This window comes from Natroniella sulfidigena (assembly GCF_023223645.1).
GTDB lineage: Bacteria > Bacillota > Halanaerobiia > Halobacteroidales > Halobacteroidaceae > Natroniella > Natroniella sulfidigena.
In genome coordinates this window covers 173014-230684 of record NZ_JALKBY010000001.1, presented here as the reverse complement: position 1 = coordinate 230684, position 57671 = coordinate 173014, and the positions used below count along the sequence as shown (strand labels likewise).

Sequence of the window (57671 nt, the reverse complement as noted above, 5' to 3'; positions counted from 1 at the left end):
TTCTGTAATGAATTTGATCAATTCGGTTGGTAATTCAACCATGTTCAATTTTAGTTCAGTATTCAAATTAAATCAACCCCCTTTGATTGTTAAAGAGGAAGGTTTGAATCTCAACCTTCCTCTTTAATGATTAATTAAACCAATATAATTGAGCAGTCAATATCTCATATCGCAAGAGAAATGCCTCAACTAATATTATCATTGCAGCTAATGTAATCAGAGTCGATACTTTCGGCATATTAGCTGGATTAACCCGTTCATGAAATAAATCTTTAGCTAAAGGAGCAAGAATAACTATAGCTATTATACTCAATAAAAAGCCAATTACTTGACCCGTCACTTGTCCTGAAGATAATAATTCAAGATTAGTTAATGCTAAAATATTAATAAAGACTACATTAACTACTATTTTAATAATAACTGTTGCTATAGTTGCTCGAGCCATAAGCCCTAAAGTTCGCTCTTTAACATCACCAGCAGAAGTAGCCACAGCAAGCAAGACAGCCAAACCAGCAGCAGCAGATGAAATCATAAACAGAACTCCTAAATAAGGAGTAGCTCTCCACAATGGAACAGCGGTATGGCTTAATAGATTTCCTGTATAACCAGCAACTAAAAAAGAAAAAGGTAATGCAATATAGGAAAATAGTTTACGCAATCCATCTTTCCAACCTAGATACCAACTTGCTGCACTAAGAAAGACACAAATAGTAAAGACCGTACTTATCCAAGCTCCAAGAGAAATGACTGATGTTGAATTGAAATTAGTCATTACCCGCCAAAAACGAAAAGTCTGACCCAAGTGGATTGCTAATATCAACAGAGCTATTGGCATTAAAACCAAACTAGTGTAGGAGGCATATTTTTGCAATCTCTTATACTTGCCCTTACTAAAGATTTCTGCCATAGTCCCGCTAAAAAAAGTACCAGCAGCCAATCCACTCAAAACCATATAACTAGCAATACTAAAACCCCATTCCATCTTAACTAACCTCCTTTTCACTAGAATTACTTTCCTCATCGTCTGCTTCTAAATCTTGCGGTTCTTCTTCACTGTTGAAGAATAGATAATAAGGAATTGCTGTTAACAAACCAGTACCAAAGAGTATGTTGGCCCACTTAGCTAACCAAAAAACATCGTTATCAGTAAATGTTGGTTTAGCAGGTAAGCCATAAGTTTCTGACGGTTCATCTAAGATATAAAAGACATTCAATCCCGACAATTCCTTCTCTCCATAGACATAAGCTTCTGTTCCTTGGCGAGCTAAATGATTAACCCTAGCTTTAGCATCATTAAGCAACTCTGCTCTATCTCCAAAAATAAGTGCCCCAGTAGGACAACTACTTACACAAGCTGGCTGTAATCCATTACCAATTCGATCTCTATCACCCTCATTACAAAGGTGACATTTTGCTACGGTACCTGCTGTTTTACTATACTGAGGTATTTGATAAGGGCAAGCTGTAACACAATTTTTACAACCAATACACTCATCTCTATTAATTATAACTGCACCAGTTTTATCTTTCCGATAAATCGCATTTGCAGGACAAACTGCCATACAGCTAGCATCAGTACAATGCTTACAAGTATCTTTTCGAAATAAAAATCTTAATCCACCATCTGTTTGCTCTATAAATCTAACTCTAGTCCAAGTTTGAGCACTCAATCTAGTAGGATTTTCATACGAGCCTTCAAATTGAGTTAGGGTTGCTTCTAGGTCATTCCAGTTCTTACAAGCAACCTGACAACCCCGACAACCATGACATTTACTAACGTCAATAAGTATAGATTTTGGCATTATCCCAACCTCCTTACATTAACCAGGAAGCCTTTATATTCAGGTATCGTCGTATTGGCATCTCCTATGGTTGGTGTTAAAATATTTCCTGATCCTCCAGTAACCAATCCTTTATAGCCAAAGTGCCAAGGAATACCAACATGATGTGTTCTTTTGCCATTAATCAACATTGTCTTGACTCGAGGTGTAACTAATGCTTTAGCCTCAATCTTTCCGCGAATAGAACTGACTTCCACCTTATCACCAGATTTTATTCCTTTTTGTGCTGCTAGTTCAGTACCAATCTCTACAAAAAGTTCTGGTACTAACTCAGCTAGCCACGGAATATTACGAGACATAGCACCACTTTGATAATGCTCTGATAAACGATAAGTAGTAGCTACATATGGATAATCATCAGCTTCTCCTCTATTGGAACCATCCCAAAGCTTGACTGCTGGATTATACTGTACTGAAGAAAACTGATTTTCAGTTGGTGATTCGTAAGGCTCATAGTGCTCAGGAAACGGTCCTTCTGCTCTTAAGGCAAAAATACAGCCCACACCTTCTGGTCGCATAATGAATGGATTTCTTCCAGCTTCACTGTCAGGCTCAACTGTTGGCCCGAAGTCAGGAACATCATAACCAGTCCACTCGGAACCATCCCACCAAATATAAGCCTTTTCACTGTGCCAAGGTTTACCATCTAAATCAGCCGAAGCTCTATTGTATATAATTCTTCGGTTAGCAGGCCAAGCGAAAGCCCAGTTTGGATAAACCCCCATTCCACTAGGGTCACTATTATCTCTACTCTTTGTTCTATTTTCATCATCTTCTGTAAACATACCACAATAAATCCAGTTACCACTAGCAGTAGTACCATCATCTTTCAAATTACCAAAGCCAGCAATCGGCTTGCCAGTTCTAGTATCATAACCATTTATTTCCCTAGCTACATCATTTGCATCTGGAGTAGCACCATAATCCCAATCTAATTCAAGAATTGGCTTATCTGCCTCTTTATCACTACCTTGATATTGTTCTCTAATCCGCTTAAACAACTGATCAATAATCCAAAGATCCTCTTTAGCTTCTCCAGGTGGATCTACAGCTTTCCACTTCCATTGAATTACACGTCCACTATCAGTATATGAACCTTCCTTTTCAAAAGAAACTGCTGTTGGTAACAGGAATACTTCTGTATCTATAGTCTCTGGCTCAACCCCTGCTTCTTCTTTCCAAAAAGCTGCAGTCTCTGTTTCAAAAGGATCAGCCACTACTAGCCAATCTAAATTCTTCATAGCCTCATGAACTCTATTCAGGTTAGGACTATCAACCATAATATTCTGTCCATAAGCAAATAATCCCTTAATCTTACCCTGATACATATCCTCAAAGATACCGATATGAGAATAATCTTTTCCAGCTTTTCTCTTAGATAAATAATGATAAGCAAAATCATTATCTTCATCTGCTGCATCACCCCAAAAGGCCTTAAGCTGACTGACAAAGAAGTTGGGGGTATTGACCCAAAAACCCGCATCAGGTGTTTCAGCTTCTAAGTAATCTTCTAAAGTAGCATACTCAGGTGCCGCCACTGGACTGCCTAAATAACCAGGAAGTATATGATTCAGAAGTGCCATATCAGTAGATCCCTGTACATTACACTTTCCTCGCATAGCATTTACTCCACCACCTGGTTTACCTACATTACCAAGCAGTAATTGAAGCATAGCATAACTACGTACATTTTGCGTTCCAAAAGTATGCTGTGTCGTTCCCATAGCATACAAGATTGAAGATGTCTTACTAGGATCGAGAGCTATTTCTCCTAAAGTCTCTGCTACTTCTTCAATCAATTTTCTAGAAGCTCCAGTAACTCTTGCTGCTTTATCTAAGTCATAACGAGAATAGTGCTCTTTTAAGAGTTGAAAGACTGACTGTGGATGCTCCAAGCTTAAATCCTTCTTATAATCTCCATTATCTTCCTTTTGATAAGACCAGCTAGAAGTATCATAAGAACGAGCTTCTTCATCATAACCTGAAAATAAACCATCTTCAAAAGAAAAGCCTTCATTAACTAAGAAAGAAGCATTAGTATAATTAGCTACATACTCCTTATCATAGAGTTCATTTTCTAAGACATAATTAATAATCGCACCGATAAAAGCAATATCAGTGCCTGCTCTCATAGGAACATAGAGATCGGCTTTGCTAGAACTTCTAGTAAACCGAGGATCAACACTGATCACCTTTGCTCCTCTTTCTTCTTTAGCCTTTTCAATCCACTTAAAAGAAATTGGATGATTCTCGGCAGGATTACCACCAATAATCAAAAAGCAATCACTATTTTGATAATCTGTCCAATTATTAGTCATTGCTCCTCTACCAAACGTGGGGCCAAGCCCGGCCACCGTGGAAGAGTGTCAGATACGGGCATGATGCTCTATATTTACTAAACCCATCGCTCGCATCATCTTAACTAATAAATAACAAGCCTCATTTTCTAAAACTGCTGAACCAATACTGGCAATACCTTCAGTACGATTGACTGTAATTCCATCTTCTTCTTCAACAAAAGTCTGATCACGAGTATCCTTCACTCGCTGAGCAATTTTATCTAAAGCCCAATCCCAACTCTTTTCTTCCCAATCAGTACTACCAGGAGCACGATATTTAACCTTTGTTACTCTCTGCTCATTATCAGTCCACTGACGCATTGCTGACCCTTTACTACATAATGCCCCCCTATTATTTGGATTTTCAGGATCACCTTCTGTATAAATCACTTTGTTATCTGAACTATGAACAATGATCCCACAAGCAACACTACAATAATGACAAGTAGTCGTTGTTGCAGTAGCATCAACTGTTTTCAATTCACCTGCTTGGTTTTTAGCTTGACTCACATTAAAACCTAAGCCAGCAAAAGTCGTCGTTGTTGCTGCTGCACCTGTTAACTTTAAAAATGTCCTTCGATCAACTTTCACTTCTACTCCCTCCTTACTTTTATAAGTTATTGTAAGTTGTGAATAAAATTTATTACCTTCTAAAAATCTAGACAATCTTTTATTTCAAATAAAAACTTTGATTATTTCAATATTGTTAATTTTCAGATAATTTAAATAATAATGTAAAGCTCATTTATTCACAACTTCTTGTAGATATTATATCATAACAAACTTATATTTCAAGATAATAAATCAATTTTTAGTTTTTTTGTCTTTTTTTGAATAATGTTGTCATTAGAAATAATTTAGAGAGATGTATTGCATGCAATACATCTCTCTAAATTATTGAACACTATTACATTATAACCATTTTTTAATTCTCTAACTTACCACTATATTCATCAATTACAGTTGAACGAGGATAAGAACCTAATAGCTTACACCAAGCTGTCTTAACAGCTAATATTTCCAAAGCCTCTTTAATTTCAGCATCTTCACAATGCCCCTCAAAATCAATGAAAAAAATATAATCTCCTAATAATTTTCTAGCAGGCCTAGATTCTATCCGAGTCAAGTTTATCCCCCTAATTGCAAATTCATGTAAAATATCATATAAAGCTCCAGGGTGATCTTTCTTTTGCGGAGAACAGACAATTGAAGTCTTATCTTTTCTACCTTTAGTCTTCTCACTAGTATCTAATACAATAAACCTAGTCCAGTTCTCACGATTATCTTGAATTTGATTAGCTAAAACTTCTAAATCATAATAATTAGCAGCCTGTTGATTACCAATTGCAGCCCAACAACCATTAAAATCTTTGAGCTTCTTAATAGCTTCTGCTGTACTATTTGCAATATGAATCTGATAATCAACTAAATTCTTCTCTAAAAATTTACGACATTGGGCCAACGCCTGACGATGTGAAATCACATGCTTGATCTGGTCTAAATTTACTTGCTGTTTAGCCAATAAACTATGTTCAATTGGAATTATCACCTCATTATTGATCTTCACATCTAGCTCTACTAACAGATCTAAAGTCAATGTTACTGCACCTTCTAAAGAATTCTCAACAGGAACAATTGCCTGATCTACTTCTTGCTGAATTACTGCTTCTAACAAACTCCTAATGTCAGTATAAGGAACATAGTCCGTTACCTCTTGCTGATACTTCTTAGCTGCTATTTCAGTAAAAGTTCCCTTAGGGCCCAAATAACCTAATTTATCCACTATTCTCACTCCTAAATTTTGATTAACTTTAAATATATTTTATAATAATTAGATTTATCTATCAAATTTGCTAACTATTATATTCAATGGAACAATTATTTTTTATAGGCATACTTTATAATAAGATTACCTAAATAACTTAATAAGGAGGGAGACAATTATGATTTTTTTCAAACTAGATGAGGATGATCAAAAAGAAGAAGACTACAAAAAATATCCCCCTGCCAACCCTTATACATTATTTTTAATCTTTATATTATTATTGTTATCTGATATTACTATTTCAACAATCCAAATGATGTTAGAAGATAAAGAACACTTCTCAATCTTTAGATAATACTCATTTTTATAAAAAAAACATCCACATTAATGTGGATGTTTTATGATTATTAAATTTACAAGTAGATCTATAAGCCGGGTTCTGTATACCCTCACGGGCGATAATCATCCATCTAGGATAATAGTTGCCTATTACCTCAAGCGACCTTACCCGAGAAGATGGGCGGACAACCCTTAACCTCCTCCTATTTGGTCTTGCTCCGGCTGGGGTTTACCATGCGGTCTCTGTCACCAAAGACCCGGTGCGCTCTTACCGCACCCTTTCACCCTTACCTGTGAGATACTCAATACAGGCGGTATACTCTCTGTGGCACTTTCCCGCGGATTCCTCCGGCTGGCCGTTAACCAGCAACCTGTCCTACGGAGCCCGGACTTTCCTCAAATACAACTTTACAGCTGTACTTGCGATTATCCGATCTACTTGCTATCTAATATCCAATTGCTGACTAAGATTATAACATCCTAATTATTGATTGTCAATAATAATTTTTTTTTCTAGTTTCTATTTTAAAGATCTGCCTCAAACTTATTAGCTAATAAAATTCCATAATGAATACCTTGTTTAAAACTAGCCTCATTCTCTACATCATCATCTTGGACAAGCAGTTCAGCTATTAAGTCTTGATACTTAGCAGCTAGATTGACTTTCTTCTGAGCTGCTAATAATTCTTCAATAATCTTTTCTGGCTCCCAATTTTCTTTCCCGCGTCTATCCATAGCAATATTTGCTAACCGATCTGCTTCTTTATTCTCTTCTCGTGGAATATGAACAAAATCAACACCAGCAAATCCTTCAACCAGCTTATTAATTCGATCATACAACTTCTTCAATCGTTTATTTTTAACTCGATATTCACCAGTCAATTGCTTGACAAGTAATTGACTATCAGATCTAACCTCTAAACTACTGTCACTATATTTTGCTTCTAATTTCTCTAAAATTTGAATCACAGCTTTATATTCAGCTACATTATTTGTTGCTTGACCGATATAGTTGGCAATCTCTTCAACCTTTTTTCCAGTTTGATCGTAAGCAACAGCCCCAACTCCAGCAATTCCAGGATTGCCTCGTGAACCTCCATCAGTATAAATGGTTAATTCAGTCAAATTATTCTACCTCCTCTTCCCAATATAAAATTCTACCACAATTCTCACAAAAAACTAAATCAACACTCTGCTTAACTTTATTAATCAAATTTCGTGGTAATGTCATTCTACAGCCCATACAATAATTATCCTTTAATTTTACTACTGCTCTAGCATTCTTATTAAGGTACAGTTTATTATATTTTTCTACTAATTCTTCTTCTATTCTATCCTCTAATTCTGCTTTATTCTCCTTTATTTCATTCAGTTCTGCTTGAATATCTTCTTCATAGCTCATTAATTTTTCTTTTAGTTTCTTAACTTCACCTGACTTATTGCTAATCTTTTCTTCTAACTCTGTTAATTCTTCATCTTTTTGCTCTAAATCCAGCATTAATTCTAACATCTCATCTTCTAGTTCCTCTTTATTCTCTTCAGTCTTCGTTAATTTCTTTTGAAAATCTTCTAATTCTTTGGGGCTATGATCTGTTTCTCCATATAGCTTATTCTTATACTCTTCTTCTTTTCTTATTACACGAGCATCCTCAAATTCCTTTTCTTTAATTTCTGCCTTTAATTTAGTAATCTCTTCTTTTTTAGTTTCAAACTCAGCCTTAAGTTGCTTTAATTGTTTTGTAAGCTTTAATAACTTTTCGTTCATTAATTCATTTTCTATCGAATCCTTTAACCTTTCTTTTTCAGTATCTAACTTTTGTAATTGATATAACTCTTCTCTACTCATTCAATCCCTCCTAATATTTTCTTAGTGCTTTCAAGCAAATTCAACCTTTTAACATAATATTTATATAATAGAAAAAAGCAGGTCTGCTTTTGACCTACTTAAATTACTTGAAATGGATTGGTATTCACTTTTGATCTTATAATTTCTACCTCTAAATTATTACTTTTAATTTCAGCTGTTAAGTATTCTACTACTCCTTCTTCCATAATCTTTTCTGTACCATAATGACCAGCATCAACTACAGCTAATCCCTCTTCTTGAGCTAGTTGGCCCTGATGATACTTCAAATCTCCAGTTACTAATAGATCAGCTCCTTTAAATGCAGCTGTTTTAATATAATCTGCTCCACTCCCACTACATAAAGCTACTTTTTTAACCGAACTTGTTAAATCACCTACAATTCTAACGGTATCTAAAGCTAACCTTTCTTTAATTAAATCAACATATTCTTGCAAAGATAGACTCTGTTCTAAGTATCCTATCCGACCCAAGCCAAATTTTTCCCCTTCATTCTCTACAGGGTAGATATCATAAGCAACTTCTTCATAAGGATGAACTTTAATCAACTCCTTAATTACCTTACCTAAAATTTGACTAGGTACAATTGTTTCTAAACGAGATTCATTAACTTGATTAATCTTGCCTTTTTCTCCAGAATAAGGAGTAGTATCATCTAACGGTCTAAAGCTACCTATTCCTTGCTGCTCAAAAAAGCAGTCACTATAATTTCCAATCCAACCTGCTCCTACTTTTCCCAACGCAGCCTTAACTTCTGTTACTGCTTCTTGAGGTACAAAAACAACAAGTTTTTTATACTGCTCTCTCGAGGTAATATCTAAAATATCCAAATCATTAAGTTCCAACTTAGCAGCTAAGATATCATTTAAACCTCCAGGTGCAATATCATAATTAGTATGAGCAATATAAATAGAAATTTCTGCTTTGATTGCTTGTTGAATAATCTTACCTAAAGGTGTATCAAATCTAATTTTAGAAATTTTATCAAAGATTAATGGATGATGAGCAATAATTAAATCAACATCTTCATCCTTTGCTTCTTGTAATATCTCTTGATTGATATCTAAGCTAACCAAAACTTTTTTAACTTCTTGGTTATAATCACCTAGCTGTAAACCAATATTATCCCAATCTGCTGCTAGATTCTTAGGGGCCAATTGATTAAGTAAATTAGTTATCTGTTGTAACTTAACACTCATAATTTCCCCTCCTTCGCTGTTAAAATGAAGCCTGCTAAAAATAAAATCATTATTATATACCTTCACTAGTCACTTCTTAATCCCTTTTATTTCTTTAATTTTCTTGATCTTTTCATTCAATTCTGCTACTTTAGCATGTTCAGGATTATTCTCAATAATTTCATTCTTAATCCTGTTCCACTTGTTAATCAATTCAGTAGTATACTCTTCCCATAACTCTTCTCTTTTTTGAATCAGAATTGGCCCTAACTCTAATAAAAATTGATCATTAAGTTCCATACTTCCTGGTTCAACCACTATTATTTGATAAATTCTTTCATCCTTAACTAAACTTTCATCTATAATTTTAAAATTATTCTTGACTAGCCACTTCCTTAAAGAAGCAGCTCCTGCCATTGGTTGTAAAATAATTCGTTCTAGATTTTGGGCCAACTCATAATCAGCAGTAATTATATCCTGCATCGTTTGACTACCCATTCCAGCAATAATTACTGTCTCTACCTCTCCCTCATTCAATACAGATAAACCAGACCCTAACCTAACATCTATTCGATCAGCTAATCCCATCTGCTTTACATTCTCTATTGCAAACTGATAAGGGTTTTCTTTAGCATCACTAGCTATTATAGTCGAACAGGAAGTATTTTGGGCCAAATAAATAGGTATATATGCATGGTCCGTTCCAACATCAGCTACTTTAGTCGGTAAGTCAATCATTCTAACGATAGCTGCTAACCTAGGTGATAACTTCATAATCTTCTCCTTTTAACAATTTAAAATAGACAACAAGGAAAAAAGTGGCTAATGCCACTCTCAAAACAACCCTTTAATTTAAATAATCTTTTAATTTTTTACTTCTACTTGGATGTCTTAACTTCCTCAATGCCTTAGCTTCAATCTGTCTAATTCTCTCTCTAGTTACTCCAAACTCTTTTCCAACCTCTTCTAAAGTTCTAGAACGTCCATCCTCAATTCCAAATCTCAATTCCAAAACCCTCTTTTCTCGATCAGTCAGTGTATCTAATACCCCATCTAATTGATCCTGTAGTAGCATAAAAGAGGCAGCTACAGAAGGTGCTGGAGCATCTTCATCCTCAACAAAATCACCTAGATAGCTATCTTCTTCCTTACCAATCGGTGTCTCTAAAGAGACCGGCTCTTGAGCAATCTTTTTAATCTCACGCACCTTCTCTTCAGTAATATCCATCTCTTCTGCAATTTCTTCAGCAGTTGGTTCACGACCTAACTCCTGTACTAAATGCCGAGATACTCTAATCAATTTATTAATCGTCTCTACCATATGAACTGGAACTCTGATCGTCCTTGCTTGATCAGCAATAGAACGTGTAATAGCTTGTCTAATCCACCATGTAGCATAAGTACTAAATTTATACCCTTTCGTATAATCAAACTTCTCTACTGCTTTAATCAAACCTAAATTACCTTCTTGGATTAAATCTAAAAATAGCATTCCTCTACCTACATACTTTTTGGCAATACTTACAACTAACCTTAAATTAGCTGCTGCTAGCATCTGCTTAGCATCTTCATCGCCTTCTTCCATTCTTTTAGCCAGTTCTTTTTCTTCATCTGCAGTTAATAAATCAACCTTACCTATCTCTTTTAAATACATTTTGACAGGATCATCAATCCCAACTCCACTAGGGACACTTAAATCTAAACTACTATCACTTGTATCCGCATCTGCTTCTTTTTTATCGTCTGTTTCTGCTTCTGACTCTTCTTCATCTGAAACCTCAATCCCCATTGAAGAGAAGGTTTCATAAATCTCCTCAATCTGTTCCGTATCTAAATCTACATCAGATAATGTATCCATTATTTCTTCATAACTAAGTTCGCCTTCTTTTTCACCCTTAGCAATCAAACCTTTTACCTTTTTTTCAATCAACTCTCTTTTATCTGGCATTTACAGACCCTCCTTTCTTAATAAGTTTTGATATTCTTTTAATAAAGAACTAACCTGCTTAAAATTACCATCCGACTCTGCCCGCTTAATTTCAGATTCTAACTGTTTTTTCTTCATTACGTTCCGATACTCCTTTATTTTTTTTATATAATCAGCTATTGCACCTTCATAGTCACAATCAATGCCTTCTCCAACAGTTAACTTCAATAACAGCTCTTGTTCTTCCTTCCCATTTAACTCTGCTAATAAGTCGTTTGTATCCAACTCATCTTGTCGTTTATAAAAATTAAATATAGCTGCAAATAGATTCTGATATTCTGGCTTAATAAAATCAGTTGGTTTTAAAAACTTCTGCAACTGTTCAATCAATTCAGGTTCGTTAATAATAATCTTTAATAACCTTTCAACTGATAATCCATTAACAGCATCAATATAATCACTTAAATTGACAGTATTAAGTTTTTCTTTAAGAGCTGGCTTATTCTTATTATTCCTATTCTTCTGCTTTCTATCCTGCCTTTTGTTCTTTGCTTTATAATTTTTTAGTTCAGATTTAAGTACCTCTTCTGTAATATTCAATTTTTGAGCAATCCTTTTAATATACTCTAGCAACTCAACTTCATTTTTAATCCTAGCTAATACCCTAACAACTTGATTAACTACCTCTACTTTATCATCTATATTACTAACTATCCTTCTCTGTAAAATACTATCTAACTTAAACTCTATTAATGTCTTCGCCTCTTTTTTTAAGCTTTCAAAACCATCTTTTCCTGCTTTCTTAATAAATAAATCGGGATCTTGATCAACAGGCAGATCAATAACTTTAACAGTCAATCCAACCTCCTTTAAAATATCCAAGCCACGCAATGTAGCTTTTGTCCCTGCTGTATCGGAATCATAAGCAATATAAACTACTTGACAGTATCTTTTGAGCAACCTAGCTTGCTTTTTAGTTAATGCTGTCCCTAAAGAAGCCACTACATTCTTGATTCCAAATTGATAAGCAGTAATTACATCTGTATATCCTTCTACTATAATTGCTTCCTCCTGTTTTTTAATCTCTTTTTTGGCCGAATTCAAACCATATAGATTCTTACTTTTATCAAACAGTAAGGTTTCAGGTGAATTAAGATATTTAGGCTGATTACAATTTTCTAATATTCTACCTCCAAATCCAATCACCTGATTACGATGATTAAAAATAGTAAAGATAACTCGATTACGAAATCGATCATAGTAACCACTTGATTTCTTCCTAGAAATAACTAAGCCAGATTCCGCTAAGATCTGATCTGAATAACCCTTATTCCGTAAAAATCTATACAATCCCTGCCAGCGGTCAGGAGCAAATCCCAATTTAAACTGCTCAATTACCTCTTGATTAAACCCTCGTTGTTGTAAGTAGCGATGTCCTGCCGCTCCAATATCAGATTCAGTTAATAAATAATTATAAAATTTAGCCGTTAATTTATGGATCTGTAATAACTTTTTTTTCTTCATTTTTTGCTGTTTCATCTTTGGAGAGAGGTTCTGAGCTGGTAATTCTAAGCCTGCTCTCTCAGCCAAAAACTTAACTGCCTCTACAAAATCGAGCCCCTCAATTTCCATTACAAAATTAAAAATATTTCCACCAGCTCCACAACCAAAACAATAATACAATTGCTCCTCAGAGCTAACATTAAAAGAAGGTGTCCTTTCATCATGAAAAGGACATAACCCCCTGTAACTTTTACCAGCTTGCTCTAACTTAATATACTCTGATATAATATCAATTATATTATTGCTAAACCGAACCTGTTCTATAAACTCTTCACTGTAGGAACGAGTCAAATTTCTTCACCCTCTAATTAAATGTTACTCTTATTTTCTATTAGCTTAATCAAACTCTCTTTGAATCTTTCTCTCTTTTCTTTAGTATATTTACTAGCTTTAGAAATATATTTTTTCTGCCTCCTTAATCGCCCCATAAAATGATTCCTACTCAATAAATAATCGATATTTTTTTCAGTAAAAACCTTTCCATAAATTGAAATAGCTGCAGCATCAAAACCCAATACTAAAGCTGCTAATCCATAATCATTAGTTACCACTAAATCCTGTTTAGTCAATTGTTGGACTAACTCTAAATCTACAGCCTGATAGTTACTATCAACAGTAATATATTTTGCTTCTAGCCTATTATCAGTATAATGAGCAGTGCTACTAAAAATTAGCACCTCTATCTTATAAGTTTTGGCAATCTTACATATCTCTTCTTTTACTGGACAGGAATCCCCATCAATTAAAATTCTCATAAATCTCCCCTTAGAATTATATATAATTGACAGCAGTAATATTGTTTCGACAATACTACGCAAAATCCTTCCTCTAATTTAAAATTAACTCTTACTCTAAAGTATTTTTTCCAAAATCATTAAAATTATTCTATTTAAAGTCTATTTTTTAGCAACCCGAGCCACTCTCTTACCTAAAACCATTGCTTGTTGCTGTGCTTGTTGATCTATTTTAACTTCCATCTGTCCACAAGCTCCTTGATGACCTGCACCATCTTCAACAGTACCATCACCTACTACAATCATTCCTTGTACCATCATCATATCCTGTAAGGCTCGTACTGTAGTCTCTTGGCCCCCAAATCGTGATGCTCCTACTGCTAAGGCTCCACCTACTGTATTGGTCAAACTTTTTTCACTTCTTAAAGCTCGTGTCAAATCCCAAAATGACTTTAATTGACCACTCACTGTCCCAAAATAAACTGGACTCCCAATAATCACTCCATCGGCTGCCCCTAATAACTCTAAATAATCCTCTACTAAAGTTCCTTGATAACAGACTTTAGCACAAGGACTTGAACAATGCTCACAAAAAGGAACCTCTAATTCTTCTAAGGCAGTAGCTATATTGATCAATTCCACTTCTGCTCCTTCATTTTTAGCTCCTTCTAATGCCTTAGTTAACATTAACGCTGTATTTCCATCCTGATGTGGACTACCATTAACACCTATTATTTTCATTATTATTACCCCCTCAATTTTTAAAACTTATTAAGTTTGCAACTAACTATTATATATTAAATACAATCAGGCAATACTCCTTTATTGATAAAAAAATAGCCGACAAAATTAATTGTCGGCCGGGTAAATAATTAATTTAAGATTTTTTAATTTTAGCTTGTGCTGCTGCTAATCGAGCTACAGGTACTCGATAAGGAGAACAACTGACATAATCTAAACCATATTCTTGACATAATGCAATTGATCTTGGTTCTCCACCATGCTCTCCACAGATACCTACTTTTAAATCTGGGTTAGCTTGACGTCCTGATTTAGCAGCCAAATTAACTAGTTTTCCTACTCCAGCAGCATCTAATGTAATAAATGGATTATCTTCAATTACTTCTCTTTCTAAGTACTCATGCAAGAACTTACCTTCAGCATCATCTCGACTGAAACCAAAAGTAGTTTGAGTTAAATCATTGGTTCCAAAGGAGAAGAAATCAGCCTTTTGAGCAATCTGATCAGCTGTCATACATGCTCGTGGTAATTCAATCATCGTTCCAACTTTATAATCAAGCTCTAAATTTGCTTCAGTCAATAACTGGTCTGCTATTTCTTCAATTCTCTCTCTTAAGATCTCAAATTCAGCTAACTCTGAAACTAAAGGAATCATAATTTCTAGCTCAGTTTTAGTATCTTCTTCTGTAGCTAACTTAATAGCTGCTTTAAAGAGAGCTCTAGCTTGCATTTCATAAATTTCTGGAATGATAACTCCTAGCCGACAACCTCTAAATCCTAACATTGGATTTGATTCATCCATATTCTTTACTTTTCTTAATAGATTCTCTTTTTCTTTTAATTTCTCTTTCTCACCTTTTACTCTCAACTCTGTTACCTCTTCTATCAACTCAGGTAAGTTAGGTAAAAACTCATGTAATGGTGGATCTAATAATCTTACTGTTACTGCTCGCCCTTCCATTTCAGCAAAGATTTCTTCAAAATCTTGGCACTGAATCGGTTCTAATTCTGTTAGTGCATCTCTTTTTTCTTGATCGGATTCACTTAAGATCAATCTTTGTACGATTGGCACTCGGTCAGCTGCCATAAACATATGTTCTGTTCTACATAATCCAATTCCTTCTGCTCCAAATTCAAAAGCCTTACTAGCATCAGTACCATTATCAGCATTGGTTCTCACCTGTAAATCCCTACGATCATCAGCCCACTGTAGAATATCTTTACACTCTTGACTCAACTTAGCTTCAGTCATCTTTACTTTTCCTAAGATAACTTCTCCAGTTCCACCATTAATCGTAATGCGTTCTCCTTCTTTTACTGTCTGACCTCCTACTGTAAATTCTCCTGCTTCAAAATCTATCTTAATTTCATCACAACCACAGACGCATGGCTTACCCATTCCTCTAGCTACCACTGCTGCATGGCTAGTCATACCACCACGAGTAGTCAATACACCTTCAGCAGCTAATACACCATGAATATCTTCAGGAGTTGTTTCTAAACTAACTAAGACTACCTTTTCACCATTTTCAGCTATCTTTTCAGCTTCATCTGCTGAAAAGACTACTGTTCCCGCTGCAGCTCCAGGAGAAGCAGGTAACCCTTTAGCGATTACTTCTGTTTCAGCTTCTGGATCAATTTGGCGATGTAATACTTTTTCTATATGCTCTGGCTCTACTCTTAATAATGCTTGATCCTGATCAATCAAACCCTCTTCAGCCATATCTGCTGCTATTTTAATTGCAGATTTAGCAGTTCTTTTACCAGTTCTAGTCTGTAATAAATATAATTTACCCTTCTCTACTGTAAATTCTATATCCTGCATATCTTTATAATGCTTTTCTAACGTCTCTGTCACCTCTACTAATTGCTCATAGACCTCTGGTAGTGAATCTTTGAAAGTTTGAATATCTTCAGGAGTTCTGATTCCAGCTACTATATCCTCACCTTGAGCATTCAATAAATACTCTCCGTATAATTTATTCTCTCCTGTTGATGGATTACGAGTAAAGACAACACCTGTTCCTGAATCTTGGCCCATATTTCCAAAGACCATTGACTGAATATTAACAGCTGTTCCTAACTCATGATCGATATCATGAGCATCACGATAAACAATTGCCCGCTTATTATTCCAAGAACCAAAGACTGCTTCTACTGCGGTAATCAACTGCTCCATTGGATCTTGAGGAAAATCAACTTCAGCTTCCTCTTTAACAATCAACTTAAACTTATCAATCAACTCTTTTAAGTGATCAACAGTCAAATCAATGTCTGTTTCTGCCCCTACCTCTTCTTTTAAGCTATCTAATTTCCGACTGAATTTATATGCTTCAACATCTAATACTACTTCCCCAAACATTTGAATAAATCTTCGGTAACAATCATAAGCAAATTTTTCATCTCCTGTTTCTTTAGCTAAACCTTTTACAGATTGATCATTAAGTCCTAAATTTAAGATGGTATCCATCATTCCAGGCATAGAAATTACTGCTCCAGATCTAACTGATAAAAGCAATGGGTTATTATCATCACCAAAACTCTTATCCATCTTTTCTTCTAACTCTGTTAAATAACTTCGAATCTCTTCTCTTGAGAATTCTGGTAATTGTTCACCACTTTCATAATACAGATTACATGCTTCTGTAGTTACTGTCATTCCTGGAGGCACTGGTAAGCCTAAACTTGTCATTTCACCTAAGTTGGCCCCTTTACCACCTAATAATGATTTTAACTCTAGTGATCCTTCTTCAAATGAGTAAACATACTTTTTTTCAGAACACATCTTTTATCAGCTCCTTTTTATTTATGTTTAAATTAAAAAAACTTCTCTTTTATAAAGCAATCTGTTTTTATTTCTTTATGACTCATTAGCTTCTGCTAATATCTTACTAGCTGTCTCTTCAATTGACTTATTGGTTACATTAACCACCATACATCCTACTTTTTTCATGATTTCTTCAGCAAAAGTAAGCTCTTCTAATATCCTATTTACCCTTGCATAGTTGGCCCGTTTATTAAAGTTCATTACTCTTAATCGCTCTTCTCTAATTCCTCGTAAATTATCAGGATCAATTGTCAAACCTACTACTTTTTTAGAAGGTAATTCATATAACTCCTGTGGTGGAGTTACTTCAGGGACTAAAGGAATATTAGCAGGTTTATATCCTTGATTAGCTAAATACATACTTAATGGAGTTTTAGATGTTCTCGATATGCCAATTAAAACAAAGTCGGCTTGATCTAATTTACTAATATTCTTCCCATCATCACATCTAACAGCAAACTCTATACAATCAATTCGTTTGAAATATTCTTGATCTAACCTACGATTTAATCCTGGTTCTCTTTCGGGTCGCTGGCCTACTAGATCAGAAATTTTATTTACTGCTGGCCCTATAAGATCTACACTAGGAAGATTTAATCTTTGTACTTCACTTTCAATATACTTACATAACTCTGGTAATATAATTGTATAAGCTAATAAGACATTATCTTCTTCCAAAGCTTTATTGATCACTTTAGATAATTTTGCTATATTAGTTACATTATTAAATTTTTTAATCTCGATCCTATTAGTTTCAAATTGACTAGTTACTGCATTAATTACATTTTCTGCTGTTTTACCCACAGAATCTGAGATAATAAAAATTATTAAATCCTCATCTGGTTTTATCATAGAATGTCTGCCTCCTTATACCTCTAATAAAAATCAACAAAAATCCTAACTACATCAGTCTTACTAATCCTACCAACTACTTTTACTTTTCCATTATCTTTAGTTTCAACTACTGGTAGAGTGTCTATCTCATATCTAACTATCTTCTCAGCAGCTTGAAGAATAGTATCTTCTCTTTCTACTGTAATAATATTAGGCATTCTAGTCATAGTTATACTAACAGGAATTTGGTTACAATCATTTTCTCCCATGGTTACTTTTAGTAAGTCTTTTCTAGAAACAATTCCTAACAATACCTGCTGATCATCAATCACAAATAAAGAACCTACATCCTCAAAAAAAAGGGTGACGATAGCATCATAAACTGAGGTTTCTTCTTTGACTACTACAGGAATTGATTTTATATCTTCTACTTTTTTACCGTATAATTTTTCTAAATCTATAAGTTTATTATCTTCATTGGAATAAAAATATCCAACTTTAGGCTTAGCCTTTAAAATATTAGTCATAGTTAATACAGATAAATCAGCTCTTAAAGCCCCTCTAGTCAAGCTCAATTTTTCAGCTATTTTATGACTTGTAATTGGTTCATTGTTTTTTACTATTTCAACTATCTTTTTTTGCCTAGTATTTAATTTAATCTTCACCCCTCCTTGCAATCAAATATTACTCTGAAAATTATCCCACAAATATATTGTATGCTATATGTTGTATTAATATTATTTATGTTGAACTATTTATTATATATACTATACTAATTGTTTTTTTCCTGCATCTTTTATAATTTTTATCTAATTTATCAACAAAAATTCAACTAAGTTTTGGCATCTTTTATAATCTAATCGCTTCTAACACTTCTATAGCCAACTTCTCAATTGATTTGTCAGTAACATCAATCACAGGAGCTTCTAAATCCGATAAAATTTCTTCAGCATAATCAATTTCTTCTAGTATTCTACTTTCCTGTGAATATTTAGAATTAATAGGTAGGCCTAACTCACTGATTTTTCTCTTTCGTAATTCTTTTAAATAATCTTTCTTAATTGTTAAACCTACAATTTTATTTTGATAGAGTAATAACTTATCTATATCTAAACTAATTTCAGGAACTAATGGTAGATTAGAAACCTTATAACCTAGATACCCTAAATACAGAGCAAGAGGTGTTTTAGCAGTACAGGAGACTCCTAATAAAATGATATCTGCTTCATCTAATTTATCCCAGCTAACTCGTTCATCAGCTTGTAAAGAAAACTCCATTGCCTTTATCTTTTTGAAATAATCAAGCTCAGTCTTAATTTGCTCTCTTTTGTGTACTCTAAATGATTGAAATAGTGTACACAAACCAAATTCTAAAAAATTAAAAGAAGCTAAATCAGTATCATTTAAAATATTCTCTACTTTCTCTTTTAATAAAGTTTGACTGAAAGCATAAAATAAAATTGCTCTTTTCCTAATTGCTCCTTCTATAATTTGTTCTATATTATCTTCAGTTACTTTACCTAAGTAATTATTAACTACTAAGTCTTCACTTCCGCTCCAACGATAAACCTTCTCTAAATTAAATTCTAATGAAAAATCTGAAAGCAAATAATAATTAATTTTCATTTTTTCTCCCCTTTCATTTAGTGTAATACATAATATTACTAAATCAGGGGAGATATTAATTCTTAATTATTATATTTCTTTAGTAGCTAAAACCTCTTTTTTAAAGTAAGACGGCTTATACTCAATTCTATGCTTAGCTTTAATATGTCTGATTGTTCTCGTTTTACTTCTCATTACAATAGAATGTGTTTCAGCTTGGTCACCATGGTATCTAACTCCATTTAACATTTCCCCATCTGTTATTCCAGTTACTGAAAAGAGTGCGTCATCTCCTTTTACCAAATCATCTATACTAAATATCTGATCTATGTTATCAATCCCCATTTGTAAAGCTTTTTCTGTTTCAGCTTTATTGCGTGAATGTAATTGGGCTTGCATGTCACCACCTAAGCATTTAAGAGCTGCAGCAGTCAACACCCCTTCTGGTGCTCCACCAATTCCAATCAGCATATCAACTCCAGTATACTCTAAAGAAGTAGCAATCCCTCCTGCAACATCTCCATCAAGTATGAACTTAATTCTAGCTCCTGCTTCCCTAATCTCCTTAACTATCTCCTCATGACGAGGTCGATCCAGTATAATAACTGTTAAATCTGATACATCTTTACCTTTAGCTTTAGCTACAGCCTGTAAGTTTTCAGTCGGAGAAGCCTCCAAATCAATTACTCCCTTAGCTTCCGGGCCAACAGCAATCTTTTTCATGTACATATCAGGTGCATTAAGTAGATGTCCTCTCTCAGCTGCACCAACAACTGCTAAAGAATTAGGCAAACCTTTAGCTACTAGCCTAGTACCTTCTACTGGATCAACTGCGATATCTAATTCAATATCTCCTCCAGCTCCAAGCTCTTCACCAGTATACAACATTGGAGCTTCATCCTTCTCTCCTTCTCCAATTACTACAGTCCCTTCCATATTTACAGTATCAAAAGTAGCTCGCATTGCATCGACAGCTGCTTGATCTGCTGCTATCTTATCTCCTTTTCCCATCCATGGTGCTGCAGCCAAAGCAGCAGCTTCCGTTACTCTAACAAGTTCTAAAGCTAATTCTCGTTCCATTTAATATTAACCCCTTTCAAAAATTTAATGTATTACATATCTAATATAAAGCAAAAAACATAACACATTTTTGCCTTTAGTTGATATATATTATACTAATACTATATTTAATAACCTTTTCCTGCCTTTATAACAAATATTTCAAATTCTAAATTTTAATAATATTATGACAATTATACTCATAAAAAAGTTGCCGGAGGCAACTCAGCTTAAGCCTAAGATTAAGTTTAAGTAAAACCAACAAATCCAAACTGATAAAAGTTATCCGCAGCCTCTAAAAACATAATTTCCTGAACAATAAAAAAGCAACCTAAGCTTTAACTTAGATTGCTCTCTTGATTAATCAATTACTATTTTAGTCAAATCAGCTATCCTCGATAGTAATTGTGAAACAACCTTTAATAATCCTAATCTGTTATTTTTAACTTGCTGATCATCAGTCATCACCATTACAGAGTTAAAGAAGTTATCAATTGGCCCTTTTAGTTTAGCTACTTCTTGTAAAGCTTGTAAATAATATTTTTTAGTAGTCAACTCTTCAATCTCTTCTTTAACCTCCTGATAAGCAGAATATAACTCTTTTGTTGCTTCTGCTTCGAACAACTCAGGGTCAAGTTGCTCACTTTCTGCTTTAGCTGCCAGATTACTTGCTCGATTAAAGGCAGTGATCAACTCTTCAAACCCTTCTTCTCCTCTAAACTCCATTACTGCATCTGCTCTCATTAAAGTATCATTAACATCATAGTAATTAGTCGCTAATACTGCATCTGATACATCATATCTAATCTCTGCTTCCTCTAATAGATTCTCTAATCTCAATTTAAAGAATTCTAATACCTCTTCTTTAACTTCTGCTGCTGAAGCTTCTAATTTATCCTGCTCAGCTAATGCATCTAAAGCTGTATCGATTAGTTGATCTAATTTAAGATTTAAACCAGCATCAACAATAATCTTAACTATTCCCTGGGCTTGTCTACGTAAAGCATATGGATCTTGAGATCCAGTTGGAATAATCCCCACACTAAAGCATCCTACAATATTATCAATCTTATCTGCTATACTAATTACTCTAGAGATTTCTAATCCAGGTAATTGATCTGTCGCATGGCGTGGTAAATAATGTTCAAAGATTGCTTGGGCAACCTCTTCATCTTCACCATCTAAGAGAGCATACTCTTTCCCCATCGTTCCCTGCAATTTAGCAAACTCATTGACCATCTCTGTTACTAAATCTGCTTTAGCTAACTTAGCAGCCCTTTTAGCTTGCTTAATCTCAGCATTGGACAACTCCAGTAACTGACCAAAATCCTCTGCTAAAGTGACCATCCGTTCAACCTTTTCATATAAAGTTCCCAATTCTTTTTGGAAGATAATATCTTTTAACTCTTCAAGCTTTTCCTCTAACTTTTCTTTTTGATCCTCTTGATAGAAAAAGATCCCATCAGATAAACGAGCTCGCAAAACCTTCTCATTTCCTGCTCTAACCGTATCAATATACTCATCCGTTCCATTTCTAACTGTAACAAACATATTCTTTAACTCACCTGCTTCATCTTTAACAGGAAAGTACCTTTGATGCTCCCGCATCGATGTAATTAATACCTCTTCAGGCAATTGCAAAAATTCTTCTTCAAACTTTCCACATAAAGCAGTAGGATATTCAACTAAGAAATTAACCTCATGTAATAGCTCTTCCTCAATAACTACCTCTACATCATGTTGCTGTCCAATCTCTTTAATCTGTTCAACAATCATCTCTCTTCTTTGTAAATGATCTGCAATTACATATTCCTCTTCTAATTTATCAAAATAAGTAGCTGCTTTATCTATCTTAACTTGGCCATCACTTAAAAATCTATGACCTAAAGTCCAATTATCTGATTCAACTCCAGCTAAGGAAAGATCTATCTTTTCCGTTCCATACAGAGCTAACAACCACTTAATTGGTCGAGCAAACCTCAATTCTTGGTTGGCCCATCTCATTGATTTAGGGAAGTTTAACTCTTTGATAATCTTAACTAACAATTCAGATAATAACTCAGTAGTAGCTTTTCCTTCTTCTACAGTTACAGCAAATACATACTCTCCATTTTCCGTGTCTCTAATCTCTAATTCCTCAGGAGTAATTCCCTGTCCTCTAGCAAAACCTGCTCCTGCTTTAGTAGGGTTTCCTGATTCATCAAATGCAACACTTTTAGCAGGACCTCGTACTTCTTTCTTTAAATCACTTTGTTGTTCTGCTACATCTTTAATATATAAAGCTAATCTACGTGGAGTTCCAGTAGCTTTAACTTCTCCAATTTCAACTCTATTATCTGTAAATAAATCACGGGCCAACCTTTCTAACTGCTCAAAAGCACCTTCCATAAAACCAGCGGGAATCTCTTCAGTTCCAACCTCTAATAATAAGTCATTACTCATTATCTTGACCTCCTTTCAAAAGTGGATACCCTAATTCTTCTCGCTGCTCAACATAGGCTTGAGCACATAAGCGAGCTAAATCACGTACTCTACTAATATAGTTTGTCCTCTCTGTCACAGAAATAGCTCCTCGTGCATCTAAGACATTAAAGGTATGAGAACACTTTAAAACATAATCATAAGCAGGTAAGACAAGATCTTCATCAATTGCTCGCTGAGCTTCTTTCTCATATAGATTAAAAAGCGTCAATAATGTTTCAATATCTGCTACTTCAAAGCTATACTTAGAATGTTCAACCTCTGCTTGGTGATGAACATCTCCATAGCTTACTCCTTCAACCCACTCAATATCATAAACACTATTTACCTCTTGTAAATACATTGCAATCCGCTCTAAACCATAAGTTATCTCAACAGCTACTGGCTTACATTCAAGCCCTCCTACCTGTTGAAAATATGTGAATTGGGTAATCTCCATTCCATCTAACCAGACTTCCCAACCAAGCCCCCAAGCTCCTAGGGTAGGTGCTTCCCAATTATCCTCAACAAAACGAATATCATGCTTCTTTGGATCGATCCCTAAAGCTTCCAAACTCTTTAAGTATAACTCTTGAATATTATCCGGTGATGGTTTCATAATCACCTGAAATTGATGATGTTGATAAACTCGATTTGGATTATCACCATAACGTCCATCATCTGGTCGACGAGATGGTTCAACATAAGCAACATTCCAATCTTCTGGCCCTAAGGCCCGCAAAAACGTAGCTGGATTCATTGTCCCAGCACCGACTTCAACATCATAAGGTTGTCTAATAACACAATTTTGTTGATACCAGTACTCAGTTAAAGTATTAATCATTTCTTGAAATTGCATCAAATCCCCCACTTTCCTGTTTACTATTGATATAAAGCTTCACTTTATATCAATAGTGTATAGTTGATAATTGATAGTGGATAGTTAAGTTCAAAACCTTTTAAACCTCTACAAATAAAACTTTAAAAGCACTTGATTTTAAGATTTTCAACTATACACTATACCCTATACACTACTAACTGAAGTGAAGCAATATTGTAATTAAACGTTACCTCAAATTTGAACATCTACAAATTCAAAAACTTTAAGAACACAATTCTTTAAGATTTTTAACTATACACTGTTCACTGTACACTATCAACTGAACTTAAAAAACCCCCTCCCTAATAGTATAATTAATACTATCAGGGACGAGGTTTCCCGCGGTTCCACCCTGCTTAATCCTCAATCACTAAGGATCCACTTTATAAAGATTACTCCCAAATGCCTTCATTAGCTTACTATGCTAGACTCCCACCTGCTCTAGCTCGCTTTAATAGCAGTGGCTAATTACTACTTTTGTTCATCATAATCTAGAATATTCAAATTTGTCTTAAATATATCAAACTCTCTTCTATTTGTCAATAGGAATTAGTGACTAGTAAAATCTAAAGAGCAAAATGGGCAATTGCCCATTTTAGGTTAAGGTTAAGTCTAAGTTTAAGTTTAAGTAAGAGCTAAGACCTTATGATTTTGATGGTTGACTTAACCTCAAACTCAACCTCAGACTTAAGCTATTTTATAATTATTCCTTCTTTACTCGCTCTACCTCAATTGTACACTCAGTAGCCAAAGCAGTTACTGAACCTAGTAGCAATAATGAAGGATAGAGAACTGTTCCAATCACCCCTGCAGTAGCAGGAATATCAACTAATACCTTTTCACCTTTCTTGACCTTAATCCGGGTTATATTCCCTTCTTTGATCAACTCTTTAACTTTGCCTAATATCTTTTGACCCTGTACCTGAAACTCCTCTTTATAGTAATTGTAATTATTATTAGAAGAATTATCAGTATTATTTTGCTTGCTATTTTCCTCTTCTAGCTGAATTATAGCCTTTAAAACATCACCATTACTATTTTTCAAAGCAGTGATTGCCTCTTCATAACTAGCTCCCGTTCTTTCTTTAATCACATCTAACTTCTCTAAATCTTCCATGATCCTCTTCCTCCTTAACTTAAGTCTCTTAAACTCCGCAAGAAAGCCACTGTTTCCAACTTACTGTCGATTAAGGTTTGAATATAATGAGGAATTATAATTAACAGTTCTTGATCAATTTGAGCAGTCATCCGCAATCTAAATAGCTTCTTATAATCTAATTTGAGCAACTGTTCCATAAATTTTACTGTTCCTAAACTTATATTTTTGCTAGTATAACTAGCACAGTCAGCACAGACAACTCCTCCAGCTAAAGCATCAAATTTAAGCCCTTGAGTTAGCTTACTATTACATTTAATACAGTCTTTTAGATGAGGACGATACCCTAAAATCTTGAGCAATTTTAACTCAAAAGCCTTAACTATTAAATCTGGCTCATCAAATTGATCTAATAACCTTAAAGTCAATAATAACAAGCTAAAAACTAACTGATTTTCCTCTCTATCCACCGTTAATTTAATGATCAACTCAACAATATAAGAAGCATAAGCCATTTTAAATAGATCATCACATAAAGTACGAAAGTTTTCTTTGATATCACATTGGCTTAACTTAGCTAACTCCGATTTTCCTTGATAAGCAATAATCTGATTATAAATAAAAGGTTGCATTCCTGCTGCTAAAGTACTTTTAGTCTTCCTAGCTCCATTAGCAACAACTTTAATCTTCCCTTTTGTTTTACTAAATAACAGAACAATCTTATCTGCCTCTCCTAATTCATAATCTCTAAGCACAATCGCATCTGTAGTAAACAATGACATAATTCTCAATCCCTTTAATCAATAGTTTATGCTAAATCAATATATAATAAACAATAATTAAAAATTTGGCACCCCTTAAAGGTACCAAATTTCAAGTTCAGCTATTCATCTTCCCCTGTTACAATTGCTATCCCATGACTGGTTCCAATACGATTGGCCCCAGCATCTAACATATCCAAGGCATCATCAAAGTTTTTGATTTCTCCTACAGCCTTAACACCTATCGAACGTCCGACTGTCTTTCTAATTAAACTAACATCTTCCATAGTAGCTCCTCTAGAAGCAAAGCCAGTTGAGACCTTAATAAAATCTGCTCCATTCTTTTTAGCAATTTCAGAAACTTTTTTGATCTCATCTTCATTCAAATAAGCAGGTTCAATAATTACTTTTGTAATAATATCCTTTGTGACCCCTGCAATTTTAGTTGCATCTACTACAGCCTTAACCTCTCGCTTGACAAATTCCCAATTATGCGACCTTATCGGGCCAACATTGAGTGCAAGATCAATCTCTTGAGCTCCATTATTAACAGCATTTTTAGTTTCATAAGCTTTAGTTTCAGGAGTACTAGCACCAAGTGGAAAACCAATTACTGTACAAACCTTAACAGAAGTCTCCTTTAATAATTGAGTAGCCAAAGGTACAAAACAGGGATTAACACAGACTGAAGTAAATTCATATTCCTTAGCCTCATCACATTTTTCTTTAACATCATAGACAGTTGCTATTGGCTCTAAAATTGTATGGTCGATCATTTTAGCCATATCTTTAGGTTTAATCGCCACGATTACAACACCCCTACTTCTTTTAGTTATTTATTTTGCTAAACCTCTTTTCTTAATCCTTATATCCTAACATCTTTAATGCATCATCTTCATCACGCCAATCTTTCTCTACTTTCACCCATAAATCTAAAAAGACCTTAGTACCTAATAAATCTTCTATATCCTGTCTTGCTTGAGTACCAATTTTCTTTAACATTCTTCCATTCTTACCAATTATGATCCCCTTTTGTGAGCTCCGCTCAACATAAATGTTGGCCCTGATCTCAATTAGCTCCTTATCCTCTCGCTCTACAAAATCTATAATCTCAATTGCCACAGAGTGTGGTACTTCCTGATGAGTATGAGCAAGAATCTTTTCTCTGATCATTTCCGCAATAATAAACTGCTCAATCTGGTCTGTTACCATCTCATCTGGATAGTATTGAGGTCCTTCAGAAAGAAAATCAACCATCATCTCCACTAGCTCTTCTAAATTTATTTCTTGCTTAGCAGAAATAGTCAACAGATCATTAGCTTGTATTATTCTTTCATACTCTTGGATACGTTGGCCCAAGCTAGATTTGTCCATATCATCCACCTTATTTAGAACCAGTAAAATAGGAATATCAAACTTCTCTAATTCATTAGCTATTCTTTTATCTGCAGCATTCGGTGGATAATTAACATCAACCATAAATAAAATCAAATCAATTCCTTTAAGTACATTATATGCTGTCCTATTTAAGTGTTTCCCCATCTTATCTTTTGGAGTATGAATTCCTGGCGTATCAATAAAGACCAACTGAGCATCATCTAGTGTCAAGATACACTGAATCTTATTACGAGTAGTCTGAGCTTTTCGAGAAGTTATTACCAACTTCTCTCCAATCAAACTATTAATTAAAGTTGATTTACCTACATTAGGTTGTCCAACAACTGCAATAAACCCTGATTTAAACCCCTCTTTTTCTCCTAATTGATCCACTATTCTAACTCCCCCTTTCTAGTGATTAATAATTCTAGTTTGTTATACTAATTAGAAATTTAAGATTAGTTTTCCCTCAGCAAAACTAGATATTCAATAATTAAATCCACTAATAAATTACCAGCTAATCCAATTATATAAGAAGAATTATTATAAATTAAGTTCCATAATCACTCTATCTTCCCCTGGCCCATACTCATCTTTACGAAAATCTTTCTTCTTAAAACCGAATTTAGTCTGATAAAGATAATTTGCTTTTTTGTGATCAGGAGCTACTGTCAACTCCACTCTTTTAACACCATATTTTTTAACTTCAGCTAATGAATAGTCTAACAATTGACTACCAAACCCTCTATCACGATACTCATCAGCAATTACTAAACTATATAAATAAGCACTATCTGCTTTAATCATCTCTCGCATATAATATACCAAACCAGCAGGCTTACTATTAACATAGATAATATAAACTAATCCATAATGAATCATCTGAACTACTCCCCAATAATTGAGAGCACCCTCACCAAAAGCCTGCCGTTCAATCGCCACTACTTCTTTAATTAATGCTTGTTCAGTATGATCTGTTAACTGTTTAATCTCAACTTCCACTATTAATGCTCCTCCTTTTCAGGCACTATTGTCCCTCCAGAAATAACCCATTTTAAACCTTCTTCAATTGTCATATCTAAATAAATTATATCCTCAGTAGGCACTAAAATTAACATTCCCGATGTAGGATTAGGAGTAGTAGGCATAAAAACATTGACTACACTTTTATTCAACTTATTTTGCACTTCCCCTTTACCTTCATAAGTTAAAAAGCCAAGCTGATAAATTCCTTCCTTAGGATACTCAACCAAGACAACCTTACGAAAATCAGTCTTCTTTTTTAACAATAAAGCATCTAAAATCTGTTGAATGGTTAAATAAATCTTTCTGACAATAGGTATTCTAGTTAATAATCTTTCTCCAATACTAATTATCTTTTTTCCCAACACATTTGTTGCTACTATTCCTACTCCTAAAACAATCACAAAAGTAATTATAAAGCCCAAGCCATAAATTTCTCGCCCAATTATTAACCTGATTATAGGACTAAAAATACCATCTACCAAACTTACTATCTTCAAAATAATATAGCTAGTTGCCAACAAAGGCAACAGAACAATCAGTCCTGTAATCAGATAATTACGTATCTTCTTGAACATCTTTATCCTCCTGAACCTCTTCTAAAACAGCTTGATTCAACCTCTTTACTATTACCTCAGAAATTCTACGTCTTACGATTTTTTGTACAATAATCTTTAAATTTTGATACTCAATCTCTTCTTCTTCATCAGGAACATATCCTAACTTGCTTAAAATAAAACCACTAATTGTTTCATAGTCCTCTTCTGGTAACTCAATATCTAACAAAGCATTAATTTCATCGATATCAACCCGACCATCAACCAAGATTTCACCTTCATTAATCTCTTTAATTAATTTCTTTTCCTTATCATATTCATCTTGAATATCTCCTACAATCTCCTCTAGTAGATCCTCTATTGTAACTAAACCATCTGTTCCCCCATATTCATCCAACACAATTGCCATATGTATCTTTTCTTTTCTCAATTCACTTAATAAGTTATCAACTTTCTTAGTAGCTGGAACATAATAAGCTGGTCGCATAATCTCTTTAATATCTGCTTTGAATTCTTCTTTTTTTAATAATGGCAATAAATCCTTAGCATACACAACTCCAACTATATTATCAATAGTTTCATTATAAACTGGAATTCTAGAAAAACCTTTCTCTATAATTATATCTATTAAACCTTCTAAATCATCATTAATTTCAATACAAAGCATATCTATTCTAGGAACCATAATCTCCTTAACTAAAGTATCATCAAACTCAAAGATACTATTAATCATCTTCTTTTCATCACTTTCAATAGTACCTTCTCGCTCCCCAACAGCTAAAAATTTCCTGATCTTTTCCTCACTTACAAATGATTTCTTATTTATTGCTTCATCTTCATTTCTTTTCATCATAAAATTAGTCAAAATAGTCAACGGTTTAATGATCGGAGCCAACAAATAATAACAAACTTTGATATAACGAGCCACCTTCATCGAAAATATTGTCGCTTCCTTATTGGCAAAAGATTTAGGAGTAATCTCACCAAAAATCAAGACAAATAAAGTAACTGCTCCAATTGCAATCCCCACTCCCTTATCTCCAAAAGCTTCCGTTGCCAATGCTGTTGCAATCGAAGAAGCAGCTATATTAACTAAATTATTTCCTACTAAAATCGTAATCAATAACTTATCTGGTCTACTCAATAATTTATCCACAACCTTAGCTTGCAGATCTCCTTCTTGTCTTAAGTGCCTAATCTCAACCTTATTAACTGACATCAAAGCTGTTTCTGCACCAGAAAAAAAACCAGATAAAATTAATAGTATAAATAATAAAACTACCTCCATTATTTCAATTGATCTCATCCACCTACGCCCTCCTAATCCATCATATTGCTTGTGCTCTGTTATAGTAATTGAAAAATCAAAATCCCTACTATTAAACCTATAACTGCCCCACAAACAACTTCCCAGAAACTATGAATTTGACCTTCTACCCTACTTTGAGCCACTAGTAAAGCTAATAAAAGAGCCAAAGTAGCTACTAAAGCATTATTGGCTAATATAGAAATAATAATCATCAAACAGAACGCAATTGCACTATGACCGCTAGGCATCCCTCCCTGTAATGGTGTTCCTTTATTAAACCTTGATTTAACTGCTATTATAATTAATAATACCACTACTAAGGCTACAAAGGTTAAATGAATTGGCGTCTGATGTATTTGGTATAACAAATCCAATGTTACTGGTTTAAAATTCCTAAAAAAGATTACATACCCTACTATTAAAGCATTTAAGGCCGTTATCAATACAGCTCCTGCTGCAATATCTTTAATTAGCTTAATCTGTTGATTAAATTCTTGGCAGACTAGATCACTTAACTCTTCAATAGCTGTATTAATCATTTCTGCAAAAATTACTAATGTTATCGTCAAAAATAAGATTAAGACCTCTACCTTAGACAAATTAAATAAGACCCCACTACTTAAAGCTAAAATTGCAAAGATAAAATGGATCTTCATATTTAATTCGCTCTTTAAAACCTTAATTATACCTGTAATAGCATAATTAAAGCTATTAATTAACCTTTGAATAAATTTCATTACTCTCTAGTTAATCCTAGTCCAGCTAGAATTTCTTCCTCCTTTGTACGCATAATCTTTTTTTCAGCAGCTTGATAATGATTATAACCTAGCAGGTGTAACATTCCATGAACCGTCAAAAAACCAACTTCTCGCTGTAATGAATGATTATACTCTGTAGCCTGCTGAGCTGCCCTTTCTAAAGAGATAATAATATCTCCTAACAATAACTCATCTTCTTGGGGAAAAGATAAAACATCGGTAGCTTTATTTTGATCGCGATAGCGATGATTTAATTCTTGAATATATTTATTATCCACTAAAGCAATACTAACCTCTTTATTCCGTTCATTTTTTTCTAACAAAACTTTCTTAACAACCTTTCTGATTAACCTTTCTAATTTCTTTTCTACTTCTAACTTATCTTGTAAATTATTGATCAATATCTCCATCAGGAATCTCTTCCTCCTTTAAGTGTTGAGCAATATCATCAGGGTATTCAACCCGACTATGAAAAATTCCTTGTAATATATTCACAAAAGAATTTGCTATCTTATCTAAATCCTTTAAAGTTAAATCACACTCATCTAATTGCTCATTATTTAGTTTATTTTTAATCAAGTCTCTAACTAAGCCTTCTAATTTACCAGGGTTATTATGTGCTGAAACATTCGACCTAACAGCAGCTTCCACCACATCCGCTAACATAATTAATGCCGCTTCTTTAGTCTGAGGTTTAGGACCATCATACCTGAAATCATCCTTATCTACATTCTTATACTTTTCATCATAAACTGCTTCTTGATAAAAGAAAGATACAAGACTGGTTCCATGATGTTGAGTAATAATATCTATTACTACTTCAGGCAGTTTATGCTCCTGAGCTAATTCAATCCCATCCTTAATATGAGAAGTAATAATTAGAGTACTCAAATTAGGTGACAATTTATCATGAGGATTCTTTTTACCAATTTGATTTTCAGTAAAAAAATAAGACCGCTTAATCTTACCGATATCATGATAATAAGCACCTACTCTAGTCAATAATGGGTCAGCATTTACCTGATCAGCAGCTGATTCAGCTAAATTACCAACTATAATACTATGATGATAAGTTCCTGGAGCTTCTACCAATAACCTTTTCAATAATTGATGGTTTGGGTTGGATAATTCCAACAATTTAACCGGTGAAGTAACCCCAAATATATTTTCAATATAAGGTAATAAACCATTAGTTACAATCGCTACTAATACACCATTTAAAATCCCTAAAGGAACTATTTTTAGAAGCCTAATAACTTCTAAAGGGGTTTCAATCAATAAAAACGCTAAAATAGTAAAAGCACTCGTGGCACTAACAATAAAACCAGCCCTCACTAAATCTGAACGTTGACTTACCTTAGAAACACTATAAATTCCTGTTAAACCACTAACTATTGCTACTGCTACATCAATAATCCCTCCACCACTAACTATCGCTACTAAAAATGATAATCCAATCGTAAAGATTACAGCCAACCTAGTATTGATTAAAATAGTAATGATTATCGAAGCAGCAGCTACTGGGACAATAAATGAAGGATATTCAATCGGTAGATAATTAGCTATCTTAGCCAATAATAAAATAATTATTGGCAACAGGCCTAATAAGGCCATAATTCCTTCATCTTTTAAAACTTTAGCCTGATACTGATAAATATAAAAAGCAACACTTGAAAAAAAGATTAATACAATCAGTATATACCCTAATAAACTAAAGTAATTCAATTTACGATCCCTTAAGCCTAATGCTTCTAAGACTTTGACATCTTCTTCTGTTACTACCTTCCCATGTCGAACAATAACCTCACCTTTATAAACAACATGCTTAACCGGTTCAACTTGCTGACGTGCTAACTCTCTTCGCTGTTCAGTCTCTTCTTGGTTAAAGATCAGATTAGGACGAATAACTTGACTACTGATTTGAGCAGCAACATCATTATATTCAGCTTCTTGCTCTAAATCTACCTTCTCTTCTTTAATTTGTTCTTTAATCTCTACTAAAGAATCATCTTTAATCCCTTGATTTAGATAGTTCTTTACTAAAATCAAAGTATCACTTTGTAGTTGCTCCAATATTCCTTGGTCAACTTGTAATAAATATTCCAACTCCTTTGAAGATAATTCTATGTCTGCTTCTTTTATTACAATCTCAAGCTGTGACTCTAGTTCTTTATCTTCTAACTCCCTAGTCTCTCTTATTAATTCAAAAAAACCTCTTATTTCAGCCTCCACTTCATCCCAGACAGTTGCATCTTCTTCATATACTTTTGCTATAGCCTCTGCAGCTTCTTCTTTTCGCTGTTCAGTCTCTTCTTGATCAATATACTCTATAGTTCTAGGGGCTATTATATCCCTTTTACTAACTTGTCCTACATCTACTCCTACTCTCTCCGGCAAAAAGTTAAAAATTACTATTGTTATTAAAGCAATCAAGACAAATAATCCCCAGCTGACTCTTTGAAAGGTCTTCTCTTTATAAAAATCAACTTCATCTAATCTATCCAATAAATCACTAAAAAATCCCATTATATTCACTCCTAAAAGCATTACTCACTCTCATCATAAGCTTTAACAATCTCTCTTACCAACTTATGTCTAACTATATCTTGGTTGCTTAAATAAACAAAACTAATACCCTTTATTTGTTGTAGTATACTTTCAGCATGGGCCAACCCTGATCCTTTTCTCGTCGGTAGATCAACTTGGGTAATATCTCCAGTAATTACTGCTTTAGATTTAGAACCCAATCTAGTTAACAGCATCTTCATCTGTTCTTTAGTAGTATTTTGTGCTTCATCAAGAATTACAAACGAGCTTTTTAAAGTTCTCCCTCTCATATAAGCTAATGGTGCAATTTCAATAACTTCTCTTTCTAATAATTTATTTACTTTCTCAACCCCTAAAATATCATATAAAGAATCATATAACGGACGTAAATAAGGATCAACTTTTTCTTGTAAATCTCCTGGTAAAAAACCTAGATTTTCTCCCGCTTCAATTGCAGGACGGGTTAAAATAATCCGCTTGACTTGATTGCTCATTAAAGCATTAGTTGCCATTGCTACTGCTAAATAAGTTTTTCCTGTTCCTGCAGGACCAATTCCAAATACAATATCATCTTGGCGTAAAGCATCTAAGTACACCTTTTGTCCTAAGGTCTTAGGTCTAATTTTTTTTCCAGAGTTAGTAACCTGTACTACATCAGAATAAACCTTATCTAATGAAAAATCACCCTCTTTAGCTATCTCAATAGCATACTGAACCTCTTTTTCAGTCAAATTATTTTCTCGCTTAGCTATCTTTTCCAACTCATTGAATAACTTAGCTACTTTATCTATAACCTCTTCTGCACCTGTAATCTTAATCAAGATTCCTCTAGCAACAATCTCAACAGAAAAATTATCTTCAATTAATTTTAAATTTTGGTCTTGTTTACCAAATATAACCTGTGCTGCATGGTTATTATCCAGTCTAATCTCTTTAGTCAACTTCAATTACCTCTTCCCTCCTAGTCCCAATATCTTCTTCTACTTCTAATAAAGCTTTAACTCTAATTAAATTATCATCTTCTAAATTAATTAATCTCAATTCACTATTTAATATCTTAGCTTCCTGACTTACTTGCTGTAATAAATTATCTATCGCCCTTTCTTTAGCTACTTCTTTAGCAATTTCAAGATCTTTTTTGACCTTAAATTCTTTAAGCTCAATATATCTTCTTCTAACTAATTCGATAGGCAAGTCAATATTCCTCCATTCAGGCAGAGATTTAACTTCTTCTTCAACCTTAAATTGACTATAAGGGGGCTCCTTAGGCCCTGTAACAATAAATTCATTATCTTCAACTCTGATAATATTATTATGCTTCACATTAGCAGTAGCTTGTAAAAAAGATTTATCTAACTCAATTTCAGCATAACTTTCATACCAGACATTGGCCTTAACAATCCCTTCTGCTTTGACCTCCTTAGTCTCTACCCCTATTTCTTCTATATCTTCCTCATCCTCTAACTCTTGATCTGATTCAGTTTTTTCACTCTTCACTACTACTTCCTTACTGATTAATAAATCTCCTGCTTTAACTGTCATTCCTTCTTCAACAGCAGGTGTTCCTTGTAATACAATCAATTCAGTAATAATCCCCGACTTATCAGCAATTATATCACTAGGAGTAATCTCTGTCTCTATCAACTCCTTTTCTGCTAGCTCAATTACTAATTTAGTTCCTTGAAAGTAAGCATTACTCCAAGCAAATTGAGGACTTTTCTTTAAGATTAAATCCTCTAACGTATCTAAATCTATACTTGATTTCAATACTCCAGGACGAATTTTAAGTTCAGTTAATAACTCCTTAACTTCTTCTTTATTTTCTACAGTTGCTCCTTCAATTTCAATAAAAAAAACAAAAGAAGATAAAGTATAAATAGCAATCACTAAGATAATAGCCCCCACTACCAACATCCGTCTATTGATTAACCTTCTTATTAAAAAAGGCACTCCCTCTTTTTCTTCAATTCTAACTTTACATTTTGAAGCTCTAACATATTTTCTAATCTCTTTAAAATCTTTTAGTTTAATATTGACATAAATAATATCCTCTATACGAACAACATTCCATAACTCTATATCATTTCTAACTAAATAATTAAGAAATTTTTCTAAATCTTCTCCCTTAATCTGTAATCTAATATACCCTTGAATTAAATCATAGAGTCTTCTCAAAGTATCTTCCTCCTTAATCTAACTTAAAACTAAAATCATTTAGCACTCCATTAATCACAATAGTATCCTTATCTAACTCTTCAATTAACAATTCACTACCTTCAATCAATATCAGACCATGATAAATTCTAACCTTGATTAATTCAGGGGAGTAATAAATAATACCTCTATGATTTTCAATCAATAAATCTAAATTTCCAATTAATACTAACCGGGGCAAATTTAAAACAACATCTTGAGGAAGGTTAAACATCTCTGTAATTTTAGCTTTAACTTCTTCTTTCCTTCCCATATAAATTCCTCCTTGATTTACTTTATAAATATATGTAAAGCTCTGATTATTAATTACTAACTGTTAAAGATCGCTTCGGCAGAATTAATCTTTAGGTTGAGTTTCCTGTTACTTAAACTTAGACTCAAACTTAAACTAAAAAAGAACCTGTTATGTCTGCAGACATAACAGGTTCTTTTTTATTCTATCCTAGACGCTCTCGTACTAATTGATTAACTATATTCCCATCAGCTTTCCCTTTTACTTGAGGCATAATTGCTCCCATTACTTGGCCCATATCACTCATATCTTGAGCACCAACTTCAGAAATCACTTCATCGATCAACTCTTCTAGCTCCTCTTCAGTCAATTGCTCAGGAAGATACTCCTGTAAAATCTCAATCTCCTGCTTAAGCTCTTCTACCCGTTCTTCTTGTTCAGCTTTTTCATATTCAACCAGTGATTCTTTATTCTGTTTGACTAGTTTAGCTAGGACTTCAACTATCTCCTGATCAGTCAACTCCTTACGTTGATTGATCTCTTGATCTTTAATTGCTGCTCGAGCCATTCTGATTACAGATAACTTCTGCTTGTCCTTATCTTTCATAGCAGCTTTCATATCTTCTACTAGCCTTTCATGTAATGACATTTTAATTTCCTCCTAGTTAACTTAATTTTATCCTGGAGGCCATTGTAAATTACGCCCTCCTAATAAATGATAATGGATATGATCAACTATCTGTCCACCAGCTTCATTACAATTAGAAACTATTCGGAACCCATCCTCTGCAATTCCTTCTTGTCGAGCAAGTTGATTAGCTACTTGGTGGATATGCCCTATCAATTCATTATCTCCCTCTTCTATATCCAATAAAGTAGGAATATGCTTTTTAGGTACAATCAAAAAGTGAATTGGAGCCTGTGGTTCAATATCCTTGAAGGCGATTACTTCTTCATCCTCATAAAGAATCTCACTCTCCATTTCTCCGGCAATTATCTTACAAAAAATACAATCTTCCATCTCGTTTCCTCCTTTCCAGATTTTAATATTATTATTCTAAACTACCAATTATTCTTCCTGCTTCTCCTCTTATTTTCACCTCAACTAATTGTCCAGCTAAATCATCTGCCCCATCAACAAAGACTCGCAAGTAATTATCAGTTAATCCTGTCAATAATCCCGTCTTATAATCACGACTCTCTTCTAATAAGGCCTTTAACTTCTGTCCAAAAAACTGCTGTTGATAATTACGGGCCAACTCTGCTGTCAACTCCCTCAACTTCTTGCTTCGTTCTTTCTTAACTTTAGAGTGAACTTGATTTTCATAACCAGCAGCAGGGGTTCCTTCTCGCTTAGAGTACTTAAAGATATGAGCATCACTAAATTCAAGCTCTTTCATTAGTTGATAAGTCTCTTCAAAGTCAGCTTCACTCTCCCCTGGAAAACCTACAATCACATCAGTTGTAATTGCAATCTCTGGCACCTGCGCTCTTATTCTGGCAACCATCTCTTTAAAGTCTCTAACTTGATAGGGACGGTTCATAGCTTGTAAGATCTTATCCGAACCACTTTGTAAGGGTAGATGAAGATGGCGACATAATTTATCCGACTCAGCAATCAACTCAATCAACTCTTGACTAACCTCTGTTCCTTCAATTGAACTGAGTCTAATTCGTTTTAGACCAGTTATCGGTAATAAATTTTTAATTAACTTAACTAGGTTTAAATCCTCTTTATCAGCTCCATACTCCCCTAAATGAATTCCTGTTAAGACAATCTCCTTAAAACCATGCTTGACTAACCGCTCAACTTCAGCTATTACATCTGCTAACGCTCTACTTCGTACTGAACCCCGAGCATAAGGAATGATACAATAAGAGCAGAATTGATTACAACCCTCTTGAATCTTAATTGTTGCTCTAGTTCGTTCCGTAAAGTTTTGAATCGGAACCTCTTCAAAATCTTCTTCCTCATCCATCTCTTGAACAAAATTGAGTTGATGCTTCGAATTAATAGCTTGTTCAACAAACTCTAAAATCTTACTTCGACCTTTAGTACCTACTACTAAATCAACCTCTGTTATCTCCATTACCTGCTCAGGATCTACTTGGGGATAACAACCAACAACTGCAACCAAAGCTTCAGGATTTCTTCGCTTAGCTCGCCGCGTTATTTTACGTGATTTACTTGCCCCTTGCTTAGTCACAGTACAGGTATTAATTATGTAAATATCGGCCTCCTGTTTAAAGTCAACGATTTGATATCCTGCTTTTTTAAACTGAGCAATCATCGCCTCAGTATCATAGCGATTAACTTTACATCCTAAAGTATAAAAGGCAATCCGCTTCATAAATCACCTCCAATCAATTAGCAATTCACCCCAAATCTCCAGTCTGATATAATAACATTGATAAAGTAGCCAACCCTGCTGTTTCAGTCCTCAAAATACGTGGTCCTAAACTGACAGGTTTGATTCCTACTTCGTTGGCCCGTTCTACTTCTTGCTCACTAAAACCACCTTCCGGGCCAATGACAATCATTACTTGCTCCATTTTATTATTACCTACAATAACATCTTTTAAACTTGCTGATTCTTCTTCCCACGGCATTAAAGCAAGATCATAATCAGTAGCTAAGGCGATTGCTTCTTCAAAATCAAGCAGTTCCTTAACCTCTGGTATCTTGGCCCTACCAGACTGTTTAGCTGCCTCCTTAGCTATCTTCTGCCATCTTTTTTGCCGCCGTTTAGCTTTACTAGGCTTTAATTTCACAATACTTCGCTCTGTCTCGACAGGTATAATCTGATCAATACCTAGCTCAGTCGTCTTTTGAGCAATCAAATCCATCTTTTTACTTTTAGGTAGACCTTGTAGCAAAGTTACTTTTGTAGCAGGTTCTACAGTAGCTACAAAATCCTGACGAACCTTTCCTTTCACAAATTGATCTGTCAATTCAACCAACTCTACTATATATTTCTTCCCTTCTCCATCAGCGACACTTATCTTATCCCCAGAATCCAACCTTAAAGAACGAGTAATATGCCTAACATCTTGTCCAGTGATAGTAACTTGTCCATCAACTATAGCAGTTGGCTTAACAAAAAAATGATGCATTTTATCCTCTCCCGCGTATTACAGTTTACAGTTTACGGTTTACAGTTGACAGTTGCAGACCATTAAAGTCTTAAAATCAAAAAGCACTATAATCCTGTAGGCATATGGCTTTTCAGGACTTTGTTTTATTAGTTTTTAAATTTATCCTTCGGGCTCTTTGAACCCTTCGTGATGAAAAAATCCGCTCTTAGATTTTTTTCTATCCACTGTACACTGTCAACTGTCAACTATTTTTTGGCTCCCAACAATCGTCACCCATTCATTCTTCTGAACTACTTCCTCAACCTTAAACTGATATTCTTGTAATCTTTCCTTAACTCTATCCAACTTCTCTTCAACAATCCCTGATAAAATAAACTTTCCATCAGGCTTGATTACTTCTTTAAGATCAGGAATTAAATCTAAAATTATATGGGGTAAAATATTAGCAATTACTAGATCATAATCTTGGTCTACAACTTCAACCAAATCCCCTTCTAGAAACTCTATCTCGTCTGCTACTTGATTCAACTGAGCATTCTCTTGAGCAGCTGTAATAGCTACTGGGGAAATATCGATTCCCACAGTAGCTCCAGCCTCTAACTTAGCAGCAGCAATGGCCAAGATTCCTGTTCCTGTTCCAATATCTAAACAATTCATTTCTGGCTTAAGATATTTTTCAATCATTTCCAAACAAGAGGTGGTCGTCTCATGTTGGCCCGTTCCAAAGGCTTGCCCAGGGTCAATCTCAATTATGATTTCGTCTGCACTGGCTTGATAGTCCTCCCATGTTGGCTTGATTACGATCTTGTCCGTCACCTTAAGTGGCTTAAAATTTTCTTTCCAGTTGTTGGCCCAATCCTCTTCTTGGAGCTCATTTACTCTTAGTTTACCACTACCAATATCTAAATCATACTCTTTTAAATTAGTTATCTTCTTTTTTAATTCAGCAAACTTGCGTGAAGAAAAGGAATCCTCATCACAATAAGCTTTAACTAAAATTTCATCTTCACTTTCTTGAGATAGCGCTTCTTTAAAAATACTTCCAATCCCAAATTCATCTAACAGATTAGTAATCGCTGCAAAAGCTTGATAAGTCGTGCTAATCTCCAATTCTTTCCATTTCATCTCAATTACCTCACTTTACATGCCAAAAGCATCTTTGATTTTTTGCAAAAATCCTTTCTGTTCAGGGTTTATCTCTTCACCACTTATATCAGCAAATTTTCGTAATAATTCTTTTTGCTCTTGATCTAACTGTTCAGGAATTATAACCTTAACTTTAATATGCTGATCTCCACGTCCTCTTCTATTCAAATGAGGGACCCCTTTGTCTTTTAATCTAAAGGAAGTTCCTGGTTGAGTTCCTTCAGGAATTTCAAATTTGACCCGACCATCCAATGTCGGTACTTTAATCTCATCTCCCAAAGTAGCTTGCACAAAACTAATAGGAACCTCACAAATTATCTCATCACCTTTTCGTTCAAAGATTTCATGAGGCTTAACATTAATTACAATATATAGATCGCCATTAGGCCCACCATTCTTACCTGATTCACCTTCTCCTGACATTCTTAATCTAGAGCCATCACTAACACCAGCCGGAATATTAACTGTTATCTTTCTTCTTTTCTTTACTTTACCTTGACCATTACACTCAGAACATGGATTGTTGATAAACTTTCCTGTTCCATTACAACGATCACAAGTACTTGTTTGAACCATCTGTCCAAATGGAGTATTCTGCTTAAACTTGATTTCACCTGTTCCATTACATTTAGCACAACTTTCTACATCATCACTATTTTGAGCACCAGAACCATTACAACTAAAACATTCCTCTGTCCGAGGAACAGTTATCTCTTTTTCTGCTCCAAAAGCAGCTTCTTCGAACTCAACAGTCAAATTATATTTTAAATCTGCTCCTTTACGAGGGGCATTCTTACGCCTACGTCCTCTACCCCCTCCAAAAAACATATCAAAAATATCATCAAAACCACCACCAAATCCACCTTGACCACCAAAACCGCCTTGACCAAATCCTCCATCTTGATCTACACCTGCATGGCCAAATTGATCATATCTAGATCTCTTTTCTTCATCACTTAAGACTTCATACGCTTCTGCTACCTCTTTAAACTTTTCTTCAGCATTAGGATGGTCACTTACATCGGGATGGTATTTTTTAGCTAATTTCCGATATGCTTTTTTGATCTCTTTCTTATCAGCATTACGATCTACACCCAATATTTCATAATAATCTTTCTTAGCCATTTTAGTCACCGCCTTTCAAATAATTGGTCATAAAAACAGAGTCAAAGCCAAAATTTTTGGCTTTGACCCTACTGATTCTAAATTAATCTAAATTGGTTTTACTCTTCATCATCAACCTCTTCATAATCAACATCTACCACATCATCATCATCTTGCTGTTGAGCTCCTGCAGCTCCTGCTGCTTGTTGAGCTTGCTCAGCTTGTTGATACATTTGAGTTGTTAATTCATGTAGCTTTTGACTTAATGCTTCTTGCTTTTCTTTAATCTGTTCAACATCAACTTCATCTGGATTGATATTATGCAAATCAACACCCTCTAAAGCTTCTTGCAAGTCATCTTTAGCAGTTTCAATCTCACCTACTACGGATTGATCGACCTGCTCACCAGCCTCTTCTAGTGTCTTTTCAACCTGATGTACTAAACTATCTGCACCGGTCACTGTTTCAACAGCTTCCTTCTTCTTCTTATCTTCTTCTGCATGCTCTTCGGCTTCCTTAACCATCTCTTCAATCTCTTCATCCGATAACCCTGTCTCAGATTTAATTGTAATATCCTGTTCATTTCCTGTTCCCTTATCTGTAGCAGAAACATGAACAATACCATTATCATCTATCTTGAAAGCTACCTCAATTTGCGGTACTCCTCGTGGTGCAGGTGGAATATCTGTTAATTGGAATCTACCCAATGTCTTATTATCTCTGGCCATCTCTCTTTCTCCTTGTAAGACATGAATATCAACCGTTGTTTGATTATCAGCAGCAGTAGAGAAGACCTTACTCTTTTCAGTTGGGATTGTAGTATTTCGATCAATTAATTTAGTAAATACTCCTCCCATTGTTTCAATTCCTAAAGATAGTGGAGTTACATCTAATAAAACTATATCATCAACTTCATCATTTAAAACCCCACCTTGAATAGCAGCACCCATTGCTACACATTCATCAGGATTGATCCCCTTATTAGGAACTTTTCCGATCTTATTTTCAACTGCTTCTTGAACTGCTGGAATTCGAGTAGAACCACCCACCAACAAGACTTGATCAATTTCAGATTTAGATAAACCAGCATCATTTAATGAACGCTGAGTTGCTTTTATCGTTTGGTCAATTAACCCAGAGATCATTTTTTCAAACTGAGATCTTGTAATATCTACATCTAAGTGCTTTGGCCCTTCATCAGTTTGAGTAATATATGGTAAGTTAACATTTGTTGTAGCTACACTGGATAATTCAATTTTGGCTTTTTCTGCTGCATCCTTTAGACGCTGTAATGACATCTCATCTTTTCTTAAATCGATGCCATGTTCTTTTTCAAACTCTTGAGCAAGATGATCAATAATCTTTTCATCAAAGTCATCTCCACCAAGCTTATTATCACCATGAGTGGCAACTACCTCAAATACACCGCCACCAAGTTCTAAAATAGAAACATCAAAAGTACCTCCACCAAGATCATAAACTAAAACTGTCTGGTCTTTGTCATCCTCTAAACCATAGGCTAAAGATGCTGCAGTCGGCTCATTAATAATCCGCTCTACTTCCAATCCTGCAATTTTTCCAGCATCTTTAGTAGCTTGTCGCTGAGCATCACTAAAGTAAGCAGGAACTGTAATTACAGCTTTTTTGACATCTTCTCCTAGATAATCTTCAGCATAACTTCTTAAATCTTGTAAAATCATTGCCGAAACCTCTTGTGGAGTTCTCTCCTTGCCACCTAACTCAACTTTATGATCTTCTCCCATATGCCTTTTAATAGATTGTACTGTCTGCTCAGGATTAGTAATTGCCTGTCGTTTAGCAGGTTCTCCAACCAATCTTTCGTCCTTTTTAGAATAACCAACAACTGAAGGAGTCGTTCTTGCTCCTTGTTTATTAGGGATAACCTTAGGCTCCCCACCTTCTATAACTGCAACACAAGAATTAGTCGTTCCTAAATCAATACCAATTATTTTTCCCATTTTCCATCATCCTCCTTATTACTAACATTTATATATTATATCTATATAAGTTAATTTTAACTTTCTCACCTAACACTTTCAGATTTAAAATGATTTATGTACTTCTCTTTATTCTGCTACTCTAACCCACCTAGGATAAAAAACACCCTAGTTGTATTGGTTGTAATTTGATTGCTATTATTAATATTCCTAGACCAAGCAATTGCATTACTTTCTCTTTATTGTGCTACTCTAACCATTGCTGGTCTAAGTAACACACCATTAAATAAATACCCTTTCTGCATCTCTTCTGCAACTATTCCTGAATCATATTCTTCACTCTCTACCTTACCTACTGCTTCATGATAATTAGGATCAAATTCTTCTCCCACAGCTTCAATCTCTTCAACCCCATTAGTAGTTAATACTTTGAACAGTTGCTTATAGATCATCTCTACTCCCTGCAAGACATCAGAAGAATCATCACTATTCTTAGAGCTTGCTAAAGCACGCTCAAAATTATCAATTACAGGTAATAAATCTAAGAGAAGCTCTTGGTTAGCATTGCTGACTATCTTCTCTTTTTCCTTAGTCATCCTCTTTTTATAATTAGAAAAATCAGCTTTTAACCTCTTTACTCGTTGTAAATATTTCTCTTTTTCCTCTTTTGCAGAGGCCAGCTCTTCTTCTAACCCTTTAATTTCTCCTTCTAACTTCTTGATCCCCTCTTCAGAATCTACTTCATTTTCATCAGTTGTATCCTCAGCTTCTACTTCATCCTCTTCAACTTCTTCAACCTGCTCTTGTTGAAGCTCTTCTTTCTTTTCTTTCTCCTCCATCACTATCACCTACTTCCTCATTATTGATTTGTTAAGATATTACTCAAAATTTCAGCCACATACTTAACAGAACCTACTACTTTAGGATATTCCATCCTTGTTGGCCCTAATACTCCTATCTTTCCAATTGGCCTATTATTTAAATGATAGGTAGCTATCACCATACTACAATCTTTGATCTCCTCAAAATTATTTTCACTTCCTATCAGTATTTTAAGCTCTGAATTTTCTTCATAGTTCGCTAATACATCACGTAATAACTTTTTCTGCTCCAAAATTTCTAATACAGTCCTTAACTTTTTAATATCACTAAATTCGGGCTGATCTAATATATAAGCAGTTCCTCCTAAATATATTTTCCCAGATGTAGAAAAATTATTCTCAAAGATCTCCTTATTCAGTAATTTCAATCTTTCAGCCAAATCAAATCTACTGACAAGCTGTTTATTAATTTCCTCTAACAGTTGATCATTAATTTGATGTAGTGCTAAACCATACAGCCTTTCATTTAAAAAACGTGATATCTTCTCTAACTCTTCTGGAGCAATAGCTACAGGAATATCTATCACCTTATTTCTAATCAATCCTGTATCTGTAACCAATACTATTAAAATTTTCTTACTTGCAATCGGAATTAATTGTAAATGACGAAAGATACTCTTTTTAATCTGAGGACTTAACACTAATGAAGTATACTCTGTTAAATCAGACAACATCTGTGATGTATGCTGAATCAATTCTTGGATCCCATCTTTTTTAGATGAGTATTTCTTCTCAATTAATTTCATTTTCTGCTTAGAAATCTTCTTCAAATTCATTAAACTATCAACATAAAATCTATACCCTTTATCAGATGGTACTCTCCCAGCAGAGCGATGGGGCTGTTCTAAATAACCTGCTTCTTCTAAATCAGCCATTTCATTTCTGATTGTTGCCGAACTGACTCCAAAGTCATACTTCCGGGCCAACGTTCGAGAACCTACTGGCTCAGCTGTAGTCACATATTCATCAATGATGACCTTCAAAATCTTCTTTTTCCTCTCTGTCATCTCCAGCACAACCATCACCCCTTTTGTGTTAGCACTCGTTAGCTTCGAGTGCTAATAGTATGTTATAATTAAAATATCATTTGCTTGATCATTTGTCAAACAGAGTAATTTTTAATTATTTTAAATTAGCTAGCTTTTGCTCTTAAAAACAGTAGTATACTCCTATAGATAAACCCTATAATTATGTCAAGATAAAATTGGCTAGTACCTGATTAGCTAGCAAGAATCCTTGCTCGGTCAATTTCATTCTATCCGCTTTAATTTCAATTAGCTGTTGGCCCAATAAATCATCAAGTTCATCTTGATATAAATCAAAGATAGAAGTTTGATATTTCTTTTCAAACTGATCTAATAATATTCCTTCTTTTAACCTCAATCCTAAAATCATACTCTCTTCTATCTTTTCTGCTTGACTTAACCTTTGATAATCAGCCCACGACAATTGACCCTGAGCAAGCTGTTGGCAATATTGATCAATATCTGCTAGATTATAACCACGCCCCTGTGCATCACAAAAATGTGCTCCTGGCCCTAATGCTAAATAAGGTTCATTCTTCCAATAAATCTGATTATGAATAGATTCTGCTCCTGGCCGGGCAAAATTAGAGATCTCATACTGTTGGTATCCTTCGTTAGCTAATAATTGTACTGTCTTTTGATACATCGCTAAATCCAATTCTTCCTCACAATAATCTATCTTCCCTTGCTGTAATTGTTGAGCAAAAATTGTCCCTTCTTCAATCTTCAAATTATAAGTAGCTAAATGATCAGGGCCAAGCTGGCAAGCTTGAATTAAAGTCTTTTCCCAATCTCTTAAGGATTGACCAGGCAGAGCAAACATTAAGTCAAAATTAAGATTAGAAAATCCTAACTCCCTTGCTAACTTAAAGGCTCTAATTGCTTCTTGAGACGTATGCCTTCTACCTAATTTTTGCAATAACTGGTCATCAAAAGACTGCACCCCAAAGCTCAACCTATTGACACCTGCTTCTTTCAATAATTTTAGTTTTTGAGCAGTTACAGTTTCAGGATTGGCCTCAACGGTAATCTCAATTCCAGCCTGACAGTCAAATTCTTCTTGACATTGCTTTAAGAGTGTAACTAACTGCTGCCCAGATAACATACTAGGCGTCCCACCACCAATAAATATACTCCTGATGACAGGAGTATATTTAGCAGCTATTAATTTTATTTCTTGCTCTAAAGCTTGTAAGAAGCTTGCCAATAAACTCTCTTTAAATTCAACTGAATTAAAGTCACAATAATAACATTTAGAACTACAAAAAGGTATATGAATATACAGACCAAATTTATTCATTACATAAACCCCTTAATCTATCTCAAGTACTGACATAAATGCCTCTTGTGGAATATCAACACTACCAACCTGTTTCATCCTCTTTTTACCCTCTTTTTGCTTTTTAAGTAACTTCTTCTTTCGAGAAACATCTCCTCCATAACATTTTTGGAGTACGTCCTTACGCTTGGCCCTGATTGTCTGGCGAGCAATAATATCATTTCCAATAGCAGCCTGAACTGGAACCTTAAACATCTGTTCAGGAATATTCTCCTTCAACTTCTTAGTCAACTCACGCCCAATTTCATAAGCAAATTCCCGATGAACTATACAAGATAGAGCATCAACGGACTCTTTATTGACTAAGATATTTAATTTAACTAAGTCTGCTTCTTGATAACCCTTGAATTCATAGTCAAAGGTAGCATAACCTCGAGTATTAGACTTTAATTTATCAAAGAAATCAAGCACAATTTCACTTAACGGCAGATCATAAGTTAATTTTACTCTAACCTGATCTAAATATTCCATATTCTTAAATTGGCCTCTCTTATCCTGAGCCAACTCCATTGCTGATCCAACATATTCTTCTGGCAATAAGATTTGAGCTTCCACAATCGGTTCCTCAATCTTTTCAATTTGATGCTTGTCAGGCATATTAGCTGGATTCTCAACCATTAAAACTTCTCCATTCTCGTGATGCACCTTATAAATTACACTAGGAGCAGTAGTCACTAAATCTAGATCATATTCCCGTTCTAATCGTTCTTGGATAATCTCCATATGTAATAACCCTAAAAATCCAGTTCGATAACCAAACCCTAAAGCCTCAGAAGTCTCTGCTTCAAAAGTCAAAGAGGCGTCATTAAGTTGTAATTTTTCTAAAGCATCCCGTAGCAGATCATAATCTTTACCATCTACTGGGTACAAACCACAAAAGACCATCGGCTTAGCAGGCTGATAACCTGGTAAAGGCTCTGCAGTAGGGTTATTAGCATCAGTAATAGTATCTCCAACTTGAGCATTCTTGACATCTTTAATACTAGCTGCTACATATCCTACCTCTCCTGCTGATAATTGCTCTGCCTTCTTCATTTTAGGACTAAAAGTACCTACCTCACCAACCTCAAAGACTGTATCAGTAGCCATCATCTTAATCTCCATCCCCGGCTTAATTGCTCCATCAACTACTCTATAATAAGAGATCACTCCTCGGTAAGGATCATATAAAGAATCAAAGATCAATGCTTTTAATGGCTTGTCCTCTTCTCCAGAAGGTAGAGGTATCCGCTCAACAACTGCTTCTAACACATCCTTAATCCCGATGCCCTCAATAGCACTGGTCAAAATTGCTTCATCAGGATCGATCCCAATATCAATCAACTCTTCTTTAACCTTATCTGGATTAGCATTAGGCAGATCAATTTTATTAATGACAGGAATTAATTCCAAATCATTCTCTAATGCCATATAAATATTAGCTAAAGTCTGTGCCTCAATTCCTTGAGCAGCATCTATGACCAATAAAGCTCCTTCACAAGCAGCTAAACTTCTAGATACTTCATAAGAAAAGTCAACATGTCCAGGAGTATCTATCAAATTTAAGATGTAATCCTCCCCATCATCAGCTTGATAAGCCATCCTCACAGCTTGTGCCTTGATAGTAATTCCTCGTTCCCTTTCTAAGTCCATCGTATCCAATAATTGCTCTTCCATCTCCCGTTCCGATATAGTTCCTGTAAACTCCAACAATCTATCTGCTAAAGTAGATTTTCCATGATCAATATGTGCAATAATCGAAAAATTTCTGATATTTTCTTGGTTAACTTTACCCATCCTGCCCCTCCTTATTATCTATATAAGTTGAATTTAACTTTTTCACCTAACCCTTTCAAATATAAAAGAATTTAGGTTTATTATATTGAAAAATCATTAATTCAATTTATATAATTCATTATATAATTATAACACTCCACTTATTATTAATCAAGATAGTAAATTTTGTTCTAAATCCCTTATTCAATCATGCTAGCAATTACATCTGCAAATAGATCCATTGACCTTTTCGCTTCCTCAAGGGTATTTTCGGTTCCCCCTACCTCCAATAATAAAGCATGTGGATGGAGATGTTGATTATATCTACGATTATCAATCAATTTAACTTCCCGCAATAAACCAGGGTACTTCTTTTCCATCTGCTGGGCCAACCGTTTAGCAAAATCGAAATTTTTTTGCCACTCAGGATGAGAAAGACCATAATTATCATTGGTGACAACAATCATAATCTTAGCTACTTCCTCTCCATCAATTGTAGTTGTTGTTAAATCTTTACTAGCATTAGGAATAGCATCACGATGAATATCAAATAACATCTTTAATTCAGAATTATTCTCTACCATCTCCTCTCCTGTTTCTAAGGCTCTGATATATGATCTAGCATAAGTTCGATCATGAACTTCGGTCGAATGAACAACTGGAATACCATATTTATTCTCTAATCTTTCAGTTAAACTCTTCCCTACTGCTACTACATCTCCCTTTTCACCTGGTTGAGCTCGAAAATCATTGGCGGGATCTTCATAATTTTCTGCTGTATGAGTATGATAAATTCCTACAGCTGGAGTAGTAAATTCTTGCTCTTGGTCAAAAGTAATATCTTCTTCTCTTTCATCTTCTAGCTCCTTTAAATATTCTAACAAATTTTGTGCTTCTAGCTCATCATCTTCAACTGTTGAATCTCGTTGAGAGAGCTTTATTTCAACTCGCTCATCTTGATGACTGCTTTCTGCCTCTAACTTCTCTTCTTCCTCAACTTTTCCTTCTAAATTGGATGAACTAGCCCTTCTTATTTCTTCTTGGCCCTCTTGGCTACTAAAAAAAGATGCTGGCAAGCCAACCACAAAATTAAAAGCAAGATCTAGATTAGATGTTACCTCTTCTTCTAAAGCCAAATCTGAACTAACCCTAACAACTGGAAAACCTTTCTTTAAAACAAGTTTTGAATCAAGATCATCTAAATATACTAACTCAATCAGATAAGATACCAAGGTACTCTCTTTTAAAAATTCTCCTAATGGTAGTCTCTTAATTGAAAAATTATACTTATTAACTATTAATGTAGCAAATATTAATAATAAAATCGCATAGATAACCAGCAAACTGATTAGAAAATTAGAACGATTCCTGAACATAAGTACCACTTCCTATTTTTAAGTCAACACTAAATAAGCATCCAACTTGATAATTGGACATCTATAAAAATTTATGTACTACAGGACAAATTTATAACCTCAAATAAAGCATTTAGTATTGAATAATTACTAGTGAAGGTTTAAAAAGCTTATTACAAAAAAATAACTCTAATCTCAGCTGAGATTAGAGTTATTTCCAAATAGAAATTTTATTGTAAATATAATGATACATCTTCTGCTTTAATATCTGGATGTAAAGCTACATTAATTCCTCCTGCTATCACTCTACTCATATCACCGATCAACTTATCAATCCCTTTCGGCGTAACTATTAAATCTCCTAAAAATGGCTGTAAAATCTCCCCAATCAACTGTTCAGAAACATCTGTTTGTTGGATCATCTGTTGTACTTCACCAGAAACATTCTGATTATTTGCTAGATGATTAATAGTATCATTAACTATATTAACCGAATTAATCACTGTAGGCATCCCCATTGCTATTACAGGAACCCCCATATCTTGCTCAGTAATTCCAATTCTTTGTTTACCTAATCCAGAACCTGGATAAATTCCTGTATCACTGATTTGTATTGTAGATGCCAATCTAGAGCTTTCTTGAGCTGCTAAGGAATCAATTGCAATTATCAATTGTGGTTGAACGCGATCAACTACTCCACGAATAATTTCAGCTGTTTCGATTCCTGTTAACCCTAAAACACCTGGAGATAATGAACAGACAGATCTCATCCCTTCCTTTGAATCTTGAGGTGCATCATCATATAAATGACGAGTAACTAATAAATGATGAGAAACCTTTGGCCCTAATGCATCTGGAGTTGTATTCCAATTCCCTAAACCAATTACCAAAATTGTTTCTCCACCATTATTTTGACCAAGTGATAAAGAGTTCATAATATTATTGAGCTCATCAGCCATTACTCCACTAAGATATTCATGGATTTGGCGATCACCAGAGCGAAAATGTTCAGATTCTATCGTAACATAATTACCAGGAGTCTTGCCTATTTCTTGACCTGCTTGTTCATTTAGAACTTCAACTCTTGTAATTTTAGCATGATCAATTTCAGTCTCATCGAGAGTAACTCCAGATATTTCTCCTCCTGTTCTTTCTATAGCTATATTTCTAGATTCAACTGCCAAATCTGTTAATGTTGCTAAATTGTCCATTATTAATTCCTCCTTTAATTTTTATCGTAATTGAGTTGGGACGAAAGCATCGACAATTCCAATTACTAATGCTGCTAAAAGTGATCCAATCACAGTCACTGCCATACCTACTACAAAATATTGAGTCACATAAATCACAATAGCAGCTGTAATAAATCCAACTATCCCTCGACCTTGAGGCGAGATATCTTCCCCCAACACACTTTCTAATAAATATCCTATAAGTGCAATTACAACAGCAGCAATTAAAGCATTAGTAAACCCAATCACCTCTACACCAGGTAATAAAAATCCTATTCCCAATAATACAAAAGCAGATACTATTAATCTTACTATTGCTCCTACCCAACCTGTCATATTTTATCTCCTCCTTTTCAGTTATAGTTATCATAACCATTTCTAGTTTCTCTATTCATTAACAGAGATTGATACTTAATTATTCAAATTAAATTCTTAAATTCTAATCTTGATCTTGCGTTTTAAATAATTGTATGATACAATTTATATGCTTAGCAAAGAAGATGATAATTCAATCAATATACATAGTAATAAGGAGGTGACCGAAATGCCAACTTCTGAATCTGCAAAGAAGAGAGTTAGAGTTACTAAAAAGAAGACTGAGCTTAATCGCCAGCGAAAAGAAGCAGTCAAAATTGCTATTAAAGAATTTGAAGAAGCTGTAGCAGCTGATAATGTAGAATTGGCTGAAGAAAAGCTAAAAGAAGCTAAAAAGACTATTGATAAATCTACTAGTAAAGGTTTGTTTCATAAGAACACTGCTGCACGCAAAAAGTCTAAGTTAGATAGAAAATTTAATGAATTAACTGCTTAAGTTACATTAATAAAGAGGTGTTATCTGATATCAGATAACACCTCTTTTCTTATTTTAAAGTCAAGTTTAAGTAAAACTAAACCATTATATTATGAGCGGGTAGTAAAACTTTGCAATCAAACAATCAAATTAAGATTAAATCAAAATTTTTTCTAAAATTTTAATTTAATTAGCTTTAATTTCATTAATCTCAAACTTTAATAATCATCCTAAAAGTTTCTAGTATTAATTAAAGCTTGACGTAACAAACTAGAAGTACAAGATAAACAAGGAGGTGAAAGAGATGAGCATTCGCAACAATAATAATAGCTTAGTTAATCCAATGGCTAGACAAGCCCTTGATAAATTTAAATTAGAGGCTGCACAAGAGTTAAATGTTTCTGATGAGTATAAGTCTGGTTACTGGGGCAATATCACTTCTCGTGAGTGTGGATCTGTTGGAGGACAGATGGTTAAGCAGATGGTTGAACAATATGAAAATCAATTGGCTAATGGTAATGGAAGTGCTCCTCAAGCACAAGCTACTAATGCACAAAACCAACAAAATCAATAATTAAACCTAAGACTAAACAATAATCAAACTAATAATTATAAAAGGAGATGAGATAAATGAGTATTCGTAACAATAATAATAGCTTAGTTAATCCAATGGCTAGACAAGCTCTTGATAAATTTAAGTTAGAGGCTGCACAAGAGTTAAATGTTTCTGATGAGTATAAGTCTGGTTACTGGGGCAATATCACTTCTCGTGAGTGTGGATCTGTTGGAGGACAGATGGTTAAGCAGATGGTTGAACAATATGAAAATCAATTGGCTAATGGTAATGGAAGTGCTCCTCAAGCACAAGCTACTAATGCACAAAACCAACAAAATCAATAATCAAACCTAAGACTAAACAATAATCAAACTAATAATTATAAAAGGAGATGAGATAAATGAGTATTCGTAACAATAATAATAGCTTAGTTAATCCAATGGCTAAGCAAGCTCTTGATAAATTTAAGTTAGAGGCTGCACAAGAGTTAAATGTTTCTGATGAGTATAAGTCTGGTTACTGGGGCAATATCACTTCTCGTGAGTGTGGATCTGTTGGAGGACAGATGGTTAAGCAGATGGTTGAACAATATGAAAATCAATTGGCTAATGGTAATGGAAGTGCTCCTCAAGCACAAGCTACTAATGCACAAAACCAACAAAATCAATAATTAAACCTAAGACTAAACAATAATCAAAATAATAATTATAAAAGGAGATGAGATAAATGAGTATTCGTAACAATAATAATAGTTTAGTTAATCCAATGGCTAAGCAAGCTCTTGATAAATTTAAATTAGAGGCTGCACAAGAGTTAAATGTTTCTGATGAATATAAATCTGGTTACTGGGGCAATATCACTTCTCGTGAGTGTGGATCTGTTGGAGGACAGATGGTTAAGCAGATGGTTGAACAATATGAAAATCAATTGGCTAATGGTAATGGAAGTGCTCCTCAAGCACAAGCTACTACTAATCAAAATGGAGCTACTGCAACTAACGGTGCTCAAGCTACTAATGGACAAAATCAAAATGGTAACAACTACAATCTAAGTCAAAAAGCTGGTAAATTCGAACCACAAGGATAATTCACAACTAAAAAAACAATATAATAAGCGGTGCTTTAAAGCACCGCTTATTATAATTTAGGAGGAGAATAAATGAAGAAAAAATTGATAGTTTTCAGTCTAGTTTTATTTGGCTTACTTTCTTTTAACTTAGAACTTGCAACTGCAAGATCAGAACATGAAGGACAAAAATTATGTATCGTTCAACAAGGAGATAGCTTATGGCAGATTTCAAGAAGGCATCAAACTGATTTTAATAATGTTTTAGAAGAAAATGATCATTTCGAAGATCCGGATTTAGTTCATCCTGGAAATAGAGTCTATCTTCCACCAGATGCTGAGGATACAGAGGATGAACCAGTAACTGAAGAAGAAGTCTTACCACCTGAAGAAGAAGTCGAAGAAGAACCAACTGAAAGAGAGGAACCAATAGAAGATGATAATATTGCTGCTTATGAAGCAGAAGTGGTAGAGTTGGTTAATGTTGAAAGAGAGAGAGAGGGATTAGAGCCTTATCAGCATAATCAACAAGTATCACAAGTAGCCCGTAGAAAGTCTGAAGATATGAGAGATAATGATTATTTTAGTCATCAATCTCCAACTTATGGTTCTCCTTTTGATATGTTAGAACAATATAATGTTGAGTTTAGAGCAGCAGGAGAGAATATTGCTAAGGGCCAAAGAAGCCCTGCCGAAGTTGTTAGAAGTTGGATGGATTCACCAGGTCATAGAAGAAATATCTTAAGTCAAGAATTTACTGAACTCGGTGTTGGTTATGCTCAAAATGGAGATGGAGAGACTTATTGGACACAGATGTTTATTAGGCCATAGATTAAGCTTAAGTCTAAGGATAAGTTTAAGTAAAAACTTAAAAGAATTAATCCCTGCTTGCAAGCAGGGATTAATTAATTCAATCTAAAAAAGTTTGATAACTATACTGTTCTCCATCTGCCTTAACAATAACCGCTCCATCCCGATCATTTCTTAATACTTTAATCCCTCTTTCTTCAAAACGATCAATTACTGTTGGATCTGGATGGCCATAGTTATTATCTCCAACCTGAATAACTGCTAATTCAGGATTAACCTGTTCAATAAATTCTTCAATACTAGAGCTAATACTGCCATGATGAGCTACCTTCAATACAATGCTTTCCAGATCAATTCCTCGCTTGACTAACCTTCTTTCAGCTTCTTTTTCTATATCCCCAGTCAATAAAAGATTAAATTGATCATAAATAGCCTTTAAAACTAAGGAGTTATTATTGGCTGCACTCTCTTCTAGCAGAGGAAATGTTGGCCCTAAAACCTCAATTTCTAAAGGCAAGAGGCTAATTTCATTACCTGCAACTAGTTGAGCATGTTCAATTTTTTTCCGCTCCAACTTCTCTCTAACTTTAATTTCTAATTCTTTCTTTTTTGTATTAGGAGGATAAAATACTTGACCGATAGAAAAGTTTTGGATTAATGGTTTTACTCCACCAGCATGATCCCAATGAAAATGAGAGATCAAAATCAAATCCAAGCTTCTAATACCTCTACTTTTTAAATACCTCTTGATTTCTGTTCCTTCTTCCCCTGCATCGACTAATACTTTCTGACCTGTTGGTAATCTTAAATAAATAGCATCCCCTTGTCCGACATCAAAAAAGATGATTTTAAGATCTTGATGATTATCAAAACCAAATTGAAATATTAAAACTAACATTAAGCTCAAAGTAACAATTAATTTTCTTTTATTCCCAAATTGACTGATAGATAATGAACTTGATTTTAAAAACTTAACTAAATAATAAAGTAGGAGATAATAAATAACAATTGTAATTAGATCAGGTCTGCCGATTGAAACTGTTGTCCAGAAATTATCAACTAATAATCCGACTAAAAGTTGACTCAAATTTAACAAACCTTCAATAATATTAGCTACTATAATTCCCCCACTACTCCAAACAGCAACTACAGCTAAAAATAGAATACTTAGCCACAATACAACTGTAATTAACGGTGTTAGCAATAAATTAGCCAATATACTTATTACCGAAACCTGATTGAAATAATAAGCTAAAACAGGTAATAATCCAACTTGAGCTGCTATTGATGCTGCTAATAAGTTATTAACCTGTGGTATGAAGGGAAACTTAACACTGATTAAGGGAGTTAAAGAACTGATAGCTATTACTGCTCCAAAAGATAGTTGAAAACTGACTGTAAAAATGCTCCAAGGATTAATTGCTAAAATAACCAATGCTACTCCTGCTAGTAAGTTATAGATATCTACCTTACGATTTTGATATCTCCCCCATAACACTAAACTGATCAAGATAACAGCACGTAAAGCTGGTAATTGCCACCCAGTAAGTAATAAATAACTGCTTAAGATTATAAAGTTTAAGATTAAAGTTACCTTTTCTGATAATTTCAGTTTTTGGCAGATAAAATAGATTATATAACTAAGTAATCCGATATGAAATCCAGATATAACTAACAAATGACTTAATCCTACCTCTCTAAAGCCATCCTCAACCTCTGGTGGCAATAAAGACTGATTTCCCAGTAATAATGCTTGTAAAATATAATTATTTGGTGTAGAAAAGTAACTATCAAGTGATTCAATAATTTTTAACCTTAGATTAAAGATCTGATCTAAGATTAAATTTGAACTGACTCCAACCTGATTTATTTGAGAACTAGAATTAATATGCCCTAAAGCATAAATTCCATTTCTTTTTAGATAATCTCGATAGGAAAAACCACCTGGATTTCTTTTACGCGGAGCCAACTCCAATTCAGTATTGACCTTAACTAGATCACCATAATTCAACTGCTGTTGATCATCAGTCCAATCAAAGAGTAAAACCTTTTGCTGGCTGGTTAAATCAAACTCAGCCACCTCTAAATCACTCAAGAGATACCTCAGCCCTTGAGAGGTCTCTTCTACTTCTATAATTCGTCCTTCAATCTCTACTCTTTCTCCTACTACCTCTCCTAAAGGTTCATCCTGCCAAGCTAATTCAACATTTCCTAAATAAATCAACCCTACTAAAAAGATCAATAGCCAACTAATAATCATTAATTTATCAGACTGTTGATAAAAGAACCTGATAAAAAAAGCAAATAACAAAGCAGCTAAAATTTGACTTACTAATAATAGTTCAGCACTAACTCCAAAATAATAAGCAAAGACCAACCCACTAACAAAGGCACTACAGATTATAACTAATGGTCGCTTTACCTTAAGCTTAATAGGTAATCTGACTCTCTAGATTATCAAAAGTCCTACTCCCAATGCCAGATACCTGCTTTAACTCAGTCAATTCACTAAAGTTCCCATTTTGGCGTCGATACTCTATAATCCTTTCTGCTAAAGCAGGGCCAACACCCTCTAATTCTTCTAGTTCATTCTGAGCAGCAGTATTGATATTAACTTTATTACTAGCAGTATTAACATTTTCTTCGTTACCCATAGCTGTACTACCTTGAGTTGGAATCATAACCCTGGTTCCATCTCTTAGCTGATCTACAAGATTGATTGCATCCAAGTCAGCATCATCTGTTGGCCCGCCTGCTTGTTCAATAACTTGATATAACCTTGTCCCCTCTTCAATTTCATAAACTCCTGGTTCAACAACTGCTCCTCCTAAATGAATAAACATCTTATCATCTTTTTCTTGTGGCTCTGCTAACTCTTGCCCTGTTTTAACCTCAGTCTCTTCTATATTAGAATCAATCTCAATAGATTCCTGGGCACTAAATTGATTATTCCTAGCAACCAACATAACAGAAACCACCACAACAGCAACGGCTAATCCAGCTAAAATAAAATCATCTTTTGTCCAACGCATTAACCTCACCTCATTACTATTTTTTCCTAATGAGGTCTATTTATACAGTTCCTTCAGCTATATGTAAAGCAATTGCTCCTCCAAGAAAGAGATCAATACTGACTTGTTCAAAACCAGCTTGATATAACATATCTTCTAACTCCTGAATTTCAGGAAAATCTTCTAATGATTGGGCCAACCATAGATATTGATTAGATTTGTTCATGAATATTTTAGCAAATGAAGGAATGATCTTATACAGATAAAAGAAATATAATTTACGATATAATTGATTAGGTGGTTTAGAAAGCTCTAATGAAGCAATTGCCCCATCATCTTTTACAACCCGTTTCATTTCAGAAAAAGCACCCCAAATATCTCTAACATTACGCAGTCCAAAACCAATCGTAACATAATCAAATTCATCTTCACCAAACGGAAGATCTAAAGCATCACCTTCTACTAACTCTACTTGCTCAGTCAATCCTCGCTCTTCTATCTTTTCTTGACCAACCTTAAGCATCTCTTTACTAAAATCCAACCCAACTGCCTGTCCTTTACTACCTACAGTTTGAGCCAAACTTATTGTCCAATCACATGTTCCACAACAAAGATCAAGAACCCTATCTCCTGGTTGAATACCCAACTCTTCTATAGCCTTCTTTCTCCATTTCTTGTGTAAGCCTAAACTCATAATCGAATTCATCCAATCATAATT

The 57671-nt window shown here is 34.4% G+C and carries 57 protein-coding genes, 1 other RNA gene and 1 other annotated feature (2 of these 59 only partly in view); of the genes, 7 read left to right on the top strand and 51 right to left on the bottom strand.

The genetic code is table 11. The features are described 5' to 3' along the window. The 5 genes from MWH28_RS01090 to pheA all read right to left on the bottom strand — a co-directional run. On the bottom strand, positions 1-66 hold the start of the coding sequence (locus tag MWH28_RS01090; protein WP_248617413.1) for a formate dehydrogenase accessory protein FdhE. The gene continues 807 nt to the left of window position 1, outside the view; the window shows 66 of its 873 coding nt (coding positions 1-66); its start codon is at positions 64-66; the stop codon falls past the left edge of the window. Positions 67-130: 64 nt separating this feature from the next. After that, positions 131-982 (bottom strand): NrfD/PsrC family molybdoenzyme membrane anchor subunit, encoded by an 852-nt coding sequence (nrfD, locus tag MWH28_RS01085; RefSeq protein WP_248617412.1) that lies wholly within the window; start codon positions 980-982, stop codon positions 131-133. Between the two features lies 1 nt (position 983). Continuing rightward, positions 984-1802: a 4Fe-4S dicluster domain-containing protein gene (locus MWH28_RS01080; RefSeq protein ID WP_248617411.1), complete on the bottom strand. Its 819-nt coding sequence runs from the start codon at positions 1800-1802 to the stop codon at positions 984-986. Beyond that, positions 1802-4771 carry a formate dehydrogenase-N subunit alpha gene (gene fdnG / locus MWH28_RS01075; protein ID WP_345894734.1) on the bottom strand — a complete coding sequence of 990 codons (2970 nt, stop codon included), beginning with the start codon at positions 4769-4771 and terminating at the stop codon, positions 1802-1804. The genes MWH28_RS01080 and fdnG overlap by 1 nt, the downstream gene beginning before the upstream one ends. A gap of 334 nt (positions 4772-5105) precedes the next feature. After that, positions 5106-5963 (bottom strand): prephenate dehydratase, encoded by an 858-nt coding sequence (gene pheA / locus MWH28_RS01065; RefSeq protein ID WP_248617408.1) that lies wholly within the window; start codon positions 5961-5963, stop codon positions 5106-5108. A gap of 160 nt (positions 5964-6123) precedes the next feature. Between pheA and MWH28_RS01060 the strand changes: the two genes are divergently transcribed. Then, positions 6124-6300 (top strand): hypothetical protein, encoded by a 177-nt coding sequence (locus MWH28_RS01060; RefSeq protein WP_248617407.1) that lies wholly within the window; start codon positions 6124-6126, stop codon positions 6298-6300. Positions 6301-6357: 57 nt separating this feature from the next. Here the strand turns inward: MWH28_RS01060 and rnpB are convergent. From rnpB to MWH28_RS00845, 43 genes are all read right to left on the bottom strand, one after another. Then, positions 6358-6726, bottom strand: an RNA gene (gene rnpB, locus MWH28_RS01055) — RNase P RNA component class A. Between the two features lie 83 nt (positions 6727-6809). Continuing rightward, positions 6810-7409, bottom strand: coding sequence for a ribonuclease HI family protein (locus MWH28_RS01050; protein WP_248617406.1), 600 nt, complete (start codon positions 7407-7409; stop codon positions 6810-6812). A gap of 1 nt (position 7410) precedes the next feature. Further along, positions 7411-8130: a zinc ribbon domain-containing protein gene (locus MWH28_RS01045; RefSeq protein ID WP_248617405.1), complete on the bottom strand. Its 720-nt coding sequence runs from the start codon at positions 8128-8130 to the stop codon at positions 7411-7413. Positions 8131-8228: 98 nt separating this feature from the next. Continuing rightward, a complete protein-coding gene (locus MWH28_RS01040; protein ID WP_248617404.1) occupies positions 8229-9347 on the bottom strand; it encodes a Nif3-like dinuclear metal center hexameric protein in 1119 nt (372 codons plus the stop codon). Between the two features lie 69 nt (positions 9348-9416). Next, positions 9417-10100 (bottom strand): tRNA (adenine(22)-N(1))-methyltransferase, encoded by a 684-nt coding sequence (locus MWH28_RS01035; protein WP_248617403.1) that lies wholly within the window; start codon positions 10098-10100, stop codon positions 9417-9419. 73 nt (positions 10101-10173) lie between these two features. After that, positions 10174-11274, bottom strand: coding sequence for an RNA polymerase sigma factor RpoD (rpoD, locus tag MWH28_RS01030; RefSeq protein WP_248617402.1), 1101 nt, complete (start codon positions 11272-11274; stop codon positions 10174-10176). Then, positions 11275-13107, bottom strand: coding sequence for a DNA primase (gene dnaG, locus MWH28_RS01025; RefSeq protein WP_248617401.1), 1833 nt, complete (start codon positions 13105-13107; stop codon positions 11275-11277). Positions 13108-13124: 17 nt separating this feature from the next. After that, a complete protein-coding gene (locus MWH28_RS01020; RefSeq protein WP_248617400.1) occupies positions 13125-13571 on the bottom strand; it encodes a YaiI/YqxD family protein in 447 nt (148 codons plus the stop codon). A 141-nt stretch (positions 13572-13712) separates the two neighbouring features. Further along, positions 13713-14291 (bottom strand): flavodoxin family protein, encoded by a 579-nt coding sequence (locus MWH28_RS01015; protein WP_248617399.1) that lies wholly within the window; start codon positions 14289-14291, stop codon positions 13713-13715. Positions 14292-14427: 136 nt separating this feature from the next. Next, positions 14428-17076, bottom strand: a complete 2649-nt coding sequence (gene ppdK / locus MWH28_RS01010) for a pyruvate, phosphate dikinase (protein ID WP_248617398.1) — start codon at positions 17074-17076, stop codon at positions 14428-14430. Positions 17077-17151: 75 nt separating this feature from the next. After that, a complete protein-coding gene (locus MWH28_RS01005; RefSeq protein ID WP_248617397.1) occupies positions 17152-17970 on the bottom strand; it encodes a pyruvate, water dikinase regulatory protein in 819 nt (272 codons plus the stop codon). Positions 17971-17993: 23 nt separating this feature from the next. Beyond that, positions 17994-18617 carry a transcriptional regulator CcpN gene (ccpN, locus tag MWH28_RS01000; protein ID WP_248617396.1) on the bottom strand — a complete coding sequence of 208 codons (624 nt, stop codon included), beginning with the start codon at positions 18615-18617 and terminating at the stop codon, positions 17994-17996. Positions 18618-18801: 184 nt separating this feature from the next. Beyond that, the gene (locus MWH28_RS00995) at positions 18802-19578 is read right to left on the bottom strand and encodes a kinase/pyrophosphorylase (protein WP_248617395.1); all 777 of its coding nucleotides are present in this window, start codon (positions 19576-19578) and stop codon (positions 18802-18804) included. 69 nt (positions 19579-19647) lie between these two features. Then, positions 19648-20637 (bottom strand): class II fructose-bisphosphatase, encoded by a 990-nt coding sequence (gene glpX, locus MWH28_RS00990; protein WP_248617394.1) that lies wholly within the window; start codon positions 20635-20637, stop codon positions 19648-19650. A 339-nt stretch (positions 20638-20976) separates the two neighbouring features. Next, on the bottom strand, positions 20977-23058 hold the full coding sequence (gene glyS, locus MWH28_RS00985) for a glycine--tRNA ligase subunit beta (protein ID WP_248617393.1): 2082 nt from the start codon (positions 23056-23058) through the stop codon (positions 20977-20979). Next, positions 23051-23935 carry a glycine--tRNA ligase subunit alpha gene (gene glyQ / locus MWH28_RS00980; RefSeq protein WP_248617392.1) on the bottom strand — a complete coding sequence of 295 codons (885 nt, stop codon included), beginning with the start codon at positions 23933-23935 and terminating at the stop codon, positions 23051-23053. The genes glyS and glyQ overlap by 8 nt, the downstream gene beginning before the upstream one ends. A gap of 343 nt (positions 23936-24278) precedes the next feature. Beyond that, positions 24279-24450, bottom strand: a binding site (T-box leader). Between the two features lie 209 nt (positions 24451-24659). After that, complete coding sequence (locus MWH28_RS00975; protein WP_248617391.1) at positions 24660-25073, bottom strand: DUF4342 domain-containing protein; 414 nt, start codon at positions 25071-25073, stop codon at positions 24660-24662. 14 nt (positions 25074-25087) lie between these two features. Then, entirely contained in the window at positions 25088-25834 is a 747-nt protein-coding gene (gene recO, locus MWH28_RS00970) for a DNA repair protein RecO (RefSeq protein WP_248617390.1), read from the bottom strand. Between the two features lie 101 nt (positions 25835-25935). Beyond that, positions 25936-26619 (bottom strand): deoxyribose-phosphate aldolase, encoded by a 684-nt coding sequence (deoC, locus tag MWH28_RS00965; protein ID WP_248617389.1) that lies wholly within the window; start codon positions 26617-26619, stop codon positions 25936-25938. A gap of 52 nt (positions 26620-26671) precedes the next feature. Further along, on the bottom strand, positions 26672-27583 hold the full coding sequence (gene era, locus MWH28_RS00960; RefSeq protein WP_248617388.1) for a GTPase Era: 912 nt from the start codon (positions 27581-27583) through the stop codon (positions 26672-26674). A 150-nt stretch (positions 27584-27733) separates the two neighbouring features. Further along, the gene (locus tag MWH28_RS00955) at positions 27734-28192 is read right to left on the bottom strand and encodes a GNAT family N-acetyltransferase (protein ID WP_248617387.1); all 459 of its coding nucleotides are present in this window, start codon (positions 28190-28192) and stop codon (positions 27734-27736) included. A gap of 2 nt (positions 28193-28194) precedes the next feature. Beyond that, complete coding sequence (locus tag MWH28_RS00950) at positions 28195-28791, bottom strand: DUF502 domain-containing protein (RefSeq protein WP_248617386.1); 597 nt, start codon at positions 28789-28791, stop codon at positions 28195-28197. Next, the gene (locus MWH28_RS00945; RefSeq protein WP_248617385.1) at positions 28772-30076 is read right to left on the bottom strand and encodes a hemolysin family protein; all 1305 of its coding nucleotides are present in this window, start codon (positions 30074-30076) and stop codon (positions 28772-28774) included. Before MWH28_RS00945 ends, MWH28_RS00950 begins: the two co-directional genes overlap by 20 nt. A gap of 41 nt (positions 30077-30117) precedes the next feature. Continuing rightward, a complete protein-coding gene (locus tag MWH28_RS00940) occupies positions 30118-30816 on the bottom strand; it encodes a diacylglycerol kinase (RefSeq protein ID WP_282580071.1) in 699 nt (232 codons plus the stop codon). After that, positions 30816-31247 carry an rRNA maturation RNase YbeY gene (ybeY, locus tag MWH28_RS00935; protein ID WP_248617383.1) on the bottom strand — a complete coding sequence of 144 codons (432 nt, stop codon included), beginning with the start codon at positions 31245-31247 and terminating at the stop codon, positions 30816-30818. Before ybeY ends, MWH28_RS00940 begins: the two co-directional genes overlap by 1 nt. Further along, positions 31228-33363: an HD family phosphohydrolase gene (locus tag MWH28_RS00930; protein ID WP_248617382.1), complete on the bottom strand. Its 2136-nt coding sequence runs from the start codon at positions 33361-33363 to the stop codon at positions 31228-31230. The genes ybeY and MWH28_RS00930 overlap by 20 nt, the downstream gene beginning before the upstream one ends. Positions 33364-33383: 20 nt before the next feature. After that, positions 33384-34325, bottom strand: coding sequence for a PhoH family protein (locus MWH28_RS00925; protein ID WP_428323566.1), 942 nt, complete (start codon positions 34323-34325; stop codon positions 33384-33386). Then, positions 34318-35559, bottom strand: a complete 1242-nt coding sequence (gene yqfD / locus MWH28_RS00920; RefSeq protein ID WP_248617380.1) for a sporulation protein YqfD — start codon at positions 35557-35559, stop codon at positions 34318-34320. Before yqfD ends, MWH28_RS00925 begins: the two co-directional genes overlap by 8 nt. Positions 35560-35572: 13 nt before the next feature. Continuing rightward, on the bottom strand, positions 35573-35851 hold the full coding sequence (yqfC, locus tag MWH28_RS00915) for a sporulation protein YqfC (protein ID WP_248617379.1): 279 nt from the start codon (positions 35849-35851) through the stop codon (positions 35573-35575). A gap of 184 nt (positions 35852-36035) precedes the next feature. Beyond that, positions 36036-36479, bottom strand: coding sequence for a GatB/YqeY domain-containing protein (locus MWH28_RS00910; protein WP_248617378.1), 444 nt, complete (start codon positions 36477-36479; stop codon positions 36036-36038). Positions 36480-36506: 27 nt separating this feature from the next. Further along, entirely contained in the window at positions 36507-36851 is a 345-nt protein-coding gene (locus tag MWH28_RS00905; RefSeq protein ID WP_248617377.1) for a histidine triad nucleotide-binding protein, read from the bottom strand. A gap of 31 nt (positions 36852-36882) precedes the next feature. Further along, on the bottom strand, positions 36883-38181 hold the full coding sequence (mtaB, locus tag MWH28_RS00900) for a tRNA (N(6)-L-threonylcarbamoyladenosine(37)-C(2))-methylthiotransferase MtaB (protein ID WP_248617376.1): 1299 nt from the start codon (positions 38179-38181) through the stop codon (positions 36883-36885). A 25-nt stretch (positions 38182-38206) separates the two neighbouring features. Continuing rightward, the gene (locus tag MWH28_RS00895; protein WP_248617375.1) at positions 38207-38944 is read right to left on the bottom strand and encodes a 16S rRNA (uracil(1498)-N(3))-methyltransferase; all 738 of its coding nucleotides are present in this window, start codon (positions 38942-38944) and stop codon (positions 38207-38209) included. Between the two features lie 216 nt (positions 38945-39160). Continuing rightward, complete coding sequence (gene prmA, locus MWH28_RS00890; protein WP_248617374.1) at positions 39161-40051, bottom strand: 50S ribosomal protein L11 methyltransferase; 891 nt, start codon at positions 40049-40051, stop codon at positions 39161-39163. Positions 40052-40066: 15 nt separating this feature from the next. Next, entirely contained in the window at positions 40067-41197 is a 1131-nt protein-coding gene (gene dnaJ, locus MWH28_RS00885) for a molecular chaperone DnaJ (protein ID WP_248617373.1), read from the bottom strand. A gap of 98 nt (positions 41198-41295) precedes the next feature. Then, on the bottom strand, positions 41296-43155 hold the full coding sequence (gene dnaK / locus MWH28_RS00880) for a molecular chaperone DnaK (RefSeq protein WP_248617372.1): 1860 nt from the start codon (positions 43153-43155) through the stop codon (positions 41296-41298). Positions 43156-43373: 218 nt separating this feature from the next. Then, positions 43374-43973 (bottom strand): nucleotide exchange factor GrpE, encoded by a 600-nt coding sequence (grpE, locus tag MWH28_RS00875; protein ID WP_248617371.1) that lies wholly within the window; start codon positions 43971-43973, stop codon positions 43374-43376. A 20-nt stretch (positions 43974-43993) separates the two neighbouring features. Continuing rightward, positions 43994-45022 (bottom strand): heat-inducible transcriptional repressor HrcA, encoded by a 1029-nt coding sequence (gene hrcA / locus MWH28_RS00870; RefSeq protein ID WP_248617447.1) that lies wholly within the window; start codon positions 45020-45022, stop codon positions 43994-43996. Positions 45023-45203: 181 nt separating this feature from the next. Then, on the bottom strand, positions 45204-46340 hold the full coding sequence (gene hemW, locus MWH28_RS00865) for a radical SAM family heme chaperone HemW (protein WP_248617370.1): 1137 nt from the start codon (positions 46338-46340) through the stop codon (positions 45204-45206). Between the two features lie 12 nt (positions 46341-46352). Further along, the gene (lepA, locus tag MWH28_RS00860; RefSeq protein ID WP_248617369.1) at positions 46353-48155 is read right to left on the bottom strand and encodes a translation elongation factor 4; all 1803 of its coding nucleotides are present in this window, start codon (positions 48153-48155) and stop codon (positions 46353-46355) included. 179 nt (positions 48156-48334) lie between these two features. Beyond that, complete coding sequence (spoIIP, locus tag MWH28_RS00855) at positions 48335-49510, bottom strand: stage II sporulation protein P (RefSeq protein ID WP_248617368.1); 1176 nt, start codon at positions 49508-49510, stop codon at positions 48335-48337. Positions 49511-49719: 209 nt separating this feature from the next. Then, positions 49720-50700: a GPR endopeptidase gene (gene gpr / locus MWH28_RS00850; RefSeq protein ID WP_248617367.1), complete on the bottom strand. Its 981-nt coding sequence runs from the start codon at positions 50698-50700 to the stop codon at positions 49720-49722. Between the two features lie 21 nt (positions 50701-50721). Further along, positions 50722-51057 carry a phage holin family protein gene (locus MWH28_RS00845; protein WP_248617366.1) on the bottom strand — a complete coding sequence of 112 codons (336 nt, stop codon included), beginning with the start codon at positions 51055-51057 and terminating at the stop codon, positions 50722-50724. 208 nt (positions 51058-51265) lie between these two features. On the opposite strand from MWH28_RS00845, the gene rpsT reads away from it, so the two are divergent. The 6 genes from rpsT (at position 51266) to MWH28_RS00815 (ending at position 53963) form a co-directional block, all read left to right on the top strand. Beyond that, entirely contained in the window at positions 51266-51532 is a 267-nt protein-coding gene (rpsT, locus tag MWH28_RS00840) for a 30S ribosomal protein S20 (RefSeq protein WP_248617365.1), read from the top strand. 283 nt (positions 51533-51815) lie between these two features. Next, entirely contained in the window at positions 51816-52085 is a 270-nt protein-coding gene (locus MWH28_RS00835; RefSeq protein WP_248617364.1) for an alpha/beta-type small acid-soluble spore protein, read from the top strand. A 56-nt stretch (positions 52086-52141) separates the two neighbouring features. Next, a complete protein-coding gene (locus MWH28_RS00830) occupies positions 52142-52411 on the top strand; it encodes an alpha/beta-type small acid-soluble spore protein (protein WP_248617364.1) in 270 nt (89 codons plus the stop codon). A gap of 56 nt (positions 52412-52467) precedes the next feature. Then, positions 52468-52737 carry an alpha/beta-type small acid-soluble spore protein gene (locus tag MWH28_RS00825; protein ID WP_248617363.1) on the top strand — a complete coding sequence of 90 codons (270 nt, stop codon included), beginning with the start codon at positions 52468-52470 and terminating at the stop codon, positions 52735-52737. Positions 52738-52793: 56 nt separating this feature from the next. Beyond that, a complete protein-coding gene (locus tag MWH28_RS00820) occupies positions 52794-53153 on the top strand; it encodes an alpha/beta-type small acid-soluble spore protein (RefSeq protein WP_248617362.1) in 360 nt (119 codons plus the stop codon). Positions 53154-53225: 72 nt separating this feature from the next. Continuing rightward, positions 53226-53963 (top strand): CAP domain-containing protein, encoded by a 738-nt coding sequence (locus tag MWH28_RS00815; RefSeq protein ID WP_248617361.1) that lies wholly within the window; start codon positions 53226-53228, stop codon positions 53961-53963. Positions 53964-54042: 79 nt separating this feature from the next. Here MWH28_RS00815 and MWH28_RS00810 read toward each other — a convergent pair whose 3' ends face one another. The 3 genes in view from MWH28_RS00810 to MWH28_RS00800 are tightly spaced (at most 52 nt apart) and all read right to left on the bottom strand, a layout consistent with a single transcriptional unit that may run on beyond the window. Next, the gene (locus MWH28_RS00810) at positions 54043-56319 is read right to left on the bottom strand and encodes a DNA internalization-related competence protein ComEC/Rec2 (RefSeq protein WP_248617360.1); all 2277 of its coding nucleotides are present in this window, start codon (positions 56317-56319) and stop codon (positions 54043-54045) included. A 52-nt stretch (positions 56320-56371) separates the two neighbouring features. Next, the gene (locus tag MWH28_RS00805) at positions 56372-56974 is read right to left on the bottom strand and encodes a helix-hairpin-helix domain-containing protein (RefSeq protein WP_248617359.1); all 603 of its coding nucleotides are present in this window, start codon (positions 56972-56974) and stop codon (positions 56372-56374) included. Between the two features lie 40 nt (positions 56975-57014). Beyond that, on the bottom strand, positions 57015-57671 hold the 3' portion of the coding sequence (locus MWH28_RS00800) for a demethylmenaquinone methyltransferase (protein ID WP_248617358.1). 72 nt of this gene lie beyond the right edge of the window; only the last 657 of its 729 coding nucleotides appear in the window; its start codon lies beyond the right edge, outside the window — the gene reads right to left on this strand; its stop codon occupies positions 57015-57017.

Coding starts and splice junctions, on each gene's coding strand:
- MWH28_RS00825 (WP_248617363.1), top strand. CDS start 52,468: ATGAGTATTCGTAACAATAATAATAGCTTAGTTAATCCAATGGCTAAG.
- spoIIP (WP_248617368.1), bottom strand. CDS start 49,510: ATGTTCAGGAATCGTTCTAATTTTCTAATCAGTTTGCTGGTTATCTAT.
- MWH28_RS00945 (WP_248617385.1), bottom strand. CDS start 30,076: ATGAGATCAATTGAAATAATGGAGGTAGTTTTATTATTTATACTATTA.
- MWH28_RS01045 (WP_248617405.1), bottom strand. CDS start 8,130: ATGAGTAGAGAAGAGTTATATCAATTACAAAAGTTAGATACTGAAAAA.
- lepA (WP_248617369.1), bottom strand. CDS start 48,155: ATGGGTAAAGTTAACCAAGAAAATATCAGAAATTTTTCGATTATTGCA.
- MWH28_RS00975 (WP_248617391.1), bottom strand. CDS start 25,073: ATGGAAGATTTAGAGAAGTTAGATGTGATTAAAGAAAGAACGGGAGCT.
- gpr (WP_248617367.1), bottom strand. CDS start 50,700: ATGGACAATTTAGCAACATTAACAGATTTGGCAGTTGAATCTAGAAAT.
- MWH28_RS00805 (WP_248617359.1), bottom strand. CDS start 56,974: ATGCGTTGGACAAAAGATGATTTTATTTTAGCTGGATTAGCCGTTGCT.
- dnaJ (WP_248617373.1), bottom strand. CDS start 41,197: ATGGCTAAGAAAGATTATTATGAAATATTGGGTGTAGATCGTAATGCT.
- MWH28_RS00815 (WP_248617361.1), top strand. CDS start 53,226: ATGAAGAAAAAATTGATAGTTTTCAGTCTAGTTTTATTTGGCTTACTT.
- ybeY (WP_248617383.1), bottom strand. CDS start 31,247: ATGGAGATATTGATCAATAATTTACAAGATAAGTTAGAAGTAGAAAAG.
- MWH28_RS01040 (WP_248617404.1), bottom strand. CDS start 9,347: ATGAGTGTTAAGTTACAACAGATAACTAATTTACTTAATCAATTGGCC.
- rpoD (WP_248617402.1), bottom strand. CDS start 11,274: ATGCCAGATAAAAGAGAGTTGATTGAAAAAAAGGTAAAAGGTTTGATT.
- MWH28_RS00905 (WP_248617377.1), bottom strand. CDS start 36,851: ATGGAAGATTGTATTTTTTGTAAGATAATTGCCGGAGAAATGGAGAGT.
- MWH28_RS00835 (WP_248617364.1), top strand. CDS start 51,816: ATGAGCATTCGCAACAATAATAATAGCTTAGTTAATCCAATGGCTAGA.
- mtaB (WP_248617376.1), bottom strand. CDS start 38,181: ATGAAGCGGATTGCCTTTTATACTTTAGGATGTAAAGTTAATCGCTAT.
- MWH28_RS01005 (WP_248617397.1), bottom strand. CDS start 17,970: ATGATAAAACCAGATGAGGATTTAATAATTTTTATTATCTCAGATTCT.
- glpX (WP_248617394.1), bottom strand. CDS start 20,637: ATGGAACGAGAATTAGCTTTAGAACTTGTTAGAGTAACGGAAGCTGCT.
- MWH28_RS00995 (WP_248617395.1), bottom strand. CDS start 19,578: ATGAAAATTAATTATTATTTGCTTTCAGATTTTTCATTAGAATTTAAT.
- yqfC (WP_248617379.1), bottom strand. CDS start 35,851: ATGGGAAGGAAAGAAGAAGTTAAAGCTAAAATTACAGAGATGTTTAAC.
- prmA (WP_248617374.1), bottom strand. CDS start 40,051: ATGAAATGGAAAGAATTGGAGATTAGCACGACTTATCAAGCTTTTGCA.
- MWH28_RS00820 (WP_248617362.1), top strand. CDS start 52,794: ATGAGTATTCGTAACAATAATAATAGTTTAGTTAATCCAATGGCTAAG.
- MWH28_RS00830 (WP_248617364.1), top strand. CDS start 52,142: ATGAGTATTCGTAACAATAATAATAGCTTAGTTAATCCAATGGCTAGA.
- MWH28_RS00895 (WP_248617375.1), bottom strand. CDS start 38,944: ATGCATCATTTTTTTGTTAAGCCAACTGCTATAGTTGATGGACAAGTT.
- nrfD (WP_248617412.1), bottom strand. CDS start 982: ATGGAATGGGGTTTTAGTATTGCTAGTTATATGGTTTTGAGTGGATTG.
- glyS (WP_248617393.1), bottom strand. CDS start 23,058: ATGAGTAATGACTTATTATTAGAGGTTGGAACTGAAGAGATTCCCGCT.
- MWH28_RS00910 (WP_248617378.1), bottom strand. CDS start 36,479: ATGTCATTACATGAAAGGCTAGTAGAAGATATGAAAGCTGCTATGAAA.
- MWH28_RS00950 (WP_248617386.1), bottom strand. CDS start 28,791: ATGTTCAAGAAGATACGTAATTATCTGATTACAGGACTGATTGTTCTG.
- MWH28_RS01035 (WP_248617403.1), bottom strand. CDS start 10,100: ATGAAGTTATCACCTAGGTTAGCAGCTATCGTTAGAATGATTGACTTA.
- rpsT (WP_248617365.1), top strand. CDS start 51,266: ATGCCAACTTCTGAATCTGCAAAGAAGAGAGTTAGAGTTACTAAAAAG.
- glyQ (WP_248617392.1), bottom strand. CDS start 23,935: ATGCAATTTCAAGAAATGATTAATACTTTAACTGAGTACTGGTATCAA.
- MWH28_RS01060 (WP_248617407.1), top strand. CDS start 6,124: ATGATTTTTTTCAAACTAGATGAGGATGATCAAAAAGAAGAAGACTAC.
- MWH28_RS01020 (WP_248617400.1), bottom strand. CDS start 13,571: ATGAGAATTTTAATTGATGGGGATTCCTGTCCAGTAAAAGAAGAGATA.
- MWH28_RS00930 (WP_248617382.1), bottom strand. CDS start 33,363: ATGGGATTTTTTAGTGATTTATTGGATAGATTAGATGAAGTTGATTTT.
- MWH28_RS00845 (WP_248617366.1), bottom strand. CDS start 51,057: ATGACAGGTTGGGTAGGAGCAATAGTAAGATTAATAGTATCTGCTTTT.
- MWH28_RS01080 (WP_248617411.1), bottom strand. CDS start 1,802: ATGCCAAAATCTATACTTATTGACGTTAGTAAATGTCATGGTTGTCGG.
- ppdK (WP_248617398.1), bottom strand. CDS start 17,076: ATGTGTTCTGAAAAAAAGTATGTTTACTCATTTGAAGAAGGATCACTA.
- MWH28_RS01015 (WP_248617399.1), bottom strand. CDS start 14,291: ATGAAAATAATAGGTGTTAATGGTAGTCCACATCAGGATGGAAATACA.
- MWH28_RS00940 (WP_282580071.1), bottom strand. CDS start 30,816: ATGAAATTTATTCAAAGGTTAATTAATAGCTTTAATTATGCTATTACA.
- grpE (WP_248617371.1), bottom strand. CDS start 43,973: ATGGAGGAGAAAGAAAAGAAAGAAGAGCTTCAACAAGAGCAGGTTGAA.
- hrcA (WP_248617447.1), bottom strand. CDS start 45,022: ATGACAGAGAGGAAAAAGAAGATTTTGAAGGTCATCATTGATGAATAT.
- hemW (WP_248617370.1), bottom strand. CDS start 46,340: ATGAATAAATTTGGTCTGTATATTCATATACCTTTTTGTAGTTCTAAA.
- recO (WP_248617390.1), bottom strand. CDS start 25,834: ATGTCATTGTTTACTACAGATGCGATTGTGCTTAGAGATTATGAATTA.
- dnaK (WP_248617372.1), bottom strand. CDS start 43,155: ATGGGAAAAATAATTGGTATTGATTTAGGAACGACTAATTCTTGTGTT.